General features: G+C 65.8%; 58 protein-coding genes (1 of these 58 only partly in view). 24 read left to right on the top strand and 34 right to left on the bottom strand.

The features are described from left to right. The 8 genes from mraY to AOT87_RS14305 all read right to left on the bottom strand — a co-directional run. Positions 1-770, bottom strand: the 5' portion of a protein-coding gene (gene mraY / locus AOT87_RS14340) for a phospho-N-acetylmuramoyl-pentapeptide-transferase (RefSeq protein WP_030095497.1). The gene continues 310 nt to the left of window position 1, outside the view; only the first 770 of its 1,080 coding nucleotides appear in the window; the start codon lies at positions 768-770; the stop codon falls past the left edge of the window. Continuing rightward, entirely contained in the window at positions 767-2,251 is a 1,485-nt protein-coding gene (murF, locus tag AOT87_RS14335) for a UDP-N-acetylmuramoyl-tripeptide--D-alanyl-D-alanine ligase (protein ID WP_057969146.1), read from the bottom strand. Before murF ends, mraY begins: the two co-directional genes overlap by 4 nt. Next, entirely contained in the window at positions 2,244-3,818 is a 1,575-nt protein-coding gene (locus tag AOT87_RS14330; protein ID WP_057964668.1) for a UDP-N-acetylmuramoyl-L-alanyl-D-glutamate--2,6-diaminopimelate ligase, read from the bottom strand. Before AOT87_RS14330 ends, murF begins: the two co-directional genes overlap by 8 nt. Positions 3,819-3,917: 99 nt before the next feature. Continuing rightward, positions 3,918-5,846 (bottom strand): penicillin-binding protein 2, encoded by a 1,929-nt coding sequence (locus AOT87_RS14325; protein WP_044104426.1) that lies wholly within the window; start codon positions 5,844-5,846, stop codon positions 3,918-3,920. Further along, complete coding sequence (locus AOT87_RS14320) at positions 5,843-6,826, bottom strand: hypothetical protein (RefSeq protein WP_030095493.1); 984 nt, start codon at positions 6,824-6,826, stop codon at positions 5,843-5,845. The genes AOT87_RS14325 and AOT87_RS14320 overlap by 4 nt, the downstream gene beginning before the upstream one ends. Then, a complete protein-coding gene (gene rsmH / locus AOT87_RS14315; protein ID WP_256364558.1) occupies positions 6,823-8,004 on the bottom strand; it encodes a 16S rRNA (cytosine(1402)-N(4))-methyltransferase RsmH in 1,182 nt (393 codons plus the stop codon). The genes AOT87_RS14320 and rsmH overlap by 4 nt, the downstream gene beginning before the upstream one ends. Beyond that, positions 7,991-8,422, bottom strand: a complete 432-nt coding sequence (gene mraZ / locus AOT87_RS14310) for a division/cell wall cluster transcriptional repressor MraZ (RefSeq protein ID WP_030095491.1) — start codon at positions 8,420-8,422, stop codon at positions 7,991-7,993. The genes rsmH and mraZ overlap by 14 nt, the downstream gene beginning before the upstream one ends. 361 nt (positions 8,423-8,783) lie before the next feature. Next, positions 8,784-9,191 (bottom strand): DUF3040 domain-containing protein, encoded by a 408-nt coding sequence (locus tag AOT87_RS14305; RefSeq protein WP_030095490.1) that lies wholly within the window; start codon positions 9,189-9,191, stop codon positions 8,784-8,786. Positions 9,192-9,468: 277 nt separating this feature from the next. Here AOT87_RS14305 and AOT87_RS14300 point away from each other — a divergent pair, with 277 nt between their 5' ends. After that, positions 9,469-10,131, top strand: coding sequence for a GNAT family N-acetyltransferase (locus tag AOT87_RS14300; protein WP_057964666.1), 663 nt, complete (start codon positions 9,469-9,471; stop codon positions 10,129-10,131). Further along, entirely contained in the window at positions 10,128-10,808 is a 681-nt protein-coding gene (locus AOT87_RS14295) for a DUF3153 domain-containing protein (protein ID WP_030095488.1), read from the top strand. The genes AOT87_RS14300 and AOT87_RS14295 overlap by 4 nt, the downstream gene beginning before the upstream one ends. Here AOT87_RS14295 and metF read toward each other — a convergent pair. Next, positions 10,783-11,763: a methylenetetrahydrofolate reductase [NAD(P)H] gene (gene metF, locus AOT87_RS14290; RefSeq protein WP_057964665.1), complete on the bottom strand. Its 981-nt coding sequence runs from the start codon at positions 11,761-11,763 to the stop codon at positions 10,783-10,785. The two genes, AOT87_RS14295 and metF, sit on opposite strands and share 26 nt — an antisense overlap. A 126-nt stretch (positions 11,764-11,889) precedes the next feature. Between metF and AOT87_RS14285 the strand changes: the two genes are divergently transcribed. Together AOT87_RS14285 and AOT87_RS14280 are read left to right on the top strand one after the other, a co-directional pair. Further along, complete coding sequence (locus tag AOT87_RS14285; protein ID WP_165589963.1) at positions 11,890-12,945, top strand: polyprenyl synthetase family protein; 1,056 nt, start codon at positions 11,890-11,892, stop codon at positions 12,943-12,945. Between the two features lie 37 nt (positions 12,946-12,982). Further along, the gene (locus AOT87_RS14280) at positions 12,983-14,506 is read left to right on the top strand and encodes an alpha-(1->6)-mannopyranosyltransferase A (RefSeq protein ID WP_057964752.1); all 1,524 of its coding nucleotides are present in this window, start codon (positions 12,983-12,985) and stop codon (positions 14,504-14,506) included. Here AOT87_RS14280 and AOT87_RS14275 read toward each other — a convergent pair. Next, the gene (locus AOT87_RS14275; protein ID WP_030095484.1) at positions 14,503-14,907 is read right to left on the bottom strand and encodes an Rv2175c family DNA-binding protein; all 405 of its coding nucleotides are present in this window, start codon (positions 14,905-14,907) and stop codon (positions 14,503-14,505) included. The two genes, AOT87_RS14280 and AOT87_RS14275, sit on opposite strands and share 4 nt — an antisense overlap. 82 nt (positions 14,908-14,989) lie before the next feature. Between AOT87_RS14275 and AOT87_RS14270 the strand changes: the two genes are divergently transcribed. Then, positions 14,990-15,430 carry an SRPBCC domain-containing protein gene (locus AOT87_RS14270; protein WP_030095483.1) on the top strand — a complete coding sequence of 147 codons (441 nt, stop codon included), beginning with the start codon at positions 14,990-14,992 and terminating at the stop codon, positions 15,428-15,430. A gap of 39 nt (positions 15,431-15,469) precedes the next feature. Then, on the top strand, positions 15,470-16,774 hold the full coding sequence (locus tag AOT87_RS14265) for a protein kinase (protein ID WP_070918071.1): 1,305 nt from the start codon (positions 15,470-15,472) through the stop codon (positions 16,772-16,774). Here the strand turns inward: AOT87_RS14265 and AOT87_RS14260 are convergent. The 7 genes from AOT87_RS14260 to AOT87_RS14230 form a co-directional block, all read right to left on the bottom strand. Continuing rightward, the gene (locus AOT87_RS14260) at positions 16,771-18,159 is read right to left on the bottom strand and encodes a 3-deoxy-7-phosphoheptulonate synthase class II (protein WP_030095481.1); all 1,389 of its coding nucleotides are present in this window, start codon (positions 18,157-18,159) and stop codon (positions 16,771-16,773) included. The two genes, AOT87_RS14265 and AOT87_RS14260, sit on opposite strands and share 4 nt — an antisense overlap. A 54-nt stretch (positions 18,160-18,213) precedes the next feature. Further along, positions 18,214-18,705, bottom strand: a complete 492-nt coding sequence (locus tag AOT87_RS14255) for a polyadenylate-specific 3'-exoribonuclease AS (RefSeq protein WP_046253403.1) — start codon at positions 18,703-18,705, stop codon at positions 18,214-18,216. A 9-nt stretch (positions 18,706-18,714) separates the two neighbouring features. Further along, complete coding sequence (locus tag AOT87_RS14250; RefSeq protein ID WP_057969147.1) at positions 18,715-20,013, bottom strand: glycosyltransferase 87 family protein; 1,299 nt, start codon at positions 20,011-20,013, stop codon at positions 18,715-18,717. A gap of 124 nt (positions 20,014-20,137) precedes the next feature. Further along, positions 20,138-20,860: a lysophospholipid acyltransferase family protein gene (locus AOT87_RS14245; RefSeq protein WP_030095478.1), complete on the bottom strand. Its 723-nt coding sequence runs from the start codon at positions 20,858-20,860 to the stop codon at positions 20,138-20,140. A 138-nt stretch (positions 20,861-20,998) separates the two neighbouring features. After that, entirely contained in the window at positions 20,999-21,382 is a 384-nt protein-coding gene (locus tag AOT87_RS14240) for a hypothetical protein (RefSeq protein WP_030095477.1), read from the bottom strand. Beyond that, complete coding sequence (locus tag AOT87_RS14235; RefSeq protein ID WP_075907650.1) at positions 21,379-22,650, bottom strand: ArsA family ATPase; 1,272 nt, start codon at positions 22,648-22,650, stop codon at positions 21,379-21,381. Before AOT87_RS14235 ends, AOT87_RS14240 begins: the two co-directional genes overlap by 4 nt. Before the next feature lie 19 nt (positions 22,651-22,669). Then, positions 22,670-23,110, bottom strand: a complete 441-nt coding sequence (locus AOT87_RS14230; protein ID WP_030095475.1) for an SRPBCC family protein — start codon at positions 23,108-23,110, stop codon at positions 22,670-22,672. Positions 23,111-23,192: 82 nt separating this feature from the next. Between AOT87_RS14230 and AOT87_RS14225 the strand changes: the two genes are divergently transcribed. Continuing rightward, positions 23,193-23,621 (top strand): nitroreductase family deazaflavin-dependent oxidoreductase, encoded by a 429-nt coding sequence (locus AOT87_RS14225; RefSeq protein WP_030095474.1) that lies wholly within the window; start codon positions 23,193-23,195, stop codon positions 23,619-23,621. Here AOT87_RS14225 and AOT87_RS14220 read toward each other — a convergent pair whose 3' ends face one another. Continuing rightward, a complete protein-coding gene (locus AOT87_RS14220; protein WP_030095473.1) occupies positions 23,622-24,017 on the bottom strand; it encodes a hypothetical protein in 396 nt (131 codons plus the stop codon). An 81-nt stretch (positions 24,018-24,098) separates the two neighbouring features. Here AOT87_RS14220 and AOT87_RS14215 point away from each other — a divergent pair, with 81 nt between their 5' ends. Continuing rightward, positions 24,099-25,910, top strand: a complete 1,812-nt coding sequence (locus tag AOT87_RS14215; protein ID WP_057964660.1) for a long-chain fatty acid--CoA ligase — start codon at positions 24,099-24,101, stop codon at positions 25,908-25,910. 18 nt (positions 25,911-25,928) lie between these two features. On the opposite strand, the gene AOT87_RS14210 is transcribed toward AOT87_RS14215, so the two are convergent. The 4 genes from AOT87_RS14210 to AOT87_RS14195 all read right to left on the bottom strand — a co-directional run bounded on the left by AOT87_RS14210 (position 25,929) and on the right by AOT87_RS14195 (position 29,859). Next, on the bottom strand, positions 25,929-27,086 hold the full coding sequence (locus AOT87_RS14210) for a glycosyltransferase family 4 protein (RefSeq protein WP_057969197.1): 1,158 nt from the start codon (positions 27,084-27,086) through the stop codon (positions 25,929-25,931). A gap of 5 nt (positions 27,087-27,091) precedes the next feature. Beyond that, positions 27,092-28,246: a hypothetical protein gene (locus tag AOT87_RS14205; RefSeq protein ID WP_057969198.1), complete on the bottom strand. Its 1,155-nt coding sequence runs from the start codon at positions 28,244-28,246 to the stop codon at positions 27,092-27,094. Positions 28,247-28,311: 65 nt separating this feature from the next. After that, on the bottom strand, positions 28,312-29,391 hold the full coding sequence (ripC, locus tag AOT87_RS14200) for a peptidoglycan hydrolase RipC (protein WP_057969148.1): 1,080 nt from the start codon (positions 29,389-29,391) through the stop codon (positions 28,312-28,314). A 246-nt stretch (positions 29,392-29,637) separates the two neighbouring features. Continuing rightward, on the bottom strand, positions 29,638-29,859 hold the full coding sequence (locus AOT87_RS14195) for a hypothetical protein (protein ID WP_030095468.1): 222 nt from the start codon (positions 29,857-29,859) through the stop codon (positions 29,638-29,640). 93 nt (positions 29,860-29,952) lie between these two features. Between AOT87_RS14195 and AOT87_RS14190 the strand changes: the two genes are divergently transcribed. Together AOT87_RS14190 and AOT87_RS14185 are read left to right on the top strand one after the other, a co-directional pair. Next, a complete protein-coding gene (locus tag AOT87_RS14190; RefSeq protein ID WP_057969149.1) occupies positions 29,953-30,705 on the top strand; it encodes a class I SAM-dependent methyltransferase in 753 nt (250 codons plus the stop codon). Positions 30,706-30,741: 36 nt separating this feature from the next. Beyond that, positions 30,742-32,550: a DEDD exonuclease domain-containing protein gene (locus AOT87_RS14185; RefSeq protein WP_057969150.1), complete on the top strand. Its 1,809-nt coding sequence runs from the start codon at positions 30,742-30,744 to the stop codon at positions 32,548-32,550. On the opposite strand, the gene trpD is transcribed toward AOT87_RS14185, so the two are convergent. Continuing rightward, a complete protein-coding gene (gene trpD, locus AOT87_RS14180; RefSeq protein ID WP_057969151.1) occupies positions 32,525-33,595 on the bottom strand; it encodes an anthranilate phosphoribosyltransferase in 1,071 nt (356 codons plus the stop codon). The genes AOT87_RS14185 and trpD overlap by 26 nt on opposite strands. 190 nt (positions 33,596-33,785) lie before the next feature. Here trpD and AOT87_RS14175 point away from each other — a divergent pair, with 190 nt between their 5' ends. The 5 genes from AOT87_RS14175 to AOT87_RS14155 all read left to right on the top strand — a co-directional run bounded on the left by AOT87_RS14175 (position 33,786) and on the right by AOT87_RS14155 (position 38,608). Beyond that, a complete protein-coding gene (locus AOT87_RS14175; RefSeq protein ID WP_044104423.1) occupies positions 33,786-34,406 on the top strand; it encodes a heme-copper oxidase subunit III in 621 nt (206 codons plus the stop codon). A 7-nt stretch (positions 34,407-34,413) separates the two neighbouring features. Further along, complete coding sequence (locus AOT87_RS14170) at positions 34,414-35,286, top strand: cytochrome c (RefSeq protein WP_030095463.1); 873 nt, start codon at positions 34,414-34,416, stop codon at positions 35,284-35,286. Then, entirely contained in the window at positions 35,283-36,452 is a 1,170-nt protein-coding gene (locus AOT87_RS14165; protein ID WP_030095462.1) for a ubiquinol-cytochrome c reductase iron-sulfur subunit, read from the top strand. Before AOT87_RS14170 ends, AOT87_RS14165 begins: the two co-directional genes overlap by 4 nt. Further along, the gene (locus AOT87_RS14160; RefSeq protein ID WP_057969152.1) at positions 36,449-38,101 is read left to right on the top strand and encodes a cytochrome bc complex cytochrome b subunit; all 1,653 of its coding nucleotides are present in this window, start codon (positions 36,449-36,451) and stop codon (positions 38,099-38,101) included. Before AOT87_RS14165 ends, AOT87_RS14160 begins: the two co-directional genes overlap by 4 nt. 69 nt (positions 38,102-38,170) lie before the next feature. Then, the gene (locus tag AOT87_RS14155; RefSeq protein ID WP_030095460.1) at positions 38,171-38,608 is read left to right on the top strand and encodes a PPOX class F420-dependent oxidoreductase; all 438 of its coding nucleotides are present in this window, start codon (positions 38,171-38,173) and stop codon (positions 38,606-38,608) included. Here the strand turns inward: AOT87_RS14155 and AOT87_RS14150 are convergent. The 4 genes from AOT87_RS14150 to AOT87_RS14135 all read right to left on the bottom strand — a co-directional run bounded on the left by AOT87_RS14150 (position 38,605) and on the right by AOT87_RS14135 (position 41,934). Then, positions 38,605-39,330, bottom strand: a complete 726-nt coding sequence (locus AOT87_RS14150) for a DUF2561 family protein (RefSeq protein WP_057969153.1) — start codon at positions 39,328-39,330, stop codon at positions 38,605-38,607. The two genes, AOT87_RS14155 and AOT87_RS14150, sit on opposite strands and share 4 nt — an antisense overlap. Continuing rightward, a complete protein-coding gene (locus AOT87_RS14145) occupies positions 39,330-40,202 on the bottom strand; it encodes a hypothetical protein (RefSeq protein ID WP_057969154.1) in 873 nt (290 codons plus the stop codon). The genes AOT87_RS14150 and AOT87_RS14145 overlap by 1 nt, the downstream gene beginning before the upstream one ends. A 237-nt stretch (positions 40,203-40,439) precedes the next feature. Continuing rightward, the gene (locus AOT87_RS14140) at positions 40,440-40,859 is read right to left on the bottom strand and encodes a cytochrome c oxidase subunit 4 (protein WP_030095457.1); all 420 of its coding nucleotides are present in this window, start codon (positions 40,857-40,859) and stop codon (positions 40,440-40,442) included. 25 nt (positions 40,860-40,884) lie between these two features. Further along, on the bottom strand, positions 40,885-41,934 hold the full coding sequence (locus tag AOT87_RS14135) for a cytochrome c oxidase subunit II (RefSeq protein ID WP_044104422.1): 1,050 nt from the start codon (positions 41,932-41,934) through the stop codon (positions 40,885-40,887). Between the two features lie 159 nt (positions 41,935-42,093). Here AOT87_RS14135 and asnB point away from each other — a divergent pair, with 159 nt between their 5' ends. Beyond that, the gene (asnB, locus tag AOT87_RS14130; RefSeq protein ID WP_057969155.1) at positions 42,094-44,022 is read left to right on the top strand and encodes an asparagine synthase (glutamine-hydrolyzing); all 1,929 of its coding nucleotides are present in this window, start codon (positions 42,094-42,096) and stop codon (positions 44,020-44,022) included. Here the strand turns inward: asnB and AOT87_RS14125 are convergent. Continuing rightward, positions 44,019-44,990, bottom strand: coding sequence for a carbohydrate kinase family protein (locus tag AOT87_RS14125; RefSeq protein WP_057969156.1), 972 nt, complete (start codon positions 44,988-44,990; stop codon positions 44,019-44,021). The two genes, asnB and AOT87_RS14125, sit on opposite strands and share 4 nt — an antisense overlap. Positions 44,991-45,142: 152 nt before the next feature. Between AOT87_RS14125 and AOT87_RS14120 the strand changes: the two genes are divergently transcribed. Next, positions 45,143-45,685 carry a hypothetical protein gene (locus AOT87_RS14120; RefSeq protein WP_030095453.1) on the top strand — a complete coding sequence of 181 codons (543 nt, stop codon included), beginning with the start codon at positions 45,143-45,145 and terminating at the stop codon, positions 45,683-45,685. Here AOT87_RS14120 and AOT87_RS14115 read toward each other — a convergent pair whose 3' ends face one another. Next, the gene (locus AOT87_RS14115) at positions 45,686-46,054 is read right to left on the bottom strand and encodes an iron-sulfur cluster assembly accessory protein (RefSeq protein ID WP_030095452.1); all 369 of its coding nucleotides are present in this window, start codon (positions 46,052-46,054) and stop codon (positions 45,686-45,688) included. A gap of 103 nt (positions 46,055-46,157) precedes the next feature. Beyond that, positions 46,158-47,219 (bottom strand): glycerate kinase, encoded by a 1,062-nt coding sequence (locus tag AOT87_RS14110; RefSeq protein ID WP_057969157.1) that lies wholly within the window; start codon positions 47,217-47,219, stop codon positions 46,158-46,160. A gap of 22 nt (positions 47,220-47,241) precedes the next feature. On the opposite strand from AOT87_RS14110, the gene AOT87_RS14105 reads away from it, so the two are divergent. The 5 genes from AOT87_RS14105 (at position 47,242) to AOT87_RS14085 (ending at position 52,019) form a co-directional block, all read left to right on the top strand. Next, positions 47,242-47,907 (top strand): DUF3043 domain-containing protein, encoded by a 666-nt coding sequence (locus tag AOT87_RS14105; RefSeq protein ID WP_030095450.1) that lies wholly within the window; start codon positions 47,242-47,244, stop codon positions 47,905-47,907. Between the two features lie 6 nt (positions 47,908-47,913). Then, positions 47,914-48,447, top strand: a complete 534-nt coding sequence (locus AOT87_RS14100; RefSeq protein WP_057969158.1) for a bifunctional adenosylcobinamide kinase/adenosylcobinamide-phosphate guanylyltransferase — start codon at positions 47,914-47,916, stop codon at positions 48,445-48,447. Beyond that, on the top strand, positions 48,444-49,463 hold the full coding sequence (gene cobT / locus AOT87_RS14095; RefSeq protein ID WP_057969159.1) for a nicotinate-nucleotide--dimethylbenzimidazole phosphoribosyltransferase: 1,020 nt from the start codon (positions 48,444-48,446) through the stop codon (positions 49,461-49,463). The genes AOT87_RS14100 and cobT overlap by 4 nt, the downstream gene beginning before the upstream one ends. Beyond that, on the top strand, positions 49,460-50,218 hold the full coding sequence (locus AOT87_RS14090; RefSeq protein WP_057969160.1) for an adenosylcobinamide-GDP ribazoletransferase: 759 nt from the start codon (positions 49,460-49,462) through the stop codon (positions 50,216-50,218). The genes cobT and AOT87_RS14090 overlap by 4 nt, the downstream gene beginning before the upstream one ends. 88 nt (positions 50,219-50,306) lie before the next feature. After that, positions 50,307-52,019, top strand: a complete 1,713-nt coding sequence (locus tag AOT87_RS14085) for a metallophosphoesterase (protein WP_057969161.1) — start codon at positions 50,307-50,309, stop codon at positions 52,017-52,019. Here AOT87_RS14085 and AOT87_RS14080 read toward each other — a convergent pair. Continuing rightward, on the bottom strand, positions 52,016-53,119 hold the full coding sequence (locus tag AOT87_RS14080) for a branched-chain amino acid aminotransferase (RefSeq protein ID WP_057969162.1): 1,104 nt from the start codon (positions 53,117-53,119) through the stop codon (positions 52,016-52,018). The two genes, AOT87_RS14085 and AOT87_RS14080, sit on opposite strands and share 4 nt — an antisense overlap. Positions 53,120-53,161: 42 nt before the next feature. After that, a complete protein-coding gene (gcvT, locus tag AOT87_RS14075; RefSeq protein WP_030095444.1) occupies positions 53,162-54,256 on the bottom strand; it encodes a glycine cleavage system aminomethyltransferase GcvT in 1,095 nt (364 codons plus the stop codon). A 50-nt stretch (positions 54,257-54,306) separates the two neighbouring features. Between gcvT and AOT87_RS14070 the strand changes: the two genes are divergently transcribed. Continuing rightward, positions 54,307-55,818, top strand: a complete 1,512-nt coding sequence (locus AOT87_RS14070; RefSeq protein ID WP_030095443.1) for a leucyl aminopeptidase — start codon at positions 54,307-54,309, stop codon at positions 55,816-55,818. Between the two features lie 6 nt (positions 55,819-55,824). Here AOT87_RS14070 and AOT87_RS14065 read toward each other — a convergent pair whose 3' ends face one another. Beyond that, entirely contained in the window at positions 55,825-56,166 is a 342-nt protein-coding gene (locus tag AOT87_RS14065) for a hypothetical protein (RefSeq protein WP_057969163.1), read from the bottom strand. Between the two features lie 48 nt (positions 56,167-56,214). Further along, complete coding sequence (locus AOT87_RS14060) at positions 56,215-56,445, bottom strand: DUF167 family protein (RefSeq protein ID WP_057966265.1); 231 nt, start codon at positions 56,443-56,445, stop codon at positions 56,215-56,217. A 135-nt stretch (positions 56,446-56,580) separates the two neighbouring features. Between AOT87_RS14060 and AOT87_RS14055 the strand changes: the two genes are divergently transcribed. After that, on the top strand, positions 56,581-57,270 hold a 690-nt coding region (locus tag AOT87_RS14055; RefSeq protein ID WP_305728688.1), incomplete at its 3' end, for a biotin/lipoyl-containing protein.

Genomic DNA, 57,270 nt, shown 5'->3' with positions numbered 1-57,270 from the left:
ATAAAAATCTTGGCGGGTGCGGCGTTCCACCACAGGAACCCGATACATGCACCCGCCGTCGCCGCGGCGATCACGGCAAGGTCCAGCGGGTCGCGCACGTTGTAGCACGCCACACCGGGATGCGTGGAGCAGGCGTTGCGGTACTGCCAGAAGGTCACGATGACATAGGCGCCGGTCACCATGGCCATGCATCCGCCGGCCAGCCCATCCAGTCCGTCGGTGAAGTTGACCGCGTTCGACCACGACATCACCAGGATCACGCAGAAGAGCACGAAGATCACGGCGGGCATCGCCACGGTGGCGATCTCACGCACGTAGGACAGCTGCGCACTACCAGGCGTCAACCCGTCCGTATTGCGGAACTGCAGCACCAGCACGCCGAACACCAAGGCCGACAGGATCTGACCGACCGTCTTGGAGGTCTTGTTGAGGCCGAGATTGCGCGCCTTGCGAATCTTGATGAAGTCGTCGATGAAACCGACACCACCGAGCATGGTGGCCAGCGCAAGCACCAACAGCCCAGAGGCCGAGGGGCCATCGGATCCGAACGCAATACCGATCAGATGAGATCCGAAGTACCCGGCCCACATACCCGCCAGGATCGCGACGCCGCCCATCGAGGGAGTGCCACGCTTCTTCTGATGATGTTGCGGTCCGTCGTCCCGGATCTCCTGACCGAAGCCCTGCCGCGAGAACACCCGGATAAGCACCGGGGTCAGCATGATGGAAACCAGGATCGCGATCCCGGCCGCGATGATGATCTGCCTCATGCGTCACCCACCTTCAGCAGCTCATCGGCCACGACCCACAGCCCGGCCGACCGCGACGCCTTGACCAGCACCACGTCACCGGCCGCCAGCTCGTCGGCCAGCAGTGTGGCGGCTGCCGCAGGATCGTCCACCAGCACCGCCTCGGACCCCCACGACCCCTCCATCACTGCACCCGCATGCATTGCCCGCTGCGACCTCCCGGTTCCGACGACTACCAATCGACTGACATCTAAGCGCACGGCGGCCCGTCCGATGCGGTCATGCTCGGATATCGCATCGGGCCCCAGCTCGGCCATCTCGCCCAGCACCGCCCAGCTGCGACGGGGCTGCGCACCGTGACGAGCCATCGACACCAGGGCCTTGAGCCCGGCCATCATCGAATCCGGGTTGGCGTTGTACGCGTCGTTGATGACCGTCACCCCGTCATCTCGGGTGCTGACCTCCATGCGGCGCCGCGAGACCGGACCAGCCCCCGCGAGCGCTTCGGCAACCTGTGCCAGCGTGGCGCCGCATTCCCGCGCGACCGCGGCGGCCGCGAGTGCGTTGCTCACCTGATGCTCGCCGTGGACAGCCAATTGAACCGGTACGGCCTCGTCACCGGCATGCAGGGTGAAGCGGGCACGCGCCAGGTCGTCGACGCTCACGTCTGTCGCCCAGATATCGGCGCTGCCGTGCGCGCTGGTGCGGACCACCCGGGCCCGGGTCTTGGCTGCCATGGCGGCCACCGCCGAGTCGTCAGCATTCAGCACCGCCACACCATCACTGGAAAGTGATTGCGGCAGTTCACCCTTGGTGTCGGCAATGGCCTGTCGCGAACCGAACTCACCCAGGTGTGCCGTACCGACGTTGAGCACCACACCGATTGACGGCGGCGCGATGGCGGCCAGGTCCGCGATGTTTCCGGGGCGTCGAGCCGACAGCTCCAACACCAGAAACCTGGTCGAATCCGTCGCCCGCAGCACGGTCCAGGGATGGCCGAGCTCGTTGTTGAAGGATCCGGGTGGCGCCACCACCTCACCGAGCGGCTCGAGCACCGCGGCGATGAGGTCCTTTGTCGACGTCTTGCCCGACGACCCGGTGACACCCACGATGCGCAGCCCCCGCCACGAGAGCCGGCGGGCCACCTCGGCCGCCAGCGCTGCGGTGGCGGCCAGCACCGCGGCACCCGACCCATCCGAATCATGTTCCAGCGCAGATACTTCGGTACGCGCTATGCCAGTCGGCGGCACCACGATGGCGGGCACACCCACCGGCCTGGCGGCCAGCACGACCACGGCACCCGCCGCGATCGCACCCTCGGCATGATCGTGACCATCGACCCGGGCACCCGGCAGCGCCAAGAACAGTCCACCGGGCCCCACCTGGCGTGAATCGAATTCGACGGTGCCCGTGACGGTGGTATGCAGGGCTTCCTCGGCACTGATTCCGTCGAGACGTCCACCGACGATCTCCGTGATCTCGGCGACAGTCATCTCAATCATTCAGACTCCCGAGTCCTTTCGAGCTTTCCAGCCCTTCCAGCGCGACACGAAGCTCCACCCGGTCATCGAACGGGACCGAAACCGCGCCGACGCGCTGCCCGCTCTCGTGCCCCTTGCCCGCGATCAGGACGGTATCCCCCGGGTGCGCCCACCGTGCGGCGAAGCCGATAGCGGCACGCCGGTCGCCGATCTCGATCACTTCGGCAGCTGAACCAGTTGTGCCGGAGACGATTTCCGCGCGAATGGCGGATGGTTCCTCATCGCGCGGGTTGTCATCGGTAACCACCACGAGATCGGCCAGCTCGGCTGCCACCTGCCCCATATCTGCACGCTTGCCACGGTCTCGGTTACCGCCCGCGCCGAACACCACCCCCAGCCGTCCGTCTCGATGGCTGCGCAGACTCTCCAGGACGGCGCGCAGTGCGCCCGGTTTGTGGGCATAGTCGACAACAGCGAGAAACGGCTGGCCTGCGACCACCGACTCCATACGTCCGGGCACACCGGCGATCGCGATCCCCGGCGCCGCGGTCACCGCTGCGATCCCGAGCAATTCCAAGATCGCAATGGCCACAATACAATTGGCCACATTGTAGTGACCCGGCAATGCGATACCGAGCTCAACGCTGCCTGCCGGACCATTCGCGGCAAACCGCTGACCGCCGTCGGGGCCGACCTCCACGTCCGAACAGGTCCAGTCCGCGACGGCACCGTCGCCTGAACTCACCGTGACGGTACCGGGACCCGCCGCGCGCGCCAGTTCGGCCATGGCACGCCCGGCGTCATCATCGACACAAATGACCGAGCGCTGCGCCCGCTGCGGCGAATCACGCTGGAACAGCCGGGCCTTCGTCGCGAAGTAATCCTCCATACTGGGATGAAAGTCCAGGTGGTCTCGCGAAAGATTCGTGAACGCCCCCACCGCGAAACGCGTACCGTCCACACGGTTGAGCGCCAGCGCATGACTGGAAACCTCCATGACCACGGTGTCCACGCCACGCTGCACCATCTCGGCCAACAGCTCCTGCAGAGCGGGCGCCTCGGGTGTGGTTAGGGCGCTGGGGACATCCTCGCCGTCGATGCGTACCCCGACTGTGCCGATGAGACCGACCCGCTTGCCCGCCGCCCGTAGCCCTGCCTCGACCAGATAGGTGGTCGTGGTCTTCCCGGAGGTTCCGGTGACGCCGACCACCTGCAGCTGGCGGGAAGGCTCCCCGTAGACCTTCGCCGCAAGCGCACCGAGCACCGCGCGGGGAACCGGGTGGACCAATACCGCGATATCCGAGAAATCCGGGCTCTGCTCGGCCAGCAGCTGTGCCCCGGCGGCATCCGTCAGCACGGCAGTAGCTCCCGCAGCGATCGCCTCGGACGCGAACTGTGCGCCATGGGCGCTACTACCGGGCAGCGCCGCGAAGAGGTCACCCGCCCGCGCGTCCTGGGCTCGCAGCGTGACGCCGGTGACGGTCGCGGCACTGGGCCCACGCAGTTCCGCCGAAATCAATGAGGCGAGGTCGGAGACCGGCTGCGGGCGCGTTGAGGGAAGGAACCGGTGGGTTCCGGATGCCGCCACCTGCGATCACCTCCTGCCGTTCTTCTGCTGCCCATGGCCTCCGGGCGTCAAACGACAGTACCGGGCGAGCAGTCGTCCCCTCATCGGATGAGGACCGGCTCAGGTCGCCTGCAAGATCAACGGTGGTCCGGGATCGGGTGACAACGGCACGTTTTGGCGCCGCATCAACCACGACGCGATGTTGTGGAACAGCGGGGCCGCAGTCATGTGCGGCGATCCGTCGGACCCGCGTTTCGGCGCGTTCATCTCGATACCGATGACGTACCGGGGATCATCGGTGGTGGCGATGCCGGCGAAGGTGATCCAGTAGACGTCGTCGAAGTAGCACCCGCAGGCCGGGTTGATCTGCTGGGCGGTGCCGGTCTTGCCGCTCAGCTGATAGCCCTCGACAGCGCCGGACGCGCCGGTGCCGTTCTGGATCTGACGCGCATCCGGTTGCAGCACCGCGCGCAGCATGTTCCGCACGGTGCGCGCGGTTCCGGCGTTGACCACCTGTACCGGCTCGGGGCGTGGCTCTTCCTTACGGGTGCCATCAGGTGCGGTGATGCTCTTGACGATGCGCGGCGGCATCCGCACTCCGTCGTTGGCGATCGCCTGATACATACCCGTCATCTGCAGCAGCGTCATCGACAAGCCCTGACCGATCGGGAGGTTCGAGAAGGTGCTGCCCGACCACTGCTCGATCGGCGGCACGATGCCCGAGCTTTCGCCGGGCAGGCCGACGCCCGTGCGCTGGCCCAGACCGAACTTGTCCACCAGATCCATGAACCGTTCCGGGCCGACCCGCTGGGCCAGCATCAGCGTGCCCACGTTGGACGATTTCCCAAAGACACCGGTAGTGGTAAACGGCACTGTTCCGTGTGGCCACGCATCCCGCACGGTGACGCCACCCATGTTGATAGAACCCGGAACCTGCAAGACCTCATCGGGATTGGACAGATCGTTCTCGATCACCGCCGAGGCGGTGATGACCTTGTTGACCGATCCGGGCTCGAACGGTGAAGACACCGACAGATTGCCCATCTCGCGGTTGCCCTGCTTACCGAGGTTTTGCGACGGATCAAAGGTGTTGTCGTTGGCCATGGCCAGGACCTCACCGGTCTTGGAATCAAGTACGACCGCCGACACCGTCCGCGCCTCGGACAGGTCCTTGGCCTGCTGAACCTGCTGCTGCACGTAGAACTGGATGTCGTTGTCCAATGTGAGCTCGACGGTGGATCCGTTGACGGCATTGTGGCGGTCCCGATAACTGCCGGGAATCACCGCGCCATCGGAGCCGCGGTCGTAGGTTTGGGAACCGTCCTTACCGGCCAGCGCGCTGTCCAGCGAATCCTCAAGCCCGAGAAGGCCATACCCCTCCCAGTCGATGCTGCCCACAATATTGGCGGCCAGCGATCCGCCGGGATACTGGCGAATGTCCTGCCGCTCGGCGCCCACCTCGGGGAATTCTTTGACGATCTCGGCGGCGATCGCCGGGTCTACCGAACGCGCCAGGTACGCGAAGGTGTCGTCGCTGCGGATCTTCTTCAGCAGGCTCTTGGCATCGGGCTTGTTTCCGAGCTTGGCCGACACTCCGGCAGCGATATCCTGCAGCCGCCGTTCCGGATCGACCGCCCGTGTTTTCGCCGCCGCGGCCTTAACGGCGTCGCTCTTCCCGGGGTCCTGGAGGATTTTCAGGCTTTCCTCCCACGACTTCTTGAGCTGCTCACGAATCTTCTTCGGCTGGAAGGTGAGAGCACGAGCCTCGATGGTGAAAGCCAGTTTGTTGCCCACGCGGTCAACGATGGTGCCACGCAACGCCTTCTCGGTCTCGGTGACCTTCAGCTGTCCCGAGGCCTCGGCACGCAGACCCGCCGCGCGCGGTCCCTGCAGAGTGAACAACTGAAGGGCGACGACGGCCAACGTCAGAAAAATGATGATGTTGCCCGTGCGATGACGGAAAGCGAATCCAGCGGTCCGCGACACGGCAGACGCCGGACGCCGGACACGGCGAGCGCCGACCGGCCGGGAGCGATCCTGCCGGTTCACGCCGTCGGGTGGGGACTCGTTGTTGCCACGGGATTGAATTGTTCCCCGGTAACTGGAGAATTCGCGATATTTGATGCTTGCGGCGCGTCGGCCACTGGGGGCGGTATCACGGCGGCGGGGTCCGGTGCGGCGACCACAGGAGCGGGCATGACCGGAGCCGGCGGCGCCAAGACAGGTTCCTGCCCCGCAGGAGCTTCCACTACAGGCGCGGGTACCGCGGCCGGCGGGGGCATGTGGGGCACCACAGCCACCGGAGGCGGTACGGGTGGCAGCTGTACGGGGACCTCGACCGAGTTACCGGCCTTAGGAACGGCATCGGCATCGTCGGGGATCACGGAGTTCAGCGGTGCCGGCGCAACACCCTCAGCTGGTTTCGGGGCGCCCACCAGCAGCCAATTGCCCTGCGGGTCCCGTACCAGATGCGCGATATCACGCGATGGGATCATGCCGAGGTCGCGCGCCGAATCCGCCAGCGCCGGCGCCGATTCCGCACGTAGCACATCGCGCTCGAGGGCTTCCTTGCGTTGCAGCAGCTGCTCGTTGGTGCGCCGCTGAGTGCCCAGCTGATAGGAGCGTTCCGCGGCGTCGGTCGAGAGCCACAATGTGATGGCCAAGCCGACACCCAGGGCACCGATAACCAACACAACAAACGGCACCTTGGCGATCCACACATGCGGCCGCAGGTCCACCTCGGAGAGGCGGGTAAGGATCCGTTCGCGTAGCGGTATCCGAATGACTTTGGGCGCTTTGGCCTTACGGGCCTTCGCGCGAGCCTTCGCCTGTTGTGTGCTGGTCGCCGGGCGGATCTTCTCGGGAGCCTTGCGCTGCACCGGGATCGGCATGGTCTGCGGGGCGGAACGGCGCGGACGCGGCGACGGGCCGGCGCCGACCGACTTGGGAGCGGCACCACGACGTTTAGCGGGCTTGGCGGGATTGCTCTTCTTGGGGGACTCGCCGGCTTTCTTGCGCACCCCAATCATGCGCTCCTCCTGTCCGCAACTCGTTCGATTGCCCGCAACCGCACTGGCGCGCTCCGTGGATTGACTTCTATTTCCGCCTCGTCGGCCCGCTCGGCACCGCGGGTGATCGCCGCGAACTCCGGCGCGTCACCGGGCAGCTCGACCGGTAGGTCGATCGGTGACCGAGATGCGATGGCGGCCGCAAATTCCGCCTTGACGATCTTGTCCTCCAGCGACTGATACGCCATGACCGCGATACGACCACCCGGACGCAGCGCTGCCATGGCGGTAGGTATCGCGGCCGCAAGGGATTCGAGCTCGGCGTTGACTGCGATCCGCAGTGCCTGGAAGGTTCTTTTCGCCGGATGACCCCCGGTACGACGGGTGGCCGCTGGGATGGTGTCGTACAGCAGCTCAACCAACTGCGCACTGTGCGTAAAGGGTTGGGCGGCGCGGCGCCGGACGACCTCGTCTGCAATTCGCCGCGCGAAGCGTTCCTCGCCAAATCTACTGAGCACCCTGGACAATTCGGGTGCCGTATAGGTGTTCAAGATGTCGGCGGCGGTCAGCTCGTCGTGCGAATTCATCCGCATGTCCAACGGGGCGTCGACCGAATAGGCGAAACCACGATCGGCCTGATCGAGCTGCATGGATGACACGCCCAGATCGAAGAGCACTGCGTCAACTGAAGATGTTGCGCGGTAACCCAACCCGTCAAGCGCGTCCGCCAGACCGTCGTAGCGGGTATGCACTCCGGTGAATCGCTTCCCGAAGGCCTCCAGCCGCTTCCGGGCGATCTCAAGGGCATTGGTATCACGATCGAGGCCGATCACCGTCAGGCCCGGCAGCACGGAGAGAAAGTGCTCGGTGTGCCCGCCGGCGCCCAGAGTGGCATCGATCAGCACCGCACCCGCCCCATCCGCGGACCTGGCGGTCAGCGCCGGAGCGAGCAGCTCATAGCAGCGGCCGAGCATGACCGGAACATGGCCGAATCCAGCCCCGGAGCCAGCCGGAAAATCGTTGTCAGACACGGCGGTACCCCTCCGGGAGCGGAAAACGCCCCAATGGGAGCGCTGGTAGGTGCGAGGAGCCCGCGCAGCCCGGTCCCTGCCCGATGGTGCGAACCTGGCGTCGGGGAAGTACGCCAGGGCCGTATCGGACAGAGGCCGCGCTTCGCGGGCTCGCTCAGAAGATGCCATTGAGGGATTCATCGCTGGCCGCCGAGAAGTTCTCTTCGTGTTCCTCCAGGTACTGCTGCCACTTCGCAGCATCCCAAATCTCTAGGTAGTCAACGGATCCGATGACAACGCAGTCCTTGGACAAATCCGCGTATCGCCGGTGATCGGCGGACAGGGTGATGCGCCCCTGCGCATCTGGATGCTGTTCGTCGGTGGCCGCCGCCAGGTTGCGCAGAAAGGCACGGGCCTCAGGGTTGCTCCGAGAAGCCGTGGCGGCCTTACGGGCCAGCTGCTCGAACTCGGCCCGCGGGTAGACGGCGAGGCTGTGGTCCTGGCTTTTGGTAACCATCAACCCTCCCGCTAGCGCGTCCCGAAACTTGGCGGGCAATGTGAGTCGCCCCTTGTCGTCGAGCTTGGGCGTGTAGGTACCGAGAAACACCTCGACACCTCCCTGCCCGGAACCCTTCGGAGCTACCCTTCCCTCCGATAGGCGCCACTTTACCCCACAATCCCCCACTTTGAATCTGATTTGCCGCGTGTCTCCCCACCATGCGCCCACCAGAAGGTCGACGAATGGCTTCGGCTTGCCGTTTCCCCAGGTCAAACCCGTGGGGGCGAGTGGGGCACCGGCATCCGGACGAGTTGATAACGATTTGGCCTGCACGGGCGAACAGGCTTGCGAGCGATCACCCCATGGCGAGTCGTCCCAGAGTGGGACTGCTCAGGCAGCAACGCATACAGCAACAGACCCGCGCCGACTGCGCGGGTCTGTGAGTCCGGACTGCTTTAGATGAGGTTTGTCAGTTGTCGAAGCGGCGGCGGAACCGCTCTTCCATGCGCTGCGCGAACGATCCGGCAGCGCGGGGGCGACGGGTGCGGCCGCTGGATGCGCCCGGTCCCCCTTGCCCGGCGGCACTCGCCTCGGAGCGCCGGCTTCCGATGATCGCGAAAACCGCGGCCCCGAACATGACGACGAATCCGATCACGCTCAGGACCGGGAAGTTTCCGATCTGAGTAGCGGGCACGGCGACACCGATCACCAACATCGCCAAGCCGATGCAGAAGAGCGCCGCACCCTGCAGACGGCGGCGACCGGAGGTCGCGCCCAGGCGTCCTCCGCGCACGCTCGACGCAAACTTGGGGTCCTCCGCGTACAGCGCGCTCTCGATCTGGTCGAGCATGCGCTGCTCGTGCTCGGAGAGTGGCATCGGTCCCTCCCTCTGGCGCATCGCAACCGGTTGAGTATGTCGTGTCGTTTTATCAAGGGTGCCGCGGTTACAACACCCTCACGTTCATAATACGAGGTGAATACCCGCTATACCACCCGGTTCACCCACCAATCTCCCAGCCACACCGACCGGGCAACCGACACGGCGCGGCGCGCCGACGGACTCGGCGAAAACAGAGACAACGCCCAGGAATGGGCAGAGCGTGATAAACCCGGCGGTACACCCGAAGCCCATATAGAAACCAAAAGGACGCACGTTGACGACCTTCCTGGCCGACTTGTCGCAACGCGATATGCAGCGCAGGCTCAGCGAAGCACTTCGTGTCTACGTCATCGCCATGGGCTATCCGCATGGCACCGAGGACCAGCGTGCTCCGATGTGGCTCGAACACAGCCGCAGACGGGGCTGGCAGGCGGCCGCGATCTTTGATTCTCCGGTCGACCCATCCTCTGACAGCGCCGGATCCATCCAGGATCACATGGACCAGGCACGCATCGTCGGGATCGCCTATGGCTACCGCGGTGCCGCCGACCAGTGGTGGCACCAACAGGTCAGCCAGGGACTACGCAAGTCCGGGGTGCCCCGCGACCACATCAGCGCCCTGCTCGATCAGTATTTCGAACTGACGGAATTGCACGTCGACCCAGGACTCCAGGGCCACGGCTTCGGTGAGGCGTTGGCGCGGCGGCTGCTGGCCGGTCGCTCCGAATCGCATGTGCTGCTGTCGACCCCCGAGATCACCGGCGAGTCCAACCGGGCGTGGCGGTTGTACCGCCGACTCGGGTTCACCGATGTCATCCGGCAACACCAGTTCGCGGGAGACCCCCGACGATTCGCAGTGCTTGGCCGGGCTTTGCCGCTGGAACCCGGATATCGACAGGCCGACGTGACCGCCGTCTGGCACGATGAGCCGCGATGACTAGCCCTGGGCGTGCGGCGCGTATTGCCGCAGTGCTGTTGTTGACGACGTTGCCGCTGCTGTCGGGATGCGTGCGCGTCAAGGCCTCGATGACCGTCACCACCGACGATCACGTCTCGGGGCAACTGATCGCTGTCGCCAAACCGCAAGGTAAAGACGACAAGGGCCCTCAGCTCGAACGCAACATGTCCTTCGCCCAGAAGGTTCAGGTCAGCGAGTACGAAGAGAACGGCATGGTGGGGTCGCGCGCCATCTTCAACGATCTGACGTTCGCCGAAGTCCCCCAGTTGGCCGGGATGAACAAGAACGCCGCCGGATTCGATCTCACCCTGCGCCGCAACGGCGATGTGGTGGTACTGGAAGGTCGTGCCGATCTCACCGCACTGGAAGACACCTCAGATGCCGATGTGTCGCTGGCCATTTCGTTTCCCGGCGATATCGAATCCACCAACGGGGAGATGCTCGGCTCCGACGCCGTGCAGTGGAAACTCACTCCCGGCGTGGTCAGCACGTTCACCGCGACCTCCCGCTACACCGACCCCAGCACCCGCTCCTTCAACGGAGCCGCGATCTTCATAACGATTTCCGCCCTGCTAATCGGTGCCCTGGTGGCGTCCCTGGCCTGGCTGGACCGCGACCAGTCCCCTCGGTTTACGCCCGACCAGTTCCCGGAGTAACCCGCACTCCGAGGTTCTCCAGCACCTCGGACGTGGCCCGCGCGAAGTTCAGGGTCATGAAGTGCAGGCACGGAACACCCTCGGCGACCAGCCGCGCTGCCATCGACGTGGCGACCTCGACACCGACCTTGCGGACCTCGTCGCGGTCCTCTTCGGGTCCGTCCCCGGCTGCACGCAAGAGCTGTTCTTCCAGCGCAGCGGGCAGCGTGGACGAGGAGAGCTCCACCTGCCGGCGCACCGACCGCAGCGACGTAATGGGCATCAGCCCGGGAACGATCGGCTTGGCGCCCTGTTCGGGGTCGGCGGCCACCACCCGATCGCGTAGCCGCAGGTAGTCGTCGACGTCGAAAAACATCTGGGTGATGGAGTACTCCGCTCCGGCCCGCAGCTTGTTCACCAGATTGGCAGTGTCGCGCTCCAGATCGATCGCCTGCGGATGGCCCTCCGGGAAAGAGGCGACACCCACGTGGAAGTCACCCAGGTCACGAACCAGCCGCACCAATTCCTCGGCATAGGTCAGGCCACCGGGGTGCGGAATCCATTCAGCATTCACATCCCCAGCCGGATCGCCCCGCAGGGCAAGGATATTGGTGATCCCACGGTCCACGTATGCGCCCACCATGGCCCGCAACTCATCGACGGTGTGCCCGACGGCCGTCAGGTGCGCAACCGGCAGCAAGGTGGTGTTCTCGGCCAGCTCACCGGTCACCCGCACCGTGCGATCACGCGTGGAGCCACCCGCTCCATAGGTCACCGAGACGAACACCGGCTGATACCGCTCGAAAACTCTTGCCGCCCGCCACAACCGCGCCTCGGCGGCCTCGTCGCGAGGCGGCATGAACTCCACCGAGAACGCGACATCACCGGGCTGAACCCCGGCCAGTCGATCGGCGATCGACCCCGGATCCTGCAGCTCGGCGACCGATGCGTCATGGTCGAGCGGGTTGGTTGTCACCCGTTCAGGATAGGTGGGATTACTCTAGGTTCACTCTCGGAGACCTGTAGGCATCCGGGACCCACCACCACACCCTGAGAGGACGCACCGCTGAGTGTCAACGTAGCCGCTGCCAACGCCCGGCACCTGACCGACGCGGTAAGCGACCAACTGAGCCAGTTCCTGGCCGAATGCCGTGAGCACACCGCGCATATCGGCCCGAACTATGAGCATGCGATCACAGCCCTCGACCGGTTTGTGCTGCGTGGCGGCAAGCGGCTGCGACCGGCGTTCGCCTACTGGGGCTGGCGAGCGGTCACCGACGACCCCGACCCGTGGAACCCCGAGGTGCTGCGGGTGTGTGCCGCACTGGAACTGCTGCACACCTGCGCGCTCATCCACGACGACGTCATCGACAGCTCCGCCACCCGGCGCGGCGAACCCACCATCCATATCGAATTCGCCGCCCTGCACCGTGAGAACGGCTGGTCCGGCTCCCCCGAACAGTTCGGCATATCTGCGGCGATCCTGCTCGGCGATCTGGCACTCACCTGGGCTGATGACATGGTGGTCGGCGCACAGCTGTCCCCTCAAGCCCATGCGAGGGCCCGAGGTGTGTGGTCGATCCTGCGCAGCGAGGTGCTCGGCGGCCAATATCTGGACATCCTGTCCGAATCCTCGGGCGACGAATCCGTCGAGACCGCCATGCGCGTCATCCGCTTCAAGACCGCCGGTTATACGGTGCAGCGGCCCCTGCAGCTGGGTGTCGCGATCGCGGCCGAGAACCCGGAGACCTCGCGACTTCTCGGTGACGTCGGACTGGATATCGGTGTCGCGTTCCAGCTGCGCGACGATGTGCTCGGGGTATTCGGGGATCCCAAGGTGACCGGGAAACCCGCCGGGGACGACCTGCGTTCCGGAAAGCGCACCGTGCTGCTGGCCGAAGCCCTGCGTCTGGCACGCCTCAACGACAACGCCGCCGAGGACATGCTTCACTCCTGGATCGGCACGCCACTCACCGATCATCAGGTCGCCGAAATGTGTTCACTCATCGTCGACTTGGGTGCACTCGCGGCAGTGGAGTCTCGTATCGAGGAACACACGCACCGCGCGCTGGAGCAGCTGTCCAGCGCCGATATCGCCGATGATGCCCGTGTCGCGCTGTCCGATCTCGTCCGATTGGTGTCCAACCGGAGCGCATGATCACGTGAGCACATCATCAAAGGCGGTGCAGCCTCCCCTGGAACCGAACCCTGAACCGGCACCTGCGGTACTCGATCCGGGTGCCGGGTGGACAGCAGCCTTCCTGAGGTCCCCCGCCGGCCGCGCGGCAGTCACCGGATTCGGTGGCGCCATCCTCATCGCCATCGGCGGACTGGGTGCGGGTAGCACCCGGCAGCACGACCCGCTGCTGGAATCGGTTGGGCTGTCCTGGTTGCGTTTCGGCCACGGGTTGGTGGTGTCCTCGATCTGCATGTGGCTCGGAGTGGTCCTCATGCTGCTGGCGTGGCTCGGGCTGGGCCGCCACGTGATCGCGGGCAAGGTGACCAAAGAGTCCCTCCTGGTCGTCATTCCGTGCTGGCTGCTGCCACTGCTCGCCTCGGTTCCGGTGTTCAGTCGGGATGCCTACTCCTATCTGGCGCAGGGCGCGTTGCTACGCGACGGATTCGATCCCTATCTGGTGGGCCCGGTCGAAAACCCGAACGCGTTGCTAGAGAACGTCAGTCCGATCTGGTCCACCACCACCGCGCCGTATGGACCACTGTTCATCCTCATCGCACGATTTGTCACTCAGATCGTCGGTGATGATGTGGTGGCCGGAACCATGCTGCTGCGCCTGTTCATGCTGCCCGGATTGGCGCTGCTGGTGTGGGCCACCCCTCGAGTCGCCCGCTGCCTTTCGGCCAACGCCAGCAAGGCATTGTGGATCTGTGTGCTCAACCCGCTGGTGATCATCCATCTGATGGGCGGTGTACACAACGAGATGCTGATGGTCGGCCTGATGATGGCAGGCATTGCCCTCGTCCTTGAGCGCCACCATGTTTGGGGCATATCGGTGGTCGCGTTAGCGGTGGCTGTCAAGGCCACCGCGGGTCTTGCGTTGCCTTTCCTGGTGTGGATCTGGATGCGTCGTCTGGTCGAGAACGCCGATGCGGACTCCCCACAGCGCCACCCGGTGACCGCGTTCGCGATGGCATCGGCAGCCTCGGTGTCCGTCGTTGTCGCGGTGTTCGCGCTGTTGTCCTGGATCGCCGGCGTCGGCCTGGGATGGCTGACCGCCCTGGCCGGTTCGGTGAAGATCATCAACTGGCTGACAGTGCCGACCGCCGTCGCCAACATCATCAACGTCGTCGCCGGTCTTTTCGTGACCGTAAATTTCGATGCTCTTCTGGAGATCACCCGCATCATCGGGGTCATGGTGATCGCGGTCAGCCTGCCCGTGGTGTGGTGGCGGCACCGACACAACGATCGCGACGCAATGTTCGGGATCCTGTGGGCCATGGTGATCGTGGTGCTCATGGCACCGGCGGCACTCCCCTGGTACTACACCTGGCCGCTGGCCATCGCAGCGCCGCTGCTGCAATCACGCATCGCGATCGCAGCCATCGCCGGGTTCTCTACCTGGATCATGGTGATCTTCAAACCCGATGGCTCCCACGGCATGTACGTGTGGATACATGTACTGATCGCGGCAACCTGCGCTGCCATCGCCTGGCGGATGATCAACACCGCGCCGGAAGCTCGCGATCCCCGCGAGTACTAGTAGGCCATCGCCTGCGCCCGCCGCAGCACCTCGCGGGCCTGGTGACCATGCAGCGCATCGACCGGGCGGGCCGCCTCGATTCGTTCGGTGGTGCCGTCACGGGTCACAGTGAGCGACTCGTCACCGGTGAACAGCCAACGCATGATTTCGGGCTCGTGATATCCCCCGTCCCGCAGCACCGAGAGCAGCCCGAACAGATGCTTCACCACAGGGCCTTCGGGGCTGAAAAAGATGACGGGAACCTTGATTTCGCCATCGCGTCGCACTGCGATGAGTTCACCGTCGCGCAAGTACTGCTGAACCTTGGAAACCGGTACCCGCAGGCGCGTGGCCACCTCTTTGAGGGAGAACAGCGGCTCGTCGGCGTCGAGAGTGTCGGCAACGTATGGAATGGCGCTCATAACGAATGACGCTAGTCGCCTCGCACGCCACCGTCGCCCAAAAGCGTCCTCCGGGTGTGGTGACGCGCGTAACCTTCGGACCGTGACGAGTTCCGGCGATCCGACATCGGTCACCCACAGCGAGTACTACCCCTACCCCGTCGAGAAGGTCTGGGATGTTCTCGTTTCCCTAGAGCTCACCGCTTCACAGGTGAAAGAGGTCAACGACGCACCCGTCGAGGTCGGCGAGACACGCGTCCTGATCACCCATCCGCAGCCCGCCGTCGGCTTCGATGGCGTGCTGCGGACCACCTACACCAGCGTGGTGCCTCACGAGCACATCGAACAGGTGTTGACCGCCCCGGGAATCGAAGTGACCTCCCGCTGGAACCTGCTCCCGGAGCCCGGCGGCACCCGGCTGCGCGTCACGTACAGCCGGTTCGACCCGGCCATTGCCCTGCACCGTCAATGGCGGACCATGCTGTTCTCGGGCGCCGGGCCGACGCTCAACTCCGTCCGCGAAATGCTCGACAAGCGGCGTTGACGCCAGGGCACTCCCGCATCACTGGATACCATCGATGCGATGACATCGCCCAAGACCCCGACCCACCGCCACGATCCGATGATCGGGACGGTGCTCGATAGTCGGTACCGCATTGAGGCGCCGATTGCGACAGGCGGCATGTCGACCGTGTACCGGGGGCTGGATACCCGGTTGGACCGTCCGGTCGCCGTGAAGGTGATGGACAGCCGCTACGCCTCCGACACGGGGTTTCTGGCACGGTTCCGGCTCGAAGCCCGGGCCGTCGCACGATTGCGCCACCCAGGGCTGGTGGCCGTGTTCGATCAGGGCATGGACGGTAAGCACCCCTTCCTGGTGATGGAGCTGATCGACGGCGGCACCCTGCGCGAGTTGTTGCGCGAACGTGGCCCCATGCCGCCCCATGCCGTGGCGGCGGTGTTCAATCCGCTGCTCGGCGGCTTGGCGGTCGCACACCGATCGGGACTGGTGCACCGCGACGTCAAACCCGAGAACGTGCTGATTTCTGACGACGGCGAGGTCAAGCTCGCCGATTTCGGGCTGGTGCGTGCCGTCGCCGAGGCCGGAATCACCTCGACCAGCGTGATCTTGGGCACGGCCGCGTACCTGTCTCCCGAGCAGGTGCGCACCGGCTCGGCCGGCCCACGCAGCGATGTCTATTCGGCGGGCATCCTGATGTACGAATTGCTCACCGGTTCAACACCGTTCACCGGGGATACGCCGCTGGCCCTGGCCTATCAACGCATCGATCGCGATGTACAGGCACCCAGTGAGGCCATCGACGGCATTCCGGAAGAGTTCGACGAACTGGTGCTGCGCGCCACCTCCCGCGACCCGGACGCGCGCTACGCCGACGCCGCTCAGATGGGCGCCGAGCTGGACGCCATCGCCGCGGATCTGCAACTGCCCACCTTCCGCGTCCCCGCACCCCGGGATTCTAAACAGCATGTCGCCGAACAGCTTTACCGCAGCCGACTGATCGAGACCGGCGGACGCACCACAGGCAATCTCAGCGCCCCCGGCAAAACGGATGCCGCCGACACCGCCTCGGCCGCCGCGGCCCTGGGTGTCTCACCACGGCCCAGCGTCTCGGCACGTCCCAAGGTGCCCAATCCCACGCGGATGATGGACCCGGTGCCCGCCTACGATCCCCAATACGATCCCGAATTCGACAGTGACCCTGACGAATCAGCGTTCTTCGCCGATATCGACGACTCGGAGTACCGGTACGAGCGTCAGCAGAGCCGCCGCGCGATCTTCATGTGGCTGGTGATCGTCCTCATCATCACCACCTCGGTGGCGGCGGGATGTTGGTCGCTGGGCGCCAACATCACCAACCTGCTTTAGTCCCTGAGCATCTCCGCGACGAGGAACGCCAGCTCCAGCGACTGCTGGGTGTTCAGACGCGGATCGCACGCCGTTTCGTAACGACCGGCCAGATCGTCATCCGAAATGTCCTGTGCCCCACCGAGACATTCGGTGACGTTCTCACCGGTGATCTCGACGTGAATACCACCGGGGTGCGTGCCGAGCGCGTTGTGCACCTCGAAGTATCCCTGCACCTCATCGACGATCCGATCGAAGTGCCGCGTCTTGTAACCGCTGGGCGACTCGTGGGTGTTGCCGTGCATCGGGTCACACTGCCAAACGACCTGATGTCCGGTCGCCTGCACCTTCTCGATGATCGGCGGAAGCAGATCGCGCACCTTCGAGTTGCCCATCCGCGAGACGAACGTCAGGCGGCCCGGCTTGTTGTGCGGGTCAAGACGTTCCACGTATTCGACGGCCTGATCGGGCGTGGTGGTCGGGCCGATCTTCATCCCGATCGGGTTTGCGATGATCTCCGCGAAGGCCACATGCGCGTGATCGAGCTGCCGCGTGCGATCTCCGATCCACAGGTAATGCGCCGACAGGTCGTACAGTGCCGGCTCGCCGTTCTCGTCCTCTGACAAACGCAGCATGGCGCGCTCGTAGTCGAGCACCAGCGCCTCGTGGCTGGCGTAGATCTCGGCGGTGTCCAGGTTCGAATCCGCCACACCGCAGGCACTCATGAACTTCAGCCCGCGATCGATCTCGGAGGCCAGTGCCTCATACCGGGCACCGGCAGGTGAGGTACGGACGAATTCGCGGTTCCAGTCGTGCACCAGTGCCAGCGAGGCCATCCCCGAGCCGGTTACCGCGCGCACCAGGTTCATCGCGGCGCTGGCGTTCGCGTAGGCGCGCACCAGACGCGACGGGTCGTGCTCACGCAGTGCCGCATCGGGGGCGAATCCGTTCACCATGTCGCCGCGGTAGGACCGCAGCCCCAGTGCGTCGGTGTCGGAGCTGCGCGGCTTGGCGTATTGGCCGGCGATACGGGCCAGCTTCACCACCGGCATGCTCGATCCGTACGTCAGCACCACCGCCATCTGCAGCAGTGCGCGGATGTTGGCCCGGATATGCGGCTCGGTGTTGTCGGCGAAGGTCTCGGCGCAGTCTCCGCCCTGCAGCAGGAATGCCTCACCACGTGCTACCTGGGCCAGCTGGCCCTGCAAACGCTGGATCTCCGCGGGGACGGTGATCGGGGGCACGCTTTCCAGCACGGTCCGCATGGCGGCGGCCTGATTCGCGGGCCAGCTCGGCTGCTGAGCAGCAGGTTTGGCGAGCGCGGCATCCAGGCGCTGACGCAGATCGGCCGGGAGCGGCGGCAGCTCCGGCAATTGGTCGATGGGGACGTCGACTGTCCAGTTCACGTACCCATCTTAACCGCCCCTTACCAGCGGATTTTCACCCGGGATTCGCGGTGATCAGCCCGGCGGAACCATCGCGCGGTAGCGGGCCAGGTTGTAGCGGGCATCAACCAGGGCATCGTGTGAGTCGGCGGGCCGTTTCGGCACCGCCGGGCGGCCCAGCTCGTACCACAGCTGCTTGAGTTCGAGGGTGAACCGGGGAACCGGCTGCGGCAGCTCCGTCATGGCCCCCCACAGCTGACACAGCGCCACGTGGTCATAGGCACCCACCCAGGCCCACAGCTCGATCGGGTCGGCCGGCCCGCCACCGTTCAGTCCGAGGAACTCGGCCAGCTCGTCGCGAATCTGCCCGCGTGAGCGCCACAGCGGCGACGACAGCGCGGGCAGTTTGGGCAGGACGTTCTGGCGCACCCACGGACCCGCCTGCTGCGGGTCGAAGGCGGTGGAGACGGCGTAGTACTCACGGCCGTCTTCGCACACCATCCCGATGGAGATGAGTTCGATGGTGCGGCCATCGTCGATGAACTCGGTGTCGTAGAAGTAACGCACGCGGGCCGCCTAGTTGTGCGCCGGAGAAGCCGGCGTCAGCTCATCGGCGTGTGTCGGCTCATCTTCGCGCACAACATCGTTCACGTCCGTCGGATCACGCCGCAGCCAAATCCAGCTGGCCATGAGCACCCCGAGATGAACGAACACATACAGACTGGGGATCAGATCGTTCAGGACGCCGCCGGGTCGTAACGTCAACGCGCCGGAGTCCGGCGTCTTGCCGCTCAGGCTGGTGAACCACGCCGCGAACACCGCACAGAATGCCCACATCGTGATCGCGGACGCCCGTTTACCCAGCACGTAGCCGCGGTAGCCCAGATGAACGACCAATGGCACGAACCACACCCAGTGATGGCTCCAGCTGAACGGCGAGGCCGCAGCCGATGCCATGCCCACGATCGAGATCGCCAGCAGCAGCTGATCGCGCCGGTAGGCCAGGACCGCGACCACCAGGCTCGCCACGATCACCAGCACCGACAGTGCAGTGGCCGTTCCGGCCGACAGGTTCAATCTGAGAAAAAGCCCGCTGATGCTGGTGCTCGCAGTGGGATCGCGGGTGATGCGACTGATCTTCTCGAAGGCACGGTCCACCCAGTAGTAGTGCGAGGCGGACGGCAGGAAGATGAAGCCCAGACCGATGGTGGCGATCAGCGTGATGGCCGCGACGACGGCCGCGCGAATCCGCCCCACCAGGAACAAGAAGACGATGAAGATCATCGGGGTCAGCTTGATGCCGGCCACGATGCCGATACCGATCCCGGCCAGCTTCCACCGTTTGGGCGCCAGGAGGTCCGTCACGACCACCGCCAGGATCAACAGATTGATCTGGCCAAGCTGGATGGAGAGCCGGACCGGCTCCAGCCACGAAACCAGACCGACCAGCAGGGCCAGCAGCCCCCATAGCCCGGCCTTGGCGGAGACATTCAGCCAGGCCAGCATGCGCCACACCGAGTAGACGAGCAGCGCCGGGAAAACCACGAGCGACAGGATCTGCGCGGTGAAATCGGTGATGAAGGCCAGCGGGGTGAACACCAGCGCCGCGAACGGGGTGTAGGTGAACAGCAGATCGTCGATCTCGCCGTTGCGCCCGATCGAGTAGAGGTCCAGTCCGTCCAGTACTCGTGTGCCACCGAATCGATACACCAACACGTCGATCTGCAGTGCGTATGTCGGCCAGTGAATGAAGACGACCGCGTGCAGCAGCAGGGCGACAGCGAGGACGAGCGGGCCACCCCACGTGATCCATCTGGCAACTCGACGAACGGAGCCGCCGTCCGCGATGGCGGTTTCGTTTATTGAATTCGGCACGGCCCTCGCATCTCTCAGTTCTCCCGCGGGTGGCCTCAAGAGTAACGGTATCGGCGCGGATAGCTGACCCACGCCCCACGGCGAGGTGTTACCTCAGATGCAGGGACGATGCACGGAACCCCGATTAACCGGCGGCGCTCTCCGGGATGCGGTCGGGTTGCTGCGGGGGTTCCGCGGGCTTGTCCTTGAGCGACGCCGCGTAAATGTCGACGTACTCCTGACCGGACAGCTGCATCAGCTCGTACATCACCTCGTCGATGACCGCTCGCTCGATGAAGCGGTTTCCGGCCATCCCGTCGAAGCGGGAGAAATCCAGCGGCTTGCCGATTTTCACGGTGACCTTGGAAAAGTGCCAGCGCGCCGTGCCCGGCGGGTTCATCACATTGGTGCCGACCATCGCGATCGGGATGACGGGCACCCCGGTGGCCAGCGCCATGCGCGCCAGGCCCGTCTTGCCCTTGTAGAGACGGCCGTCCGGGGAGCGGGTGCCTTCGGGGTAGATGCCCAGCAGCTTGCCCTCGCCGAGTAGCCGCTTGGCGGTGCTCAGCGCGTTCTCGGCGGCGTCGGCGCTAGTTCTATCGATCGGGACCTGTCCTGATCCGCCGAAGAAGACCTTCTTGAGCCAGCCCTTAAATCCGGGTTCGGTGAAGTACTCGCTCTTGGCCAGGAAGGTCACCCGGCGCGTGGAGACCAACGGAAGGAAGAAACTGTCGACCACGGCGAGATGGTTTCCGGCCAGGATCGCCGGCCCGGACGATGGAATGTTCTCCAGACCTTCTACCTTGGGCCGGCCCATCAGCTGCAAGATCGGCCCCATGAAGATGTACTTCAGCAGCCAATAGAACATCGCGCGCATCCTCTCCCGATCCCCATGAGCAGCACGGGGCTGGCGCCGAGCTTACCCTCGGCGACGGCGAATCTCCGTGGAGTGTCAAAGGTCCCGGAAATATGGGACGCCATGTCCCAGAACAGGCACGGGTGCTCGTCACTCGTCGATGTCGACCGGGATGGGTTGGTACCCAGTCGATTGCGAGCTCGGCGGCGGGGCCGGGAACGGACTGCGATAACCACCCTCGGGGCCGTCATCGGGATCGTCAGGGCCCCCCGAGCCCTCGGCCTCCAACATCGCCCGCACCACCATCACCAGCGCGAGGCTGTGTTCGGCGATCGTTGCCAACAGGGGGTGATGCTCACCTTCCACCAGGGCTGCCAACGCACAGACCGGGCAGAACAGCTGGTTGCACTTTCCGGGAGCCGCACCGTCGGCAGGAGCGCGAGCGGCCTGCCGCAGCGCCGGGTCGAGCTTGTCGAGGATCGACGCGGCCAACGCCCGCAGTTCGGGGGCGAGTTCCGGATGGGTACCCGTCACGTAGGCCACACCTCCGGATCCGCTCTAAACCGTATGGTCAGCTCGCCACCGACAAGCCGGGCATCGACAACCACACAGCGCCGCAGCACGGAGGCCAGCCGGACCCGCCGGCGCATCCCATTTGCACCGATGACCAGGTCATCTCCCACCCGGCCGAGGCTCAACGTGGCCGGATCGATCTGCGGTAACTCTAGCCGTAACAGATATACGGTGTCCGCTCCGGACCCGGATTCGCGCTCGACAATGGTGGCCAGCGGCGCCGGAGGCTTGGCCCCATCGCGCCGCCGGACCGACTCGGCCAGCTCACCCAGGGCCTCCGGCCCGATGGGCTCGCGCGGCAGATGCGGCACCAACAGCATCTCCACGTCCCCGATCGCCTCCCCCATCTCATCGAGCACCGCGGCCTGATCGGCGATGCGCTGCATGTACCAGTCGAATGCCGGATGCGCGGGCAGATTGTGGTACTCGTACGAATCATCTTGAATGAGAACCTGATTGACGATCACTTGATCGATGCGCACACCCATCAGCGCCAGCGCCCCCACGGTACGAATGGCCTCGGCCACCACTACCCGTTCGGGAGTCAGCACCAGATGAGCCCCCACCCGTTCGGCGTCCGAAAGCAAGCCCGCAAGCCGATCCGCCGACGCCGCAACGCGTTCTAGTAGTTCGGCCAGTATCTGGGCGCGAGGCGTGCCGATACCGCCGAGTCGGCGATGCCGCGGCCAAGCCCGTTCCAGATACATCGCGAAGGTTCCGGGCAGAGTCAGCATGCGCAACGCGTCTGCTGTCGAGGCACAGTCGACGACGACGACATCCCATTCGCCGGTGTCGGCGAGTTGTTGAACCTCATGCAGTCCAAGCATTTCCTGCACACCCGGCAGTGCGGAAAGCTCTTCGGGGGCAAGCGATCCGATGTCCGATTCGGGATACTGCTCGGCGATCGTCGCGGCGATGTCACCCCAGCGCTGCTCCAGCAGCCCCAGGGTATCCAGGGCCATCACGTCGAGTTGTCCCCCATACGGGTCCTCGATCACCCGGACGCAATGAGCCCCCGGGGTGGGATCCACCCGGACACCGAAGACGTCGCCGAGGGAATGCGCTTGGTCGGTCGACACCGCGAGGACCCGCTGCCCGGCGCGCGCGTAGCGCACCGCGGTGGCACCGGCCAGCGTCGACTTACCCACACCCCCCTTGCCGACGAAAAGGCCGATGGTGGCTGTCAACGGCGCGTGGACATCGGGGGCGACGTCTGCGGGGTGGGACACGAGATCCTCCCCGACGTCGCTAGCGGTCAGATTCGACTCGCTTCTTCAAATCCTTGAGTGCGGAGTCGGTGATCTTGCGTTCGGCCTTGCGCTTGAGCATTCCGATCATCGGAATTTGAAGGTCGACCGCGAGCTCATACGTCACCTCGGTACCAGACCCCTTGGGCGCCAAAAGGTATGTCCCTTCCAGCGAACGTAGGAGGGAACTCTCCGCCAAGGTCCAGGTGACCTTGCGGCCATCCGGAGACCACACGTACTCCAGGACCTGGGTGTCCTTGAGGACACCGGCGTCCAGCACCAACCGGGCACGTTTGACCCTGCCCTCGGCGTCGGTGTCGAGCACCTCGGTTTCCTTGTACTCCGACACCCATTCCGGGTAGGCGCCGATATCGGCGATCACCGCCATCACTTTGCCGGGTTCGGCATCGATGGCAATCGTTTGGGTAGTCTTCTCAGCCACCTGACAGACGGTACCCTTCTCCCTGGCGCTCGGATACTCCCATCCTGGCAATTCGCCGCAGCTGCGCGAAGGAGAGACGCCCATGAGCCGTCTGGTGGCGAAGGTGCTCGGCGTGCACCAGAGCATCTACATCGCATCGAAAGGCTATCTGGGTCATCACGTTCCGGGAATGGCCCCCAACCTGCTGCTGACCTCCATCGGCGCCAAGACCGGGGCACAGCGCGTCAACTCGCTGACCTATGCCAAAGACGGCGACAATCTCGTCATCGTGGCCTCTAACGGTGGCGCGCGGCGCAATCCTGCCTGGTACCACAACCTGAAGGCCCACCCGGAGGTACAGGTGCAATTGGGCCGGCAACGGCGCCGCGTCCGGGCGACGGCACTCCTGCCCGGCGACACGGATTACGAGCGGTTGTGGAAGTTAGCCGACACCAACAACTCTGGCCATTACAGCGCCTACCAGCGGGCGACGTCCCGCCCCATACCGCTGGTCGTGCTCGCTGCCGCCTGATCAGGCCTGCGGCACCCACGATTCGCCGATTGTCCGGCCTGCCTCGAGCCGCTGCTTGACCCCGAAGGCGAACCGCTTGCCGGTGACCCGACGCGCGTGATTGAGCTGGGCCAGATTCAGCTTGGCCACCTGTGCGGCGCTGGCTCCGGTCGGCTCTGCGTGCAGGAAGTAGTGCAGGATCGCCCCGTCCAGCGCGGGCTCCAGCCACACCTCCATTGTTCCGGTGAGCGGCCCGGCAACCGTCCAGCGGATGCCCTTTTCTCCGCGCTCCTCGACAACATTGAGCTGCAGGTCAGGCCACCAACGACGCCAATCGGCAGGGTTCGAGATGGCGCGGCCGATGTCCGCGGGATCCGCGGCGATAAAGGTCTGGTCGGCGACCTGAATGCTGTTCATCGCGCACTAGCTTAAGCCTCGCCGCCGAAGGAAATGCGGCAACGTCTTCGACGATCCTGAGGCCACGACTAGTCTGAGCAGGTGCGAGAGTTCAGCGTTCCTGCCCCATTCACTGTCGAGGACAACGCATCGGTTGTTCATGCCGTCTACGACTACGAGCGTGAAGACCCCAACCAGGCGGCATTCTCCCGTCTCATCGACGACACGTGGACGCCCGTCACCTACGCGGAGGCCGCCGCGCAGATCCGTGCGGTGGCCAACGGTCTGATCGCCAAGGGCGTGGCGCCCGGGGATCGCGTGGCACTGATCTCGGCGACACGATACGAGTGGACGATCATCGACTACGCAGTGCTGTCGATCGGCGCCATCACGGTTCCCATCTACGAGACGTCCTCGGCCGATCAGGTCCGGTGGGTGCTGCAGGATTCCGCGGCGGTGGCGCTGTTCGTGGAGACCGATGCCCACGCCAAGATCGCCGAAGAACTAGCACCCGAACTCCCCAACCTGCACACCGTGTTTCACATCGCCAGTTCGAGCGCCCCCGCAGCTCTCGATGAGCTCGCCGAGGCTGGATCCAGTGTTGACCCCGCCGAGCTCAGCGGCCGACTCCGCGCCATCAAGGCCAGCGATCCCGCGACTCTCATCTACACCTCGGGAACCACCGGCCGGCCCAAGGGCTGCCAGCTCACCCACTCCAACCTGGTGTACGAAACCCGCGGTGCGCGTGCCGTTTTCCCTGATTACTTGCAGAAGGGCAGCCGGACGCTGATCTTCCTGCCGCTGGCACACGTACTGGCGCGCGGTATCGCGATGGCGTGCTTCCAGTCCAAGGTCAGCGTCGGATTCACCAGTGACATCAAGACGCTGGTACCAACGTTCGGGATCTTCAAGCCCACCTTCATCGTCTCCGTCCCCCGCATCTTCGAAAAGGTGTACAACACCGCTCGCCAGAACGCCCAAAACGACGGCAAGGGAAAGATTTTCGACGCCGCCGCCGACACCGCCGTCGAGTACAGCCAGGCGCTGGACAACGGCGGACCGGGCATCGTGTTGCGCGCCAAGCGCGCCGCCTTCGACAAGCTCGTATACGGCAAGCTGCGCGCGGCACTCGGCGGAGAATGCGTGGCATCGATCTCCGGTGGAGCGCCGCTGGGTGCCCGACTCGGTCACTTCTACCGCGGCGTCGGCCTGACCATCTACGAGGGCTACGGGCTCACCGAAACGACAGCAGCCTGCGCGGTGAACGTGATCGGTGGGCTCAAGATCGGCAGTGTCGGTAGGCCGTTGCCCGGTAACGCCGTGAAGCTCGGCGACGACGGCGAACTTCTGGTGTCCGGCGGCGTCGTGTTCAGCGGGTACTGGAACAACCCGACCGCCACCAGCGAGTCGATCGTGGACGGCTGGTTCCACACCGGCGACCTGGGCGCGATCGATGAGGACGGGTTCGTCACGATCACCGGCCGCAAGAAGGAAATCATCGTCACCGCCGGCGGTAAGAACGTCGCACCCGCGGTGCTGGAGGATCAGCTGCGCGCCCATCCGTTGATCAGTCAGGCGATGGCCGTCGGCGACAAGCAGCCGTTCATCGGTGCGCTCATCACCATTGACCCCGAAGCCATCGACGGCTGGAAGCAGCGCAATGGCAAGCCCGCCGAGGCCACCGTCGCCGACCTGGTCCAGGATCCCGATCTACTCGCGGAGATCGAAACCGCCGTCAAGGCAGCCAATCAGGTTGTCTCCCATGCCGAAGCCATCAAGAAGTTCCGGATCTTGCCGGTTGACTTCACCGAAGCCACTGGCGAGATGACGCCGACGCTCAAGGTGAAGCGCAATGTGGTGGCCGAGAAGTTCGCGGCAGACATCGACGCGATCTACTCGGGGTCACCCGAGTAGATCGCCCATCCCTGGACCTTATGCGGAGCCGCTGACCAACTCGGCGAACCGGGCGGCCTGGTGATCCCAGCGCCAGTTGTCGGTCACCCAGGTGCGCCCCGCCTCCCCCATAGCCGCGGCCCGCACGGGATCGGACAGGATCTGGACGATGGCGTCCGTGATCGCGGGTACCGATCTGCCATCGACGACAAACCCCGTCTCGCCGTCACGCACGGTTTCCGGTGCGCCCCCCGAGTTTCCGGCGACCACCGGGACACCGCACGCCGACGCCTCCAGGAACACTATCCCCAAGCCCTCCACGTCGAGCCCCGCTCCGCGGGTACGGCAGGGCATCGCGAAGACATCGCCCATCGCGTGATGCGCAGGTAGCTCCTCCCATGGCACTCCGCCGGTGAACACCACATGCTCATCAACACCGACTCGACTGGCCAACGCCCGCAACGGTTCCGCGGACGGACCGCCGCCCACGATCACCAGCGCCGCGCCGTCGACGCGCTCCCGGATCGCCGGCAGTGCCTCGATGAGCATGTCTTGCCCCTTACGTGGAACGAGCCGGGAGACGCACACGATGGTCGGCCGCTCGCCGAGCCCGTAGCGGTGGCGCAGCTCCTCGCGTGCCGCGGGGTCGGGGCGAAACCGGCCGGTGTCAACACCGGATGGCAGATGTTCCAGTGCCGCACGCGGACCGAAGGCCGCGGCGAAGCGTCTGCGTGTGTAGCGGCTGACATAGGTGATGACATCGGTGCTCTCGCCGATCTGCCGCAGGGCAGACCGTGCCACCGGGAGCATCGACCAGCCGACCTCGTGCCCGTGCGTGCTGGCGGCTGTTACGGCGGCTCCCGCCGCCTTGGCGGCCGACGACAACAGTGCCAATGGCGCGGCCGCGCCGAACCACACCACGTCGGAGTGCTGCGATCTGATGAGATCCACCATGCGCTGGCGGACACCAGGGCTCGGAAGCATCAACGAGGTCGGGTGCCGCACCACCTGATAGTCGGCCGCGGCGTCGTATCGCTCGCATCCTTTCCACCGCGGCGCATAGACGGTCACCTCATGCGATCCGGCCAGGTGGGTCACCAGCTCTTGCAGGTAGGACTGAATACCCCCGGGCCTGGGCGGAAAATCGTTGGTGACCAACAGGATCCGTTGCCTCGGGCCGCCAGGCTGAAATGTCACGACGCCTACCGTAGTGGACGGGAGCCGAGCCAGCTCTGCCACTGCCTTACCAGTGTCGCCTCGTCGATGCCCAATGCCTGCTGGATGGCCACACCCGCCGCACTCGGCGAGATGCCGGCCCCATACCGGTACAGCTGTACCAGCTTCGGTTCGCCGAAGGTTTCGGCCACGTACTGGGCCACCGACCAAGCCTCCTCGTACGCCTGTGTGCGTTTCGTTCCCGGACTCCCGAGGTCGTCGTCAGTGGGTAGATGGTCCGGAATCCGTCCCGCGGCAAGAGCACTGGCCAGTGTGGGTGCCGCGTTCCGAAAGGGGGTACCGCTGCCGCGGCGCCCGTTGTAATCGGCCACCCCCTCCACCAACCAGAGAGGTGCGTGATCGCCGGTGACCGTACGGGCGGCGGCATGGAAGAGCTCATGACGCAGCACCACACGGAACTGATCCGGTGGCAGTCCTGCCGAGCCCGGTGCAAAAATCACCCGTTGCCCCACCGCGACTCCGCTCTCGACACGGTCGGCGACGGCGGCGGCGGCTATTCCATCGGTATCTTCGCCCCCGACAAGAGCAGCGAATTCGGCGTCTGTATCTGCCGCGACCAGTAGCACTCCCGCCTGCCACTGCGGTCCCCAGAATTCCGACAGCGCCGTCAATGCTCCGGCGATCTCGCCGGCAAGACGTGGCGCCACCGCCGAACCGGGATGCCCGAGCACCACCACCTCCCGGTCCCCCATCCTGCTGCGCGTCTCCACTGCGGGCGCGAACTGCCACGGCACCGCGACCGCGCCGGCGTCGACCAACCGCCAGGCGTCGTTGTCGTGCAGCACTCCGACGGTGGCAGGGCGCCGGACCGCAACCTTGTCCACTCCGCTGACCGCATAGAACAGCGCCACATCCAATGTCCATTGCTGTTGCGGTGCAACAGGATCGGCCGGGACGTCGGCGGCCAGCCGATACTCGAATGTGTCTGTCTTCAGCCCCGATAGGTTCTTCTGCAGCCGCCGCTGCGCCTGCTGGGGTCCGCCGGGAATGAAGACGGCATCCAGTGCCGCGATATCACCACTGCGCAAGCTCGCGGAGTAGCGCGTCAGCAGTGCCTGAATCGCTGCACGCACATCGGTGGCCGGCGCGGCGGGCTGTGCACGACAACCGCAGAGAATCAGCAGAACCACTGTGAGCAGCGATGTCCAGCGTGCTCCCCCGGACACCCGCGCGCGACGGCCGCGGCTCAGTAGCGGCGCGCGTTGTAGATCGGGCCGGAGGAGGTGATCGGCGCGACTGCGACGGGAACACCATAGGTGGAGGCGTGCACCATCATGCCGTTGCCGACATAGATACCGGTGTGTGAGGCGTCCCCATAGAAGTTGATGACATCACCCGGCTGCAGATCACTCAGCGCCACGGGCGTGCCACCACGGGCGAGCGCCTGGCTGGAGTGCGGCAGCGATACACCCTGCTGCCCGTAGGCCCACATCACCAGGCCCGAGCAGTCGAAGGCGTTGGGTCCGGAACCGCCCCACGAGTAGGGCGCGCCGATCCGGGTCAACGCCGCGGCTACGGCGTTCGCACCGACGGCCGAACCTCCACCACCGACGGCGACTTCCGGCGCGGGCGCAGCGGCCGCAGCCTGCATCAGCGGCTCGGGAGCGTCCGGGGCCTCGCCCGGCTCGGCCGGAGGTGGCGGGGGCACGGGTGCCAGTGCCGCCAGCTGAGCGCGCTGGCCGGGGTTCAGGGTGTTGTACTGCGACTTGACGACCGCGATCTGCACCTGCAGCTGACTCTGCTTGGCCTGCAGCGAGGCGCGAACATTCTTGGCCTGTTCGGCGGCCACCCGGGCCTGCTCGACGGCGTCACGGGACCGTTGCTCGGCTTCATCCGCCGAGGACTGCGCGGCGCGGTAGCTGTCCATCCGGCTACGCATCTCGGTTCCCACCGTGCGCTGCACCGACAACTGGTCGATGAGGTTCTGCGGAGAGTCGGAGGTCAGCACGGCGCCGTAGCCGCTGGTGTTACCACCCATGTACGCAGCGACCATCGCCTTGTTGACGTCAACTTGGTACGTGGAGACCGCCATGCGCGCAGCCTTCGCGACAGCCTCATCGGCGAGAACCGCCTTCTCGGCATCACGCTGAGCCGCCAGCTTGGCGTCGAGATCAATCTTCGCCGAGTTAGCTGCTTCGGAGGTTGCCTCAGCCTGGCGAGACAGCTCGTTGAGCTTCTTCACGGCGTCGTTGTTGGGGTCGGCACTCGCAACCTGGCCACCCGCAAATACCCCGCCGACCAGCGCGGCAGCAGTCATTGCAAGCATCGTGCGCCGGAGAGGTGAGGGCGTCGATCGATCCGAATGATTTCGAAGAAGACGCCCGACACTCAAGACAACATCCCTTTACTGCAATGTGATCGCCGCAAACTACGGCGCCAATAGGTCTCAGATAGGTTACGAAATGGCATCGACGTTGTCCACCGCAGTGGGAAACGACGTCAGTGTCGCGTAAGTGTCGGTTCTCCTCCCCGTTCCCGGGGTGGGCCATCAAGCACCTGTTTCGAGTGTGCCCTATGCGACTCCGGCATCGGGCGTCTTCGCCGAATCAGGCGTGTCGTAGGTGCGCTGAATCGGCACCAGACGCAGCCTGGGCGCCATCCCGGCCTCGGCCAGCACAGCCAGCGCCGCACGTTCATCGTCGGCAAGCCTCTGAGGCACCCCCAGCAGCACGCTGACCACGCAGTCATCGCATCCCGGGCCGCGCATCGCGCAATCGTCGCAATCGATAAGCATGGCTCCTCCTTTCCCATCAGTCGTTTCTTTCGGGTTCAGGCGGACGGTAACTGCGCCCACCGACAAGTAGGCGTCGCCTGGCACCCTTGCGGTATGACGGAACAGTCGCAACCAGCGCATACCGACCGCCGCCGGGCCGAATCGTTTGGGGGCTCCGCCGACGCCTACGACCGTCACCGCCCCCGGTACCCGCAACCCCTGATCGACGAGCTTGTGTCCGGTGGTCATACCCGCGCCCTCGATGTGGGAGCGGGAACCGGGATCGCGGCGGCACAACTGGCCGCGGCCGGCGCCGAGGTGCTGGCCGTTGAACCGGACGCACGCATGGCACAGATCGCGGCCGCCAAGAGCATCGACGTCGAGGTGGCCACGTTCGAGGACTGGCAGCCGGCCGGCCGGACATTCGACCTCGTGCTCTTCGCGCAGTCCTTCCACTGGGTCGAGCCCACCGCGGCGCTGCGGAAGGTGTTGACCGTGCTTCGCCCGGGAGGCCGCCTCGCACTGGTGTGGAACCGCATCGTGCCAACCTCCCCGACCCAGCAGGACCTGGACACCGTCTACGCCGATTTCATGGACACCACCAAGCGCCCCTCCATCAACACCGAGGACACCGTCTCGGCGACCATCGAGAAATCGGGCTACCACGTGCGCCACTCGCACTTCCTGGACCGCCCGCACTTCTCCACACAGGCGTACCTGGACATGGTCTTCACCTACTCCAATCACCTCACCCTGGATGCCGCCGCGCGCAGCGTGTTGCGGTCCCGGCTCGAGGAGACGATCGGCGACCGTGGCGTCGACACCACCAACGACGCGCTCGCGTTGATCTGTACCCCCGTGGCGTGACCCCGGTATGTCGGTCCCGGGTCATACGGTCAGGTCATGACGCAGCTGACCTTCGATGGGGTGCACTCCTCACCGGGGTCGTCGGCGCAAGCCCCGTCGGCACAAGCACTGCGTGACACCACCTTTGTGGTGGTAGACCTGGAGACGACCGGCGGAAGCGCGGAAAACGACGCGATCACCGAGATCGGCGCGGTCAAGGTGCGCGGCGGCGAGGTGCTCGGAGAACTGGCCACCCTGGTCGACCCGAAGCGATCGCTGCCGCCACAGATCGTCCGCCTCACCGGCATCACCTCGGCCATGCTGGTGGACGCTCCGCCCATCGAACAGGTGCTGCCGACGTTTCTCGAATTCGCCCGCGGGGCAGTACTTGTCGCACATAACGCCGGCTTCGATATCGGTTTCCTCAAGGCAGCGGCGCGGCAGTGTGGGATCGACTGGCCGCAGCCCACGGTGCTGTGCACGGTCCGGCTGGCCCGCCGGGTGCTGACCCGAGACGAGGCACCACGGGTCAGCCTGGGCGCGCTGGCTCAGCTACTCGGCGCATCGACCACTCCCAATCACCGGGCCCTGGATGACGCCCGGGCCACCGTCGACGTGCTGCATGCCTTGATCGGCCGGGTGGGCAACCAGGGCGTCGACACCATGGCAGAGCTGCACCGGTACCGCACCCAAGTGCCCAACGCCTTGCGGGGCAAACGTTCACTTGCCGATGGAATGCCTTACGCCCCAGGCGTTTACCTGTTTCGCGGGCCGTCCGGCGAGGTGCTGTACGTGGGCACCGCGGTCAACCTGCGCCGACGGGTGCAGCAGTACTTCACCGGCGCGGACCCGCGAGGCCGGATGCGCGAGATGGTCACCATCGCCACCTCGGTGGACCACGTGACGTGTGCGCACCCGCTGGAGGCCGCGGTTCGCGAGCTGCGACTGCTGGGTGCCCACGCACCGCCGTACAACAGGAAGTCGCGATTCCCGCATCGCTGGTGGTGGGTGGTGCTCACCGAGGAACCATTCCCCCGTTTCGCCGTGGTCCGGACCACGAACGGGCGCCGGATGCTGGGCCCGTTTCGTGCCCGGGGTGATGCCACGGCCGCCGCCCTGGCGCTGGCCCGGTTCACCGGCGTGCGTACGTGTGCCGCGCGTATCGGGGCCACGGGGCGGCACGGTCCCGCCTGCAACGGCCAGTCCTACCCACACGACACCGCCTCCCCGTGCCCGGCCCCCGCTGGCATGGACGCCGCCGAATATGGGGACGCCCTCATGACCGCGCAGGCGGTCCTCAACGGCACCGAGGGACAACCGCTGCACGTCATGTGTGACCGAGTTGCCGAGCTCGGTGCGCTGCGCCGCTATGAAAGCGCCGCGCGGCAACGTGACGCGACGGCCGCCCTCATCGAGGCACTGGCCCGTCAGCACCGCCTGCGGGCCCTCGCGCGCATCGAGGAGCTGATCGCCGCGCGTCCCGACGGTGAGGGCGGATGGCAGATCGCGGTGATGCGACATGGTCAGCTGGCCGGTGCCGCGGTCGCGCGCCGCAGTGTCCCCCCGATGCCGGTGGTGGCGGCCGCATCCGCGTCGGCCCAGGTGGTGCTGCCGTCTGCCGAACCGTTCGGCGGGGCCGCGCCCGAGGAGACCGGACTGATCACCCGTTGGCTGGCCGAGCCCGGGGTACGCATCGTGTCCTCGACCGGCGGTTATGCCGAACCCACGGGATGTTCAGGGCCCCTGCGAGATTGGGCCTCGACCGCACGCAGCGCGCGCATGGCCAGCGCCGTCCTCCGTGACGACTGGGGCATGGCCGAGCTGATCAGGCCCGGACTTTCTACTGCGCCCCGAGCCGTTGGCTGACGACGATCCACCTGTCCAGCAGCGCGGCCGCCGCGCCGGAGTCGATCGCGGTGGACACCCGGGTCAGCGCGTCCTCCCAGGCAGGCACCCATTGGGCGTCGCTGGCCAGCCCGGCGTGCGCGACCATGGCGCCCGCGGCGTTGAGCACCACCGCATCCCGGACGGCACCGGTGCGCCCCCCAAGCACCGCCCGTACCTCCGCGGCATTGAACTCCGGATCGCCGCCGACGAGCTCCTCGAGCCGGGCTCGCGCGAAACCGAACGCCGCCGGATCGAACCGCAGCGTGTCAACCGTGCCCGCCTGAACCCGCCAGATGGTGCTGGTCGTGGTGGTAGTCAGCTCGTCGAGCCCGTCGTCACCATGCACCACCAGCACGCTGGATCCACGTCCGGCGAAGACACCCGCCGTCACCTCCGCCAGATCGGCGAACGCGCAGCCGATCAGGCCCGCCCGCGGACGGGCCGGGTTCGTCAGCGGGCCAAGCAAATTGAACACCGTGGGGATACCGATCTCGCGACGCACCACGGAGGCATACCTGTAGGACGGATGAAAATGTGGCGCGAAGCAGAAGCCGATCCCCACCTCGGCAACGCTGCGCATCACCGCTTCGGGCCCCAGATCGATACGTACGCCCAGCGTCTCCAGCGTGTCGGCGCCACCGGCCAGTGAGGACGCCGCGCGGTTGCCGTGCTTGACCACCGGCACTCCGCACGCCGCCACCACAATGGACGCCATGGTGGACAGGTTCACCGTGTTCGCGCCGTCACCCCCGGTGCCGACGATGTCCACGGCGTTCGCGCCGATCTGGCCGTCCGGTCCGTCCGACGGAAATTCGATTGCGTGCGACAGCATGGTGTCGGCCAGCTCACCGACCTCATCGGAGGTTGGGCGCTTCATCCGCATCGACACCCCGAAGGCCGCGATCTGAGCGGGGGTGGCCGCGCCGGTCATGATCTGGTCCATGGCCCAGGCCGCTTGACCCGCGGACAGGTCGCGACGGTTGGTCAGCTCGCCCAGTACCTGGGGCCAGGAATGTTCCAGCACGCCGCAAATGGTCCCACGGAGACAATCCGGACAACAAAGGACTAAATGCCTCCCAGGCGGGCCGCGACACGCCGGACGCAGGTCACCGGCACCACTCTCATCAGAGGCCACACCCGTTGTCGGGAGTCGGTCACAAATCAATGTCGGACCCGGGTGGCTCTCGACAACTACAAAGCGTCATACTTACGACGTGACGACCGCAGCAGCCCCAGGATCGCCGGCGGGAACCGCCATTACCCAGCGGGTTCATTCACTGAACCGGCCCAATATGGTGAGTGTTGGCACCATTGTGTGGCTTTCCAGTGAGTTGATGTTCTTTGCTGGACTCTTTGCGTTCTACTTCACCGCCCGGGCGCAGTCCGGTGGCAACTGGCCGCCGGAGCCCACCGAGCTGAACTTGGGTCTTGCCATCCCCGTGACCGCCGTGCTGGTCGCCTCATCCTTCACCTGTCAGATGGGTGTGTTCGCTGCAGAGCGCGGCGATGTTTTCGGGCTGCGCCGCTGGTACGTCATCACTCTCATCATGGGCACCTTCTTCGTCCTCGGACAGGGCTACGAGTACATGAACCTCGTGCACGAGGGCACCACCATCGCCAGCAGCGCCTATGGCTCAACCTTCTACCTGGCCACCGGCTTCCACGGTCTGCACGTCATCGGCGGTCTGGTCGCATTCGTCTACCTCCTGATTCGCACCCGGATGAGCAAGTTCACTCCGGCCCAGGCCACCTCCGCGATCGTCGTGTCCTACTACTGGCACTTCGTCGACATCGTGTGGGTCGCATTGTTCGCCACCATCTACTTTGTCCGCTGACAGCCCCATGACGAAGCCCAACCCGGTGAAGGGAGCCCCACAGTTGAGCGTGGAGCCCGTAAACAACACAGCCGCCAAGAATCGCGCGCGCCGCAAGTTCCGCCGTCGCATCTCAGCAGGTTTGCTGCTGCTGATCGCGCTGGTGGTTGCCGGTGGCTTGGCCTCTACCTTCACGCCCACCCCGCAGGTCGCGGTGGCCGACGAAGACAAGTCGGCGCTGCTGCGTACCGGTAAGCAGCTGTACGAAACCTCGTGCATCACCTGTCACGGCGCCAACCTGCAGGGTGTGCCCGACCGCGGCCCCAGCCTCATCGGCGTGGGTGACGCGGCCGTCTACTTCCAGGTGTCCACCGGCCGTATGCCGGCGATGCGCAACGAGGCCCAGGCCCAGCGCAAGGACCCGATCTTCGACGAGGAGCAGACCGACGCCCTCGGTGCCTACATCCAGGCCAATGGCGGCGGACCCCAGGTCATCCGCGACGGCGACGGCGCGATTGCTCAGGAGTCGCTGCGCGGCAACAACATCGCTCGAGGTGGCGATCTGTTCCGGTTGAACTGCGCGTCCTGCCACAACTTCACCGGACGCGGCGGCGCCCTCTCGTCAGGCAAGTTCGCCCCCGAGCTCGACCCGGCCAATGAGCAGCAGATCTACACCGCCATGCTGACCGGCCCACAGAACATGCCCAAGTTCTCCGACCGTCAGCTGACCCCCGAGGAGAAGCGGGACATCGTCGCCTACGTCAAGGCGTCGAGCGAGACCCCCGACCCGGGTGGTTACGGCCTGGGCGGCTTCGGGCCGGCTTCTGAGGGCATGGCCATTTGGATCATCGGCATCGTCGCCGCCATTGCCGCGGCACTGTGGATTGGAGCGCGCGCGTGAGTGGCGATCCCAAAGTAGAGATTCCCTCCGACGAGCAGCTCGCGGCCATGAGCCGCGATGAGCTGGTCAAGCTGGGCACCAACCTCGACGGTGTCGAGATCGTCTACCGCGAACCACGTTGGCCCGTCGAGGGCACCAAGGCCGAGAAGCGCGCCGAGCGTCTAGTCGCCCTGTGGTTCGCGCTCGGTGGTGTGTTCGGTCTGGCCCTGCTCGGGGTGTTCCTGTTCTGGCCTTGGGAGTACAAGCCGTTCGGGGATCCGGGCAACGCCATGTACAACCTGGCGACGCCGCTGTACGGCCTGACCCTGGGCCTGTCGGTGCTCTCGCTGGGTATCGGCGCGGTGCTCTACACCAAGAAGTTTGTCCCCCAGGAGATCTCGATCCAGGACCGCCACGACGGCCCGGGCTCATCCGAGGTGGACCGTAAGACCATCGTCGCGCAGCTGCAGGACACCCTGGAGACCTCGACACTCCCCCGCCGCAAGATGGTGATCCGGGCCCTCGGGTTCGGCGTCGGCGCCATGGGGGCCGGCACCGCGGTCGCCTTCATCGGTGGCTTGATCAAGAACCCCTGGGCCCCCGTGGTCCCGACCGCCAACGGCAAGCAGCCGGTGCTGCTCACCAGCGGCTGGACCCCGCGGTACAAGGGTGAAACCATCTACCTCGGCCGGGCCGTGGGCAGCAGCTCCCAAATCCTGCTGAAGATCCGGCCCGAGGACATCGACGCCGGTGGCATGGAGACCGTGTTCCCGTGGCGCGAGTCCGATGGCGACGGCACCACCGTCGAATCGCACGAGAAGCTGTCGCATATCGCCATGGGCGTGCGTAACCCGGTGATGATCATCCGGGTGCGGCCCAGCGACATGGGCAAGGTGATCAAGCGCAAGGGACAGGAAAGCTTCAACTACGGCGACCTGTTCGCGTACACCAAGATCTGCTCGCACCTGGGTTGCCCCACATCACTTTTTGAGCAGCAGACCTACCGCATCCTGTGCCCGTGCCACCAGTCGCAGTTCGACGCACTGCACTTCGCCAAGCCCATCTTCGGGCCGGCCGCCCGTGCGCTGGCACAGCTGCCGATCACCGTCGACAAGGACGGATACCTCGTCGCCAATGGCGACTTCGTTGAACCCGTCGGACCCGCATTCTGGGAGCGCAAATCATGAGTGACACAGCCCAAAAGCCGTCACGTCTAGGCAAGATCGCCGCCGCCCAGGGCGAGGCGATGGACTCTCGGTATCACCTCGCCGCCGGAATGAAGCGGCAGATCAACAAGGTCTTCCCCACGCACTGGTCGTTCATGCTCGGTGAGATCGCGCTGTACAGCTTCATCATCCTGCTGCTCTCGGGTGTGTACCTGACCCTGTTCTTCGACCCGTCGATGGCCGAGGTCACCTACAACGGCGTCTACCAGCCGCTGCGCGGTGTGCAGATGTCCAAGGCGTACGAGACCGCGCTGAACATCAGCTTCGAGGTGCGCGGCGGCCTCTTCGTGCGACAGATCCACCACTGGGCGGCGCTGATGTTCGCGGCCTCGATCATGGTGCACCTGGCCCGCATCTTCTTCACGGGCGCATTCCGCCGCCCCCGCGAGGCCAACTGGGTCATCGGCTCGCTGCTGCTGATTCTGGCGATGTTCGAGGGCTACTTCGGCTACTCGCTGCCCGACGACCTGCTCTCCGGTATCGGTCTGCGCGCCGCGATGTCCTCGATCACCTTGGGCATCCCGGTCGTCGGCACCTGGATGCACTGGGCGCTGTTCGGCGGCGACTTCCCCGGCAACATCTGGATCCCGCGCATGTACGCGCTGCACATCCTGTTGATCCCCGCGATCATCCTGGCGCTCATCGCCGTTCACCTGGCGCTGGTGTGGTACCAGAAGCACACGCAGTTCCCCGGACCGGGCGCCAAGGAAACCAATGTCGTCGGCGTGCGCATCCTGCCGGTGTTCGCACTCAAGGGTGGAGCGTTCTTCGCCTTCACCACCGCCATCCTGGCGCTGATGAGTGGCCTGCTGCAGATCAACCCCATCTGGTTGCTGGGCCCCTACAAGCCCTCGCAGGTCTCGGCGGGCAGCCAGCCCGACTTCTACATGCAATGGACAGAGGGCCTGGCCCGTCTGTGGCCCGCATGGGAGCTGTACATCTTCGGGCACACCGTGCCCGCGGTGTTCGCGGTGGCGATCATCATGGGTGTGGTGTTCGGTCTGCTGACCATGTACCCATTCATCGAGAAGAAGCTGACCGGCGACGATGCGCATCACAACCTGCTGCAGCGTCCGCGTGACGCTCCGGTCCGCACCGCCATCGGCGCGGCGGCGATCTCGTTCTACATGATCCTGACGCTGGCCGCGATGAACGACATCATCGCGTTGAAGTTCCATATCTCGCTGAACGCGACAACCTGGATCGGCCGTATCGGCATGGTCATCTTGCCAATCGTCGTGTACTACCTGGCCTACCGCTGGGCCATCGGCCTGCAACGCAGCGACCGCGCAGTACTCGAACACGGCATCGAGACCGGCATCATCAAGCGACTACCGCACGGTGAATACATCGAGCTGCACCAGCCACTGGCCGGTGTCGACGAGCACGGCCACGCCATCCCGCTGGAATACCAGGGCGCCGCAGTGCCACAACGCATGAACAAGCTCGGATCGGCCGGCGCACCCGGCACCGGCTCGTTCCTGTTCGCCGACCCCGCCGACGAACAAGCCGCACTGGTGCAAGCCGAACACGAGGCGCACCACAAGTCGCTGCTCGCTCTGAAGGAGTACCAGGACGGCGAGCCGGCAACAAACGGTCACGGCCACTAGAAGTCAGTTCGACAGTGGGGCCCCGCACATGAAAAAGTGTGCGGGGCCCCACTGCTTTACCCTGGCCGTATGCACGAGATGACTCGCGAGCAATGGTGGGCCTTCGCCACCGAGGGCACCCGCACCGGGATGCTGGGGCTGGTACGGGCCAACGGTGCGCCCATCGTGACACCGGTCTGGTTTCTGCTCCATGAGGGACCCGGCGGCGATGAGCTGATCTTCACGACGGGCACGGAAACATTGAAAGGCAAGGCCATTCGACGGGATCCGCGCATCTCGCTGGCCGTCGACGACCAGCGCCCGCCCTACTCCTACGTCCAGTTCACAGCCGAAGCGCGACTGACCAGTGATCTCGATGAGATGCGCGAATGGGCGACCAGGATCGGTGGACGCTACATGGGAGCCGAGCTGGCCGAGGATTTCGGCCGTCGCAACGCGGTTCCGGAGGAATCGCTGGTACGCGCCACCATCACGAAAGTCGTTGCCCGCGCTGGGATCGCGGATTAAGACCCTGGCGCACCGAGCTCGCGCAGCTTCTTGAGGGTCACCCACGGAATCGCGCCCATCGCGCAGGTGATCACCCCGCCGAACACGAACGCGACGAGGGCGGCGGTGTCGCTGTCCACTGCCAGCAGATAGGCGCCTGTGACCACCGCCAGCAGCGCCAGACCGATCGCACCGGCGATCCCTACGGTGGCGCGCAGCCACAGCCGATCGACCACCACTGATTTCGATGCCGCCTCGGCGGCCGCCCGATAGGCCGGTGACCCGGGCCCGGTGTAATCCTTCGGAACATGGCTCGTGTGGTCCGCCAGTCCGCCGAATGTCTTGAGTTTCTCGGTCGAGGCCTCCGCGGGAGGCGGCCCCAACGGCACACTGCCGGCCCCGGAAGCATTGGCACCCTTGGATTTAGGTACGGCCTTTGACGGGCCACGCGTCGTGCGCTGAGCCGCCGTCTTACGGGCGCGCAGTAGCAGCGGCACGGCACCGATGATGACGGCCAGCGATACCCCGATGACGATGTAGATCCCCAGCGACGGCCCAGCCGATCCCGGCGCGCCCTCCCCCAGTCCGGTCATCACAACGATGGCGCCGACCAACATCCCGACGAATGCCAGCCAGATGACGGCGCACAGCCCAATGAGCATCCGGTCGACGGCCTCCGGAGAGGATCGACGCACCGGACCGGCAAGTGCCTCCAGTGGCTTGGCCAATCGACCCGCTGGCATCAGCAGGTTGCCTGCGCCGAATTGTTGTTGTTGGCGGACAGAACCTGGCCATCGCTGGTGGTGATCGTGCAATTGAGCTGGCTCAGGCGCAGGAAGCTGCTCGCCGACACCGAACCGATCTCCGAGTTCGAGATCGGGGTGACGGTGATCGACCACGGGATGTAGACGTTCGGGTTTACCCGGGTGCGCCCGGAGTCGTCGGTCCACGTGATCGAGATGCGATCCAGCGGGGCCTTCGAACCCGTCACCGAGTACGTGATCTGCCGGGGCCCAGCCGGGGTCGTAGTCGTCGGCGGTGGAGGAGGCGGCGGCGTGGTGGTCGTCACCGGCGGCGGTGCCTCATGCGTCGTCACCGGCGGCGGAGGCGGAGGCACCGGAACCGGAGGTTCCACCGTCACGGTCTCGGTCACCACCGGCGGAGGCGGAGGTGGCGGCGGTTCAGTGGTTGGCGGCGGAGGTGGTGGAGGCGGAGGTTCCGTCGTGGTGGTGATGATCTCGTTCCACGGCGTGGTGCTCGGAGTCGGCGTGACCGAGGTGCTCTTGGCGGCACCGGTCGTCTCATCCGATCGTCCGGCCACCAGCAACGCGACGGATGCCACCAAGGTGATGGCGGCAATGATCGCCGCCACCCCGACGACCCAGGGCCACCGCGGCGGAGGCGGCTCCTCACCGTCGACCAGCTGGGTGTCGTACTCGTCGTACGGCACGTACGGACTGGTGAATTGCTCGGATTCGGGCGCCGAATACGCCTGTGAATGAAACGCGGCGGAATCCGGTCCGGAAGAGTCAGCAGCTGCGCCATCCGCGTTCGGACCGTCCAGATCCGGAACTTCCCCGGGAGTCCCCGACCCTGGGTTGTCCGTCCCACTCATCTACACAAGTTCCTTTTCGTCACTTCCCGCTCCCCGGCGGGCCACCTGCCTGAGGGGCCATGGCAACGATAGCCAAAGCAATCCGGGGCGACGAAACCCGACGGCCGTAAAAACCAAACTGACCACCGGATTGTTATCGAAAACGTGACAGTGCACACGGAGATGTCACACCAGTAACGGGAGTCCCGCCGCAAAGTACGAGCGCGGCGGCGAGAAGGGGGTGAAACGCGCGATGAGCTAGTGCTTCTCCGGGCCCACGTGGTACTCGAAGACCAGACCGGCGACCGCGCTGAGAACAAACACCGCACCGGCGGCAAGCAGCCACGGCAGCCATAGCGCCACACCCACGGCGGTGGTGGCGGCGGCAAGCGCGATCATGATGGGCCACCAGCTGTGCGGGCTGTAGAAGCCCAGCTCGCCGGCGCCGTCGGCGACCTCGGCGTCTTCGTAGTCCTCGGGCCGGGTGTCCAGGCGCCGGGCCACGAAGCGGAAGAAGGTCGAGATGATCAAGGACAGACCCGTGGTCATCACCATGGCAGTGGTCCCCGCCCATTCCACACCACCATTGGCGTAGAGGGCTGTCAGCACCGCGTAGACCACAGTGGCCAGGGCGAAGAATCCGGTGAGGATCTCGAAGAGTCGGGCTTCGATATGCATGCTGCGCTCCTACCTTTCCCGCTGCCTAGTTCTTCGCCGCGTTGTTGTCCGCCGGCGCGAGCTCTCCGCGGCGGCCGTCGAACGGCCTGGTGGTAATCGAGACCGGCGACTGCCCGATCGATGCCAGCGCCTCGGCGTTGGTCTTACCCGCCTTGCGCGCTTCCAGGTAGAACTTGAAGTCGTTGGGGCTCACCACACGCAGCTCGAAGGCCATCATCGAGTGGTAGGTGCCGCACATCTCGACGCAGCGACCCACGAACGCGCCTTCCTTCAGGATCTTGCTGACCTGGAAGACGTTGTCGGAGTTGTTGGCCTTGGGCTCGGGCATCACGTCGCGCGTGAACAGGAACGGGACCACCCGGAACGAGTGGATGACGTCGGCCGAGGCCAGCTGGAACTCGACGCTCTTGCCGCTGGGCAGCACCAGCACCGGGATCTCCGAGGAGGTTCCGACGGTCTCGATCTTGTCGAAGTTCAGGTAGGTGCGGTCCTCACGGTTCAGGCCGCGCACCGGGCCGACGAGCTCGTTGCCGTGCGCGTCCTTGCCCTCGGGCTTGGAGGTCATGGCCTTCTTGCGTTCCGGGTCAGCGCCTTCGTAGTTGAGGCTGCCGTCCTTGAACGCGACCTTCTGGTAGCCGAACTTCCAGTTCCACTGGAAGGCGGTCACGTCCACGACGACCTCGGGGTTCGGGTCCTTGTGCATGACCTTGTTCTGCACCACGACGGTGAAGTAGAAGAGCACCGCGATGATCAGGAAGGGCACCACCGTCAAGATGAGCTCCAGCGGCAGGTTGTAGCCGAACTGGCGCGGGAACTCGGTGTCGCCCGGCTTATGCCGGTGGAACGCGACGGTCCAGAACGTCAGTGCCCACACGATGACGCCGACGACCAGCGAGGCCACGACTGCCCAGGTCCACAGGGGAGCCATGTAGTCGTGGGCTTCGGGGGTAATTCCCTCGGGCCACCCGAACCGCAGCACTTCTTGGACGCTACAACCGCTGAGCAGGAAGCTCGCCGCGCCCAACAGCACCACAGTGGCCAGCAGGGACGGCCGTGAGCCGGACCGTGACGTCACGTTTTAAGCCTCCTGTTTCGGTACAGAATCCATCGCTGACCAGTGGCAGCAATCGAATACTACGCAGCGTAGACCACGCGGTCGCATCAGGGCAGCGACGGGGCCGGTGTGGGGACCTAGGTCCTGGGACAGGTCGCGCGATGTTGCATACTTGGCCGCGTGTGTGGACTGGTGGCGTGGCTGGGCCCGCCCGGGTCTTCGCTCGAATCTCATAGCCCTGCGGTGGATGCGGCGATGGTGCATATGCGTCATCGCGGCCCCGATGAGCCGGGAATCTGGCACGAGGAAAACGTGCTCTTCGGTTTCAACCGGCTCTCGATCATCGACATCGCGCATTCGCATCAGCCGTTGCGCTGGGGACCGGCGGACAGCCCGGACCGATACGTGCTGGTCTTCAACGGCGAGATTTACAACTACCTGGAACTCAGGGAGACGCTGCGGGCCGAGCACGGCGCCGCATTCGCCACCGAGGGTGACGGCGAGGCGATTCTGGCGGCGTACCACTTCTGGGGCCCGGATGCGCTGCACCGGCTGCGCGGCATGTTCGCCTTCGCGATCTGGGACACGGTCGAACGTGAGTTGTTCTGCGCGCGAGATCCTTTCGGCATAAAGCCGCTGTTCATGGCGACAGGCCCGGGCGGCACCGCGCTGGGCAGCGAGAAGAAATGCCTGCTGGATTTGATGGAGCAGTTGGGCATCGGGACCGAACTGGACCTGCGGGCGCTGCAGCACTACACAACGCTGCAGTATGTTCCGGAGCCCGAGAGCCTGCACACCGAGATCCGCCGCCTGGAATCCGGTTCGTATGCGCGCATCACCCCCGGCCAGGAGCCACGCGTCACGCGTTATTTCCCGGCCCGGTTCGCCGTCACGCCGTTCACCCGCGCGACCCGCCAGTCCCGGTACGACGAGATCACCGAGGTGCTTTCCGATTCGGTGGCCAAGCACATGCGGGCCGATGTCACGGTGGGTTCGTTTCTGTCCGGAGGTATCGACTCCACGGCCATCGCCGCGCTGGCGATCCGGCACAATCCGAAGCTCATTACGTTCACGACTGGCTTTGAGCGGCAAGGCTATTCCGAAGTCGATGTGGCGGTCGAGTCCGCCGAGGCGATCGGTGCCCGGCACGTCGTGAAGGTGGTCAGCCAGGAGGAGTTCGTTTCCGCGCTGCCCGAGATCGTCTGGTATCTGGACGATCCGGTGGCGGATCCATCCCTGGTACCGCTGTACTTCGTGGCCAAAGAGGCCCGTAAACATGTCAAGGTGGTGCTCTCCGGAGAGGGCGCCGACGAGCTCTTCGGTGGATACACGATCTACCGGGAACCCTTGTCGCTCAAGCCTTTCGAATACCTCCCCGGCGTGTTGCGACGCGGGGCGGCACGACTATCGGCCGCCATCCCGGACGGGGTGCGCGGCAAGAGTCTGCTGAACCGCGGCTCGATGACACTGGAACAGCGCTACTACGGAAACGCCCGCAGCTTCGATGACGAACAACTGCGCGCGGTGCTCCCCCACTATCGCCCGGAATGGGGACATCAGGACGTCACGGCTGAGCTCTACGAGCGGTGCGCGGGCTGGGATCCGGTGGCACGCATGCAGTATGTGGACCTTTTCACCTGGCTGCGCGGAGACATTCTGGTCAAGGCCGACAAGATGACGATGGCGAACTCGCTCGAGCTGCGGGTGCCGTTCCTTGATCCCGAGGTGTTCAAGGTGGCCTCGCAGCTGCCCTACCGGGAGAAGATCACCCGCGAAACCACGAAGTACGCACTCCGCAGGGCACTGGAACCCATTGTGCCGGCGCATGTTCTGCACCGGACCAAGCTCGGTTTCCCGGTACCCATCCGGCACTGGTTCGTCGACGGACTGCTACACGACTGGGCCCGTGAGATGCTGGCGACCACGCAAGCCGGGCACTTGATCGACGTGCCCGCTGTCGGCCGGATGCTCACCGAGCACGCCGCCGGCGCCGCCGATCACAGCCGCAGGCTGTGGACGGTGCTGATCTTCATGCTGTGGCACGCGATCTTCGTCGAGCAGTCGGTGCGGCCGAACATCCAGGAGCCGCAGTACCCGGTGCAGCTCTAAAGAGCTGCACCGATCTCGTCGGCGGCGTCCGGGCCGTACGCGTCGGCGAGGCGGGCCAGCGCCTCGTCACGCTCCCACAGCCATTCCTGAGTTCCCACTGTCTCCAGCACCAGGGTGGCCACCAGCGATCCCAGCTGTGCCGAACGCTCCAGGCTCAGGCCGGCACTACGGGCGGTGAGGAATCCGGCACGCCACGCGTCGCCGACACCGGTCGGGTCGACCTGCCCCTTCTCCGGGACCACACCCACCTTGAGGGAGGTGCCGTCCTTCTCCACGATCTCGACGCCGTTGGGACCCAGGGTGGTGATCCGCAGCTCGACACGCTCACGCACGTCCGCCTCGGTCCACCCTGTCTTGGAGAGCAACAGATCCCACTCGTAGTCGTTGGTGAACAGGTAGGTGGCACCGCCGACGAGTTCGCGGGCCTGCTCGCCGGAGAGCCGGGCCAACTGCTGCGACGGATCGGCCGCGAACGGCAATCCCAGGCTGCGGCATTCCTCGGTGTGCCGGAACATGGCATCGGGGTCGTTGGCTCCGATGATCACCAATTCCGGTGTCCCGGTGGTCGATACGACATCTGCCAGCGAGATGTCACGGGCTTCGGACATCGCACCCGGATAGAAGGACGCGATTTGAGCCATGTCCTGATCTGTCGTGCACACGAAACGCGCGGTGTGCGCGGTCTGGGAGATCAGCACGCCGTCGCAGTTGACGCCGTGGCCCTCGAGCCAGGACCGGTACTCGTTGAAGTCCGCACCCACGGCGCCGACCAGCGCGGGCTTGCCACCGAGCACGCCGATGGCGAACGCGATGTTCCCCGCGACGCCTCCACGACGGATTTCCAGATCGTCCACCAGGAAGCTGAGGGACACCTTCTGCAGGTGCTCGACCAAGAGCTGCTCGGAGAACTTGCCGGGGAAGTTCATGAGGTGGTCGGTTGCAATGGATCCGGTGACGATGATGGACACGCGTGAGACCCTTCGTAGGATTCGGGCGGGCTTGGGTAGTCGACGGACAACCACAGAAGCTTACCTAACGTAACTGTTCCGGGGTTGTGGCCGATTGCTAGCCTGGATTGTCGGGGAGTGCGATCTGGGGAAACGAAATTTCAGGAGAGTCAATGGCGGAACCAGGTTATTCGACGGTGCCCTACCCTGGTTTACCGCCCATGCCTCCCCCGGTCGACTACCCCGACCGCAAGCGCAAGGTGCCCGGCTGGCTCGCCCCGGCCGCGGTGGTGGCGGCATTGGTGGTGCTGGCGCTGCTGCTCGGCTTTCTGACCAAGAACTCCGGCGTGTCCCACCGGCCCAGCGAGGCGAAGATCGAACAGACCATCCAGGGCTACCTGGATGCGATGGCCAAGCTCGACATCGTGACGCTGGCCCGCAATGCCGGCTGCGGCCTGTACGACGCGGTGCGCGACAAGGACACCGACGACACGATTGTGCGCGCCAATGCTCAACAGTTCGTGAACACCTTCGGGACGGCCACCGTGAAATCGATCGACAAGATCGTCTACTTCTCCGAGTACCAGCTCAAGGTGCTGTTCACCGCGACCAGCCAGAAGCGTAAGGACGCCCCTCAGGGGCAGGCCGAGCTACTGATCAACGACGGCAAGATCTACGTGTGCTCCGCGTACATGCGCGGCTCGAACGCGTTCTGATCAGTTGAACGAGTCGCCGCAGGCGCAGGAGCCGGTGGCGTTCGGGTTGTCGATCGTGAAGCCCTGCTTCTCGATGGTGTCGACGAAGTCGATCGAGGCGCCCTGGATGTACGGGGCACTCATCCGGTCCACAGTGAGCTTCACACCGTCGAACTCGGTGACCAGGTCACCGTCCAGGGTGCGGTCGTCGAAGAACAGCTGGTATCGCAGGCCCGCGCAACCACCGGGCTGGACCGCGATGCGCAGCGACAAATCGTCGCGGCCTTCCTGATCCAGCAGCGCCTTGGCCTTGGCGGCGGCGGCGTCGGTCAAGACGGCACCATGAGTTTCCTCGGTGGAGGTTGCAGTCGATTCGTCTTGGACAGTCATCGTGGGATCTCCCCTGCGTCGAAGCTCTCGGGCGGACGTCCAGGTAATGAACGTCTTGTGATCTCAACGGTACCTCGTCTAGGGGTATTCCTACATCTACGCCCTAGCCATGTGACCAGTCACGTGCGACCTGGGCCGCCAGGCCCGCCAGCTGGCCCGCCGCATCCTCCATGGCCAACCGCACGGACCCCGCGAACTGGGCAATCGATTCAGCACGCGCGATACCGGCCCGCCCGTATTCATCCGCCGTCAGCGCAACCTGCCCGGCCAGCACCAACACCGGGATGCCGGAGGTCGCGGCGCGGCTCGCGACCGCCCCCGCCACCTTGCCGTGCAGGGTTTGGTCATCGAACTTGCCTTCGCCGGTGATCACCAGGCCCGCCCGCACGATCGCAGCGTCCAGGCCGGTGTGTTCGGCGACGATTCGCGCTCCCGATTCGCGACGCGCTCCGAGCGCGAGCAGCGCCGCGCCGATCCCGCCGGCGGCCCCGGCCCCGGCGAGGTCCCGCACGCCCCGGCCGGTCTGCTCCTCCATTTCTGCGACCCACCCGGCCAGCCGCGCCTCCAGGCGTCTGACAGTGTCCGGGTCTGCGCCCTTCTGCGGACCGAACACCGCGGCCGCACCACGCGGGCCCAGCAGCGGATGCTCGACGTCGCTGGCGACCACCAATTCCGTTGTGGCCAGACGCCGCTGAGCCACAACGAGCCCGCCAAGGCCCGCGACGAGCCCCGCACCCCCATCCGTGCTGCTGCTGCCGCCAAGACCGACCACGATTCGGGTGGCTCCGCCATCGAGCGCCGCCGCGATCAGCTGTCCGACCCCGGTGCTGTGCGCACGCCAGGCGGTATCGACCGACGGCGCACGTTTGAGCAGCGGCAGCCCGCAGGCCTGCGCGCATTCGATGTAGGCGGTCGTGCCGTCGAGCAGCCACTCGGCGTCGACATCCTCATCCAGAGGGCCGCGTATTCGCAGCGCGTGCCGGTGCGCCGTGACCAGCTGCGCGGCCAGCACGTCGACGAACCCGGGTCCCCCGTCTGATTGGGGGCTGAGGATGACGATGTCGCCGGGGCGAGTCCTTCCCCAGCCCTCCGCGATGGCGGTCGCCGCCTCCGTGGCGGTGAGCGTGTCTCCGAAGCTGTCGGGCGCCACCAGAATCTGACTCATTCGCGCAGGATAATCTGGGCGTGTGAATCTGCTCGGCCGAAAGAAATCCACCTCCGAAAACGGCGCCGCCGACGAGTCTTCATCACCTGCCGGTGAGACGGACGTCACATCGCCGGCGCAGGCCGGAAAGGGCCGCCCCACCCCGAAGCGGGATGCCGGCAAGCGTCGTGGACCTGTTGCCCCGGCACCCTTGACCAGTGCCGAGGCCCGGCAGCGTCGCAAGTCCCTGCGCGGGCCGAAACTGTCGCGGGCCGAGCGCAAGGTCGAGAACGCAGAGCGGCGCGCCAGGATGTCCGACAGCCGCGAGAAGATGATGGCCGGCGATGAGGCGTACCTGTTGCCACGCGACAAGGGGCCCGTGCGCGCGTTCGCCCGCGACATCGTCGATTCACGCCGCAATGTGCTGGGGCTGTTCATGCCTCTGGCGCTGTTCCTGATCTTCACCATGTTCGCGGTGCCGTCTGTGCAGGTTCAGATGTGGATGACCCCGGCGATGCTGGTCTTGATGATCGTCATGATCGTCGACGGGGTTTTCGTCGGCAGACTCGTGAACAAGCGCGTCTCCGAACGCTTCCCGACCAGCGACGAGGGCGGCTTCAAACTCGGCTGGTACGCGGCCAGCCGCGCATCGCAGTTACGCAAGATGCGTGCACCACGCCCCCGGGTGAACCGCGGCGAGCCGGTCTAGCCTCAGGTGGCTACCACGCTGGTGCTCGGTGGAATACGTTCGGGAAAATCACGTTTCGCCGAGTCTCTGCTGCCCGCCTCGGGCCCCGTGCGATACCTGGCGACCGGAACATCTGTCCGCGAGGACGAGGCATGGACGCAAAGGGTTGCCGCACACCGGTCTCGGCGTCCCGATGGCTGGTCGACGGCCGAGACAACCGATATCGCCGAGGAACTGCGCGCGCCCGACGCGGTGCCGACGCTCGTCGACGATCTCGGGGGGTGGCTGACCGCGAGGATGGATGCCCGCGCGGCATGGGACCGTGGCGGTGAGGTTGTGGCCTCCGATATCGATGAGTTGGTCGATGCGATCAGCTCTTATGGCAGCGAGTTGGTGATCGTGAGCCCAGAGGTCGGATTGACCATTGTGCCCGCCACCGCATCCGGACGGCTGTTCGCCGATCAGCTCGGCGCCCTGAATCAGGCCGTGGCACAGCACTGTCAACGGGTCCTCTTGGTGGTGGCCGGTCAGCCACTGGCCATCAAGGGAGCGGCCGAGTGAGCGGCGGCGAGGCACCGCGTTTCGCCCCGGTCTCGGCACCCAACCCGGATATCGCCGCCGCCGCACGTGACCGGCAACGGCAGCTCACCAAACCGGACGGCGCACTGGGACGTCTGGAAGAGCTCTCGGTTTGGGTAGCGGCCTGCCAAAATCGTTGCCCCCCTGAGGCATTCCAACATCCTCGGGTGATCGTCTTCGCCGGTGATCACGGTGTGGCTGCCGCCGGAGTGTCCGCCTATCCCCCGTCGGTGACCGCGCAGATGGTGCGCAACATCGAAGCGGGCGGCGCGGCCGTCAACGTGCTCGCCGCGCTAGCGGGGGCCAGTGTGCGCGTCGCCGACATCGCCGTGGGCCGTCCCAGCGGCAATATCGCCGTCGAGGACGCTCTCACCGAGGAGCAGGCTCATGCCGCGCTGGCTGCCGGTATCGCCCTGGCCGACGCCGAGATCGACTCCGGAGCCGATCTGCTCATCGCGGGCGATATGGGCATCGGCAACACCACTCCCGCGACCGTGCTGGTGGCGGCGCTCACCGGAAGCGAACCGGTGGCGGTGGTGGGCCGCGGCACCGGAGTCGACGACGCAGGGTGGGCACGCAAGACCGCCGCGGTACGCGATGCGTTGCGCCGCACCAAAGATGTGCGTGCCGACCCGGTGGCGCTGCTCGCCCGGGCAGGTGGCGCCGATCTGGCGGCAATCACCGGTTTCGTGGCGCACGCGGCGGTGCGGCGCACCCCTGTGCTGCTCGACGGGCTGGTGGTGACCGCAGCCGCACTGGTGGCCGAGCAGCTGGCTCCGGGCGCACGCCAGTGGTGGCTCGCCGGGCATCGCTCCACCGAGCCGGCGCATTCGCTTGCCCTCCAACGCCTCCGGCTGGATCCCGTGCTGGATCTGCAGATGCGCTTGGGTGAGGGCTCCGGGGCGCTCGTCGCACTACCGGTGTTGCAGGCCGCCGCGGGCACACTGGCACAGATGGCGACCTTCGATGAGGCCCGAATCGACGGGCCGGGCGCGTGAACAGGCTGCTGCGGCTGCTGCGGCCCATCGGCGGAGCCTTCGAATTCTCCACCGTGACACCAGTTCCCGCACGGCTCGCCGGCACCCTCTCGGGCCCGGTGCTGACGGCGCTGCCCGTGGTGGGCGCCGCACTCGGTGCGCTCGCAGCGGCAACCGCCTACCTGGCGACATCGGCCTACATCGCGCCCATCGCGGGGCTTGCCGCCGCAACGGTGGTGGTGCTGGCGACCCGCGGCATGCATATCGACGGCCTGTCGGACACCGCGGATGGGCTCGGCTGCTACGGACCACCGGAGCGCGCACTCACCGTGATGCGCGATGGTTCGGCCGGACCGTTCGGGGTTGCTGCGGTGATCATCATCCTTCTGGCACAGACATTGTCGTTCGGAATGCTGGCCTCCCGGCAGGAGTGGCTGGCCATCGCGCTGGCGATCGCGGTGGGGCGCGTCAGCGCGGTGGTGGCGTGTCGGCGCGGCGTGCCAGGTGCCGCGCACAGCGGCTTCGGTGCCCGGGTGGCCGGGTCGCAGCCTTTGTGGCTGGCCGGGATCTGGGTGCTCGCGGCGATGGCCGTCGGCTTTCTCGCGCAGCCCTGGCGGCCATGGCAAGGGCCGGTTGCGGTGGTGATCGCACTGGGCGCCGGAGTGCTGCTGGTGCGCCACTGCGTGCGCAGGTTCGGTGGCATCACCGGAGACGTGTTAGGAGCGAGCATCGAGGTGACCACCACGCTGGCAGCACTCGGATTTGCGGCCTCGTGAGGCGGCGACGAAAGATTCATCAAGAGTTCGCGATCACCCCGGCCTGTGCGGTCGCGTTACCTGGTGCCGTAGGCCACTATTCGAACTTATGCCGCGCAATCCTGTGACCCCCGCCGGTGAGACACCGGATATGGGGATTCCCGAGCCGATCGCCCGCTCGATGTCCATGGCCGAACAGTACGAATGGCATCGCGGATATCTGCGTCGCCATCCGGTCTCGCGTCGCAACTTCCTGCGGGGATCGGCCGCCGCTGCCGCGGTCGCCGCGCTGGGCGTATCACCGTTTGGGCGGCGGGCGTATGCCGATGACGCACCACTGGGTGTGGCCGGCAGGCGGGTGGGGTACGGCGCAGATTCGTCCAGCCAGCTCAGCTTTTCCGGGCAGCTGTCCAGAAATCCGCACGGCACCAAGATCTTTCTCGACCATGGGCCTACCCCCGAACTCGGCGCCTCCCTCGAAGCCGAGGTCCGCAATCTCGTGACACAGATTCCCTCAAGCGATCACGGGGTGCTGGGAGCCGAACAGTTCTACGTGCACGCTCCCGTCCATGGACTCGGCGGGGGCACTGAGCACTTCTACCGCTGGCGCACCACCGACGGATTCTCGAGCGATATCCGTTCCGCTTCGACGGCCCTTCCGTCCGCACGAAACGCGTTCGCCCCCTTCCGGTTCACCATGATGGGCGATCAGGGCACCGACGAGACCCCCTCGCTCCCACCAAATCTGGCCCCCGGTGAATACGACGACAGCTACTACAGCGCCGACAACGACCCGGCCACGCCGCACACACAGAACGTCATGAACCAGATCGTGGCGTGCCGACCTGATTTTCATATCCTGGCCGGGGACATCGCCTATGCGGACCCATCCGGAATGGGAAAGAAGCCCGAGTTCGTATCTTCCGGCGGCAAGGCCGCGGCCGGGTTCGACAAATACAATCCGTTCGTCTGGGACGTCTACCTGACCTCCATCGAGCCCAGCGCCTCGACAACACCATGGATGTTCGCCACCGGCAATCACGACATGGAAGCCGCGTACGGAAATCACGGCTACGGCGGCCATCTGGCCCGTCTCGGATTCCCCGGCAACGGCCCCGCGGGGTGCCCGTCCGCGTACTCGTTCACCTACGGCAATGTCGCCGTCCTGTCCCTGGACGCCAATGACGTGTCCTACGAGATCAGGGCGAACACAGGCTACTCGGGCGGCGCCCAAACCGGTTGGGTGGGAAGAACTTTAGCGGCATATCGGGCAAATCCGAATATCGACTTCATCGTGTGCTTCTTCCACCACTGCGCGTATTCGACGACGCTGTCGCATGCCAGCGACGGTGGCGTGCGCGACGCGTGGTGCGCGCTGTTCGACCGCTATCAGGTGGATCTGGTGCTGCAGGGACACAACCACGTCTTCGAGCGCACGGATCCGATTCGCGCGGGACGTCCGACCCGAGAGGCCGGCGATCGGTCCACCGTAGACCCGGAATCGGATGGCACCGTGTACTACACCGTGGGTTCTGCGGGCCGGCCCCGCTATGACTTTCAGCCGGGCGAGCCGGAGGGATACCGGGGCCGCGAGCTCACCGACACTTTGGTTCCCAACAGCTACGTCTGGGCGCCCGACGGCAGTAAGCACGCCGAGGCGGTCACCTGGTCGCGCGTGCGGTATCGCAACTACGCATTCATCCGCGTCGACGTGCGGCCGGGGACATTCGTCAGCGAGATGGATGTCACGGCCGTCGATGAGTACGGACGCGAATTCGACACGGTGACCTATCGCCGCCCCGTACGCGCACAGGCGTCCTAGCCGAGCTTGGTGATCCAGCCGTGCGTATCGGCGAAGGTGCCGCGCTGGATTCCGGTCAGCGTGTCGCGCAGCGCCATGGTCACCTCGCCGGGTTGCCCTTCGCCAATGGTGAATTCACCGCTGGAGTGCTTGACGCGGCCAACCGGCGTGATGACCGCGGCTGTGCCGCAGGCGAACACCTCGGTGATCTCTCCCGAGGCCGCCTTCTTCTCCAGCTCGTCGACGTCGATCTTGCGTTCCTCGATGGCGAATCCGGCATCGGAGGCCAGCTGCAACAAGGACTTCCGCGTCACACCGGGCAGCAGTGATCCGGATAGTTCGGGAGTAACCAAGCGGGCCTCACCGTCGCGGCCGAACACGAAGAACAGGTTCATGCCACCCATTTCTTCGATGTACCGGCGCTCGATGGCATCGAGCCACACCACCTGATCGCAGCCCTCTTCGGCGGCCTGCGCCTGGGCGACCAGCGAGGCGGCGTAGTTCCCACCCGTCTTGGCCGCGCCGATCCCGCCTGGTGCGGCGCGCACGTATTCGTGCGAGAGCCAGACACTGACCGGCTTGATGCCCTGTGGGAAGTACGCGCCAGCAGGTGAGGCGATGAGCAGGTACCGGTACTCGGCGGCGGGCCGCACCCCGAGACCGGCCTCGGTGGCGATGATGAACGGCCGCAGATACAGCGATTCCTCGCCGCCGCCCGGCGGCACCCAGTCGGAGTCGACGGCGATCAGCTGCCGCAGCGACTCGATGAACAGCTCTTGCGGCAGCTCGGGGATGGCGATGCGGCGGCAGGACTGGATCATTCGTTCGGCGTTAGCTTCGGGCCGGAACGCCGCGATGGTCCCGTCGGGTTGCCGGTAGGCCTTGAGCCCTTCGAAGACCTCCTGCGCGTAGTGCAGCACGATGGCCGACGGGTCAAGTGTGATGGGGCCGTAGGGCACCACTTGCGCGTTGTGCCAACCATTTTCGGCGTTCCAATCGATGGACACCATGTGGTCGGTGAAGTACTTCCCAAAGCCCGGCGCGGCCAGTACCTCAGCCCGACGCGCCGGGCTGGCCGGTGACGGGTTGAGTTGCCGGGTGAACTCGGGAAGCGGATTCATGCTCGGCAGTCTAGCTGTCCAATGTCGCCAAATCCGAACCCATTATCCGACGTTGACGTCCACGAACGGCGGCTTGACGACCTCGCATTCGATCTCCCGGCCCCGCACGTCGACGGCGACGGTGGCCCCGTCAGCGATCTGGGCGGCGCTGTCCAGCAGGGCCAATGCAATACCGGTCTTGAGAGTCGGCGAGAAGGTGCCCGAAGTGGTCACCCCTACCGGCTGGCCGCCCGAGAGCACCGTGAGATCGGGTCGCAACACGCCGCGGCCGGTGGCCCGCAGGCCACGCAGGGTGCGGCGCGGACCTTCCGCCTTCTCCTGGGCGAGGGCCTCACGCCCCCAGAACGCGTCCTTCTTCCATCCGACGGCCCATCCTGCCCGCGCCTGCACCGGACTGATGTCGAGGGACAGCTCGTGACCGTGCAGCGGATAGCCCATCTCGGTGCGCAGCGTGTCGCGCGCGCCCAGACCGGCCAGCTGGCCGCCTGCCTCGGTGATCACCGGCAGCAGTGCGTCGAACACGGCGCCGGCGGAATCCCAGGACGGCAGCAGTTCGTAGCCGTGTTCGCCGGTGTAGCCGGTCCGGCACACCCGCACCGGCTGACCGTCGAGCGTCGCGTCGGCGTACGCCATGTATTCCATATCGGTCGGCAGTCCGAGCCGCAGCAGCACGTCGGCCGACTTGGGTCCCTGCACGGCCAGCACCGCGTAGTCGCGGTGCTGGTTGGTGATGGTGATTCCCTCGGGCGCCTTCTCCTGCAGAGCGGCCACCACCGCTGCGGTGTTGGCGGCGTTGGGCACCAGGAAGATCTCGTCATCGGAGACGTAGTAGGTGATGAGGTCGTCGACGACACCGCCGGTCGGGGTGCAACACAAGGTGTACTGCGCCTTGCCCGGCCCAATCTTGTTGAGATCGTTGGTGAAAGACGCGTTGACGAACGCCGCGGCACCCGGCCCACGCACCAGCGCCTTGCCGAGGTGGCTCACGTCGAACAGTCCGACGGCCTCCCGGGTGGCGGTGTGCTCACCCACGGTGCCGGCATAGGACACCGGCATATTCCAGCCGCCGAATTCGGCGAAGGTGGCACCTTGTGCGGCGTGCCGATCGTGAAGAGGGCCGAGCAAGAGATCCGTCATGGCGTTCACCCTAATTGGCGCATCACCGGCTTTCACTAGGCTGTGATCTCATGAGCGCATACACGGCACCTTCGTTCACCCTGGCCACGTCCATTCCGCAGCGCGGGGTCTCCGCCGCGGTGCTGCTGGTGGGGGTGCGCCCGGGGGAGAAAGAATCCGATAAGGGGCCCAAGGTGGTCGATGCGCAGCTGCTGGACAGCAAGGCAGTCAAGGCCATCGAGGCCGCTCTGAAGGCCGTGGGCGCGACCGGCTCGAGCGAGCAACTCACCCGGGTGGTCGTGGACGGTCTGCCGGTGTCCAGTGTGCTGGCGGTCGGCCTGGGTAAGGGGGATCCCAGCGCCGAGACGATTCGGCGTGCCGCGGGCGTGGCCGCCCGCTCGCTCGACAACGTCGAAACCCTGGTCACCACGCTGTCCGCGAGCGATGTCGATGCCACCGTGCAGGGCCTGGCACTTGGCGGATACCGGTTCGCGGAGTTCCGCAGCGCCAAGACCGCACCGAAGGACGTTGGACTGCAGAAGGTTACGTTGCTCGTCGCCGACAAGGGCCGCGCGCAGAAAGACGCCATGGAGCGCGGCGCCGCCATCGCGGCTGCTGTGATCATCGCGCGTGACTTTGTGAACACCCCGCCCAGTCATCTGTTCCCGGCCGAATTCGCCAAGCGGGCAAAAACTCTGGCGACGACCGAGGGCATCGAGGTCGAGGTGCTCGACGAGAAGGAACTGGCCAAGGCCGGCTACGGCGGCATCATCGGAGTCGGCAAGGGCTCCTCGCGCCCACCGCGGCTGGTGCGGCTGACCTACCGGGGCGCCAAGGGCAAAAAGGCCAAGAAGGTCGCGCTCGTGGGCAAGGGCATCACCTTCGACACCGGTGGCATCTCGATCAAGCCCGCAGGCGGCATGGAGAACATGACCTCCGATATGGGTGGAGCGGCAGCGGTTATCGCGGTGACCTTGCTGGCCGCCCGCCAACAGCTGCCCATCGACGTCATCGCGACCGTGCCCATGGCCGAGAACATGCCGTCCTCGACGGCACAGCGCCCCGGCGACGTGCTGACCCACCTGGACGGCACCACCGTCGAGGTAATCAACACCGATGCGGAGGGTCGCCTCATCCTCGCCGACGCGATCGTGCGGGCCTGCCAGGATGAGCCCGACTATCTGATCGACACCGCGACGCTGACCGGTGCACAGGTGGTGGCCCTGGGCACCCGCACTCCTGGCGTGATGGGCACCGACGAGTTCCGCGACCGGGTGTCGACGATCTCGCAGTCCGTAGGCGAAAACGGTTGGGCCATGCCGCTGCCCGAGGAACTGCGCGACGATCTCAAATCCAGGGTTGCCGACCTGGCGAACGTCACCAACCACCGCAACGGCGGCATGTTGGCGGCCGGTCTGTACCTGCGCGAGTTCGTGGCCGACGGTGTGCAGTGGGCACATATCGACGTTGCCGGCCCGGCGTTCAACACCGGCGGACCGTGGGGTTACACGGCCAAGGGCGGGACCGGCGTGCCGGTGCGAACCATCTTCGGGGTGCTGGAGGACATCGCCACCAACGGCTGACGTCGGCTAGGCGCCTTCCTCGGCTGCCCGTCGCTTCAGGATTTTCTGCCGGGCGTCGTAATCACGCTTGCGTTGCGGGTATCCCGTGCGGTGCACGTCGTACACCGGGATCTTGAGTCGCTCGGAGATTCGGCGCGCGCCCGCCACCCCGCCGACGCGTCGGCGGGTCCACTCGCCGTCACCTGCGATGAGAATCACGGTGACGTCCGAGAAGTTGGTCTGCGGCTCGACATAGGCCTCCACGCCCGTGCGCGCCGCGGCCCAATTCGCCAGGTAGCGCAGGTCGTCGTTGTTGCCCTGTTTGGTCTGCCCCTCGCGCTTGCTTCGGAAGGCGTCGATCCATGCCATTGGACCATGGTGCCAGCTAATTCTGAGAACAGGCTGTAATCCCACCGGTCAACCCACACTGAATCGCTTCAGTCTGCTGGTCTGACCGGCAACGAGCCGCACCGCCGACTTCGGCACGCCCAAGTGCTCGGCAAGCAAAGCGAGCGCAGCCTTGTTGGCTTTGCCGTCGATGGCCGGCTCCCGCACGAACAGGGTGAGGGCGCCGTCGTCGGCAACCTCGACGGCGGGCCCCTTGCGACTGCCGGGCTTGATGACGCAGACGACCGTGCGCTCGCTCACCCTCCGATCTTGGACCCGGGCAGGCGCGCCGTTCCAGTCAGTGACAGGATTGACCCGCTGTCCACGTCGCTGTGGTAAGCCAGATATGTCCACGTTGTGTGAGCCGCTATCGGAACCTTTTCAGGAGTGGAAACCATGGCCTTCTCCGTCCAGATGCCCGCCCTCGGTGAGAGCGTGACCGAAGGGACGGTGACACGGTGGCTCAAACAAGAGGGCGACACGGTCCAAGTCGACGAGCCGCTGCTCGAGGTGTCCACCGACAAGGTGGACACCGAGATCCCCGCTCCCACTTCGGGTGTGCTGACCAAGATCGTCGCCCGCGAGGATGACACCGTCGAAATCGGCGGCGAGCTGGGCGTGATCAGCGAGGCCGGCGAAGCAGAGTCCGCGGAGTCCGCGCCCGCCCCCGAGGCCGCCGCGCCGGCTCCCGAGCCTGCACCCGCTCCCGAACCGGAGCCCGAACCCGCGCCTGCTCCCGCGGCGGAACCGGCCGCTCCTGCTCCCGCCGCGGACGCTCCGGCGGGTCCCGGCACCTCGGTCAAGATGCCCGAGCTCGGCGAGTCCGTCACCGAGGGCACCGTGACCCGCTGGCTCAAGAAGGTCGGCGACGAGGTCGGCGTGGATGAGCCGCTCGTCGAGGTGTCGACCGACAAGGTCGACACCGAGATTCCGTCGCCGGTCGCCGGTGTGCTGCTGAGCATCTCGGCCAACGAAGACGACACCGTCGCCGTCGGTGGCGAACTCGGCGTCATCGGTGCGGCAGGCGCGGCTCCTGCCGCGGCACCTGCGCCTGCACCCACCCCCGAGCCCGCCGCGGCTCCACCC

It is taken from the genome of Mycobacteroides sp. H003 (genome assembly GCF_001440135.1).
Classification (GTDB): domain Bacteria; phylum Actinomycetota; class Actinomycetes; order Mycobacteriales; family Mycobacteriaceae; genus Mycobacterium; species Mycobacterium gwanakae.
Note: the sequence above shows the minus strand (reverse complement) of the source record. Positions and strands in the feature narration are given on the sequence as shown.

What these genes read in the sequence shown, in the direction of transcription:
- murF (WP_057969146.1), bottom strand. Translation starts at nt 2,251, where the DNA reads ATGATTGAGATGACTGTCGCCGAGATCACGGAGATCGTCGGTGGACGT.
- AOT87_RS14320 (WP_030095493.1), bottom strand. Translation starts at nt 6,826, where the DNA reads ATGATTGGGGTGCGCAAGAAAGCCGGCGAGTCCCCCAAGAAGAGCAAT.
- rsmH (WP_256364558.1), bottom strand. Translation starts at nt 8,004, where the DNA reads ATGGCATCTTCTGAGCGAGCCCGCGAAGCGCGGCCTCTGTCCGATACG.
- AOT87_RS14305 (WP_030095490.1), bottom strand. Translation starts at nt 9,191, where the DNA reads ATGCCACTCTCCGAGCACGAGCAGCGCATGCTCGACCAGATCGAGAGC.
- AOT87_RS14295 (WP_030095488.1), top strand. Translation starts at nt 10,128, where the DNA reads ATGACTAGCCCTGGGCGTGCGGCGCGTATTGCCGCAGTGCTGTTGTTG.
- AOT87_RS14275 (WP_030095484.1), bottom strand. Translation starts at nt 14,907, where the DNA reads ATGAGCGCCATTCCATACGTTGCCGACACTCTCGACGCCGACGAGCCG.
- AOT87_RS14265 (WP_070918071.1), top strand. Translation starts at nt 15,470, where the DNA reads ATGACATCGCCCAAGACCCCGACCCACCGCCACGATCCGATGATCGGG.
- AOT87_RS14245 (WP_030095478.1), bottom strand. Translation starts at nt 20,860, where the DNA reads ATGTTCTATTGGCTGCTGAAGTACATCTTCATGGGGCCGATCTTGCAG.
- AOT87_RS14225 (WP_030095474.1), top strand. Translation starts at nt 23,193, where the DNA reads ATGAGCCGTCTGGTGGCGAAGGTGCTCGGCGTGCACCAGAGCATCTAC.
- AOT87_RS14220 (WP_030095473.1), bottom strand. Translation starts at nt 24,017, where the DNA reads ATGAACAGCATTCAGGTCGCCGACCAGACCTTTATCGCCGCGGATCCC.
- ripC (WP_057969148.1), bottom strand. Translation starts at nt 29,391, where the DNA reads ATGCTTGCAATGACTGCTGCCGCGCTGGTCGGCGGGGTATTTGCGGGT.
- AOT87_RS14195 (WP_030095468.1), bottom strand. Translation starts at nt 29,859, where the DNA reads ATGCTTATCGATTGCGACGATTGCGCGATGCGCGGCCCGGGATGCGAT.
- AOT87_RS14190 (WP_057969149.1), top strand. Translation starts at nt 29,953, where the DNA reads ATGACGGAACAGTCGCAACCAGCGCATACCGACCGCCGCCGGGCCGAA.
- AOT87_RS14185 (WP_057969150.1), top strand. Translation starts at nt 30,742, where the DNA reads ATGACGCAGCTGACCTTCGATGGGGTGCACTCCTCACCGGGGTCGTCG.
- AOT87_RS14170 (WP_030095463.1), top strand. Translation starts at nt 34,414, where the DNA reads ATGACGAAGCCCAACCCGGTGAAGGGAGCCCCACAGTTGAGCGTGGAG.
- AOT87_RS14160 (WP_057969152.1), top strand. Translation starts at nt 36,449, where the DNA reads ATGAGTGACACAGCCCAAAAGCCGTCACGTCTAGGCAAGATCGCCGCC.
- AOT87_RS14155 (WP_030095460.1), top strand. Translation starts at nt 38,171, where the DNA reads ATGCACGAGATGACTCGCGAGCAATGGTGGGCCTTCGCCACCGAGGGC.
- AOT87_RS14150 (WP_057969153.1), bottom strand. Translation starts at nt 39,330, where the DNA reads ATGCCAGCGGGTCGATTGGCCAAGCCACTGGAGGCACTTGCCGGTCCG.
- AOT87_RS14145 (WP_057969154.1), bottom strand. Translation starts at nt 40,202, where the DNA reads ATGAGTGGGACGGACAACCCAGGGTCGGGGACTCCCGGGGAAGTTCCG.
- AOT87_RS14140 (WP_030095457.1), bottom strand. Translation starts at nt 40,859, where the DNA reads ATGCATATCGAAGCCCGACTCTTCGAGATCCTCACCGGATTCTTCGCC.
- AOT87_RS14120 (WP_030095453.1), top strand. Translation starts at nt 45,143, where the DNA reads ATGGCGGAACCAGGTTATTCGACGGTGCCCTACCCTGGTTTACCGCCC.
- AOT87_RS14115 (WP_030095452.1), bottom strand. Translation starts at nt 46,054, where the DNA reads ATGACTGTCCAAGACGAATCGACTGCAACCTCCACCGAGGAAACTCAT.
- AOT87_RS14110 (WP_057969157.1), bottom strand. Translation starts at nt 47,219, where the DNA reads ATGAGTCAGATTCTGGTGGCGCCCGACAGCTTCGGAGACACGCTCACC.
- AOT87_RS14085 (WP_057969161.1), top strand. Translation starts at nt 50,307, where the DNA reads ATGCCGCGCAATCCTGTGACCCCCGCCGGTGAGACACCGGATATGGGG.
- AOT87_RS14080 (WP_057969162.1), bottom strand. Translation starts at nt 53,119, where the DNA reads ATGAATCCGCTTCCCGAGTTCACCCGGCAACTCAACCCGTCACCGGCC.
- gcvT (WP_030095444.1), bottom strand. Translation starts at nt 54,256, where the DNA reads ATGACGGATCTCTTGCTCGGCCCTCTTCACGATCGGCACGCCGCACAA.
- AOT87_RS14070 (WP_030095443.1), top strand. Translation starts at nt 54,307, where the DNA reads ATGAGCGCATACACGGCACCTTCGTTCACCCTGGCCACGTCCATTCCG.
- AOT87_RS14065 (WP_057969163.1), bottom strand. Translation starts at nt 56,166, where the DNA reads ATGGCATGGATCGACGCCTTCCGAAGCAAGCGCGAGGGGCAGACCAAA.